Source organism: Nonomuraea sp. NPDC049758 (assembly GCF_040674635.1).
GTDB lineage: Bacteria > Actinomycetota > Actinomycetes > Streptosporangiales > Streptosporangiaceae > Nonomuraea.
Genome location: NZ_JBFAMZ010000012.1, coordinates 1 through 54,894, shown reverse-complemented (window position 1 = coordinate 54,894; position 54,894 = coordinate 1). Strand labels below are relative to the sequence as shown.

The 54,894-nt window shown below is 72.5% G+C and carries 54 protein-coding genes (1 of these 54 only partly in view); 21 read left to right on the top strand and 33 right to left on the bottom strand.

Annotation, left to right across the window (positions count from 1 at the left end; translation table 11 throughout):
* Positions 1–471, bottom strand: the 5' portion of a protein-coding gene (locus AB0J46_RS29130; RefSeq protein WP_358286538.1) for a TetR/AcrR family transcriptional regulator C-terminal domain-containing protein. Its footprint begins 90 nt before the window's first position; 471 of the gene's 561 nt are visible here — the first part of the coding sequence; its start codon is at positions 469–471; the stop codon falls past the left edge of the window.
* Between the two features lie 109 nt (positions 472–580).
* Here AB0J46_RS29130 and AB0J46_RS29125 point away from each other — a divergent pair, with 109 nt between their 5' ends.
* Positions 581–979: a hypothetical protein gene (locus AB0J46_RS29125; RefSeq protein ID WP_364337329.1), complete on the top strand. Its 399-nt coding sequence runs from the start codon at positions 581–583 to the stop codon at positions 977–979.
* A gap of 146 nt (positions 980–1,125) precedes the next feature.
* On the opposite strand, the gene AB0J46_RS29120 is transcribed toward AB0J46_RS29125, so the two are convergent.
* From AB0J46_RS29120 to AB0J46_RS29110, 3 genes are all read right to left on the bottom strand, one after another.
* Entirely contained in the window at positions 1,126–2,457 is a 1,332-nt protein-coding gene (locus AB0J46_RS29120; protein ID WP_364337327.1) for an RNA polymerase sigma factor, read from the bottom strand.
* A 170-nt stretch (positions 2,458–2,627) separates the two neighbouring features.
* Positions 2,628–2,966, bottom strand: a complete 339-nt coding sequence (locus AB0J46_RS29115) for a hypothetical protein (protein WP_364337325.1) — start codon at positions 2,964–2,966, stop codon at positions 2,628–2,630.
* Positions 2,967–3,012: 46 nt separating this feature from the next.
* The gene (locus tag AB0J46_RS29110) at positions 3,013–4,158 is read right to left on the bottom strand and encodes an AMP-binding protein (RefSeq protein ID WP_364337323.1); all 1,146 of its coding nucleotides are present in this window, start codon (positions 4,156–4,158) and stop codon (positions 3,013–3,015) included.
* A gap of 49 nt (positions 4,159–4,207) precedes the next feature.
* Here AB0J46_RS29110 and AB0J46_RS29105 point away from each other — a divergent pair, with 49 nt between their 5' ends.
* A complete protein-coding gene (locus tag AB0J46_RS29105; RefSeq protein WP_352350821.1) occupies positions 4,208–5,134 on the top strand; it encodes an o-succinylbenzoate synthase in 927 nt (308 codons plus the stop codon).
* Complete coding sequence (gene menD / locus AB0J46_RS29100) at positions 5,131–6,792, top strand: 2-succinyl-5-enolpyruvyl-6-hydroxy-3-cyclohexene-1-carboxylic-acid synthase (protein ID WP_352350819.1); 1,662 nt, start codon at positions 5,131–5,133, stop codon at positions 6,790–6,792. The genes AB0J46_RS29105 and menD overlap by 4 nt, the downstream gene beginning before the upstream one ends.
* Here the strand turns inward: menD and AB0J46_RS29095 are convergent.
* The gene (locus tag AB0J46_RS29095; protein WP_364337659.1) at positions 6,782–7,675 is read right to left on the bottom strand and encodes a 5'-3' exonuclease; all 894 of its coding nucleotides are present in this window, start codon (positions 7,673–7,675) and stop codon (positions 6,782–6,784) included. The genes menD and AB0J46_RS29095 overlap by 11 nt on opposite strands.
* A gap of 10 nt (positions 7,676–7,685) precedes the next feature.
* Complete coding sequence (locus AB0J46_RS29090; protein WP_364337320.1) at positions 7,686–8,930, bottom strand: SpoIIE family protein phosphatase; 1,245 nt, start codon at positions 8,928–8,930, stop codon at positions 7,686–7,688.
* Between the two features lie 176 nt (positions 8,931–9,106).
* Here AB0J46_RS29090 and AB0J46_RS29085 point away from each other — a divergent pair, with 176 nt between their 5' ends.
* The 5 genes from AB0J46_RS29085 (at position 9,107) to AB0J46_RS29065 (ending at position 13,428) form a co-directional block, all read left to right on the top strand.
* The gene (locus tag AB0J46_RS29085) at positions 9,107–10,222 is read left to right on the top strand and encodes a Xaa-Pro peptidase family protein (protein WP_364337318.1); all 1,116 of its coding nucleotides are present in this window, start codon (positions 9,107–9,109) and stop codon (positions 10,220–10,222) included.
* Positions 10,223–10,226: 4 nt separating this feature from the next.
* Positions 10,227–10,991 carry a protein phosphatase 2C domain-containing protein gene (locus tag AB0J46_RS29080; RefSeq protein WP_364337316.1) on the top strand — a complete coding sequence of 255 codons (765 nt, stop codon included), beginning with the start codon at positions 10,227–10,229 and terminating at the stop codon, positions 10,989–10,991.
* A gap of 219 nt (positions 10,992–11,210) precedes the next feature.
* Positions 11,211–12,077 carry a terpene synthase family protein gene (locus AB0J46_RS29075; RefSeq protein ID WP_364337314.1) on the top strand — a complete coding sequence of 289 codons (867 nt, stop codon included), beginning with the start codon at positions 11,211–11,213 and terminating at the stop codon, positions 12,075–12,077.
* 248 nt (positions 12,078–12,325) lie between these two features.
* Positions 12,326–12,919, top strand: coding sequence for an ATP/GTP-binding protein (locus AB0J46_RS29070; protein ID WP_352326803.1), 594 nt, complete (start codon positions 12,326–12,328; stop codon positions 12,917–12,919).
* Between the two features lie 23 nt (positions 12,920–12,942).
* Entirely contained in the window at positions 12,943–13,428 is a 486-nt protein-coding gene (locus AB0J46_RS29065) for an Lrp/AsnC family transcriptional regulator (protein WP_364337312.1), read from the top strand.
* A gap of 82 nt (positions 13,429–13,510) precedes the next feature.
* Here the strand turns inward: AB0J46_RS29065 and AB0J46_RS29060 are convergent, their stop codons facing one another.
* Genes AB0J46_RS29060 through AB0J46_RS29035 form a run of 6 tightly spaced genes read right to left on the bottom strand, consistent with a single transcriptional unit; the run spans position 13,511 to position 20,150 of the window.
* A complete protein-coding gene (locus AB0J46_RS29060; protein WP_364337310.1) occupies positions 13,511–14,485 on the bottom strand; it encodes a BadF/BadG/BcrA/BcrD ATPase family protein in 975 nt (324 codons plus the stop codon).
* Positions 14,485–15,744 (bottom strand): 6-phospho-beta-glucosidase, encoded by a 1,260-nt coding sequence (locus AB0J46_RS29055; RefSeq protein ID WP_364337308.1) that lies wholly within the window; start codon positions 15,742–15,744, stop codon positions 14,485–14,487. Before AB0J46_RS29055 ends, AB0J46_RS29060 begins: the two co-directional genes overlap by 1 nt.
* Positions 15,741–16,631, bottom strand: a complete 891-nt coding sequence (locus AB0J46_RS29050) for a carbohydrate ABC transporter permease (protein WP_364337306.1) — start codon at positions 16,629–16,631, stop codon at positions 15,741–15,743. Before AB0J46_RS29050 ends, AB0J46_RS29055 begins: the two co-directional genes overlap by 4 nt.
* The gene (locus AB0J46_RS29045; protein ID WP_364337304.1) at positions 16,628–17,569 is read right to left on the bottom strand and encodes a sugar ABC transporter permease; all 942 of its coding nucleotides are present in this window, start codon (positions 17,567–17,569) and stop codon (positions 16,628–16,630) included. Before AB0J46_RS29045 ends, AB0J46_RS29050 begins: the two co-directional genes overlap by 4 nt.
* Positions 17,570–17,575: 6 nt before the next feature.
* On the bottom strand, positions 17,576–18,907 hold the full coding sequence (locus AB0J46_RS29040) for an ABC transporter substrate-binding protein (protein WP_364337302.1): 1,332 nt from the start codon (positions 18,905–18,907) through the stop codon (positions 17,576–17,578).
* A 46-nt stretch (positions 18,908–18,953) separates the two neighbouring features.
* Positions 18,954–20,150, bottom strand: a complete 1,197-nt coding sequence (locus tag AB0J46_RS29035; RefSeq protein ID WP_364337300.1) for an ROK family transcriptional regulator — start codon at positions 20,148–20,150, stop codon at positions 18,954–18,956.
* Between the two features lie 314 nt (positions 20,151–20,464).
* Between AB0J46_RS29035 and AB0J46_RS29030 the strand changes: the two genes are divergently transcribed.
* From AB0J46_RS29030 to AB0J46_RS29015, 4 genes are all read left to right on the top strand, one after another.
* Positions 20,465–22,657, top strand: a complete 2,193-nt coding sequence (locus AB0J46_RS29030; RefSeq protein WP_364337299.1) for an ATP-binding domain-containing protein — start codon at positions 20,465–20,467, stop codon at positions 22,655–22,657.
* 522 nt (positions 22,658–23,179) lie between these two features.
* Positions 23,180–24,865 carry an apolipoprotein N-acyltransferase gene (lnt, locus tag AB0J46_RS29025; protein WP_364337297.1) on the top strand — a complete coding sequence of 562 codons (1,686 nt, stop codon included), beginning with the start codon at positions 23,180–23,182 and terminating at the stop codon, positions 24,863–24,865.
* Entirely contained in the window at positions 24,862–25,608 is a 747-nt protein-coding gene (locus tag AB0J46_RS29020) for a polyprenol monophosphomannose synthase (RefSeq protein ID WP_364337295.1), read from the top strand. Before lnt ends, AB0J46_RS29020 begins: the two co-directional genes overlap by 4 nt.
* Before the next feature lie 96 nt (positions 25,609–25,704).
* The gene (locus AB0J46_RS29015) at positions 25,705–26,202 is read left to right on the top strand and encodes an FxsA family protein (protein WP_364337293.1); all 498 of its coding nucleotides are present in this window, start codon (positions 25,705–25,707) and stop codon (positions 26,200–26,202) included.
* A 5-nt stretch (positions 26,203–26,207) separates the two neighbouring features.
* Here the strand turns inward: AB0J46_RS29015 and AB0J46_RS29010 are convergent, their stop codons facing one another.
* The 9 genes from AB0J46_RS29010 to AB0J46_RS28970 form a co-directional block, all read right to left on the bottom strand.
* Positions 26,208–27,221 (bottom strand): DUF2804 domain-containing protein, encoded by a 1,014-nt coding sequence (locus AB0J46_RS29010; protein WP_364337291.1) that lies wholly within the window; start codon positions 27,219–27,221, stop codon positions 26,208–26,210.
* An 11-nt stretch (positions 27,222–27,232) separates the two neighbouring features.
* Positions 27,233–28,636, bottom strand: coding sequence for an NAD-dependent succinate-semialdehyde dehydrogenase (locus AB0J46_RS29005; protein WP_364337289.1), 1,404 nt, complete (start codon positions 28,634–28,636; stop codon positions 27,233–27,235).
* Positions 28,629–29,294 carry a GntR family transcriptional regulator gene (locus tag AB0J46_RS29000; RefSeq protein ID WP_364337287.1) on the bottom strand — a complete coding sequence of 222 codons (666 nt, stop codon included), beginning with the start codon at positions 29,292–29,294 and terminating at the stop codon, positions 28,629–28,631. The genes AB0J46_RS29005 and AB0J46_RS29000 overlap by 8 nt, the downstream gene beginning before the upstream one ends.
* 14 nt (positions 29,295–29,308) lie before the next feature.
* Complete coding sequence (locus AB0J46_RS28995) at positions 29,309–30,469, bottom strand: mandelate racemase/muconate lactonizing enzyme family protein (RefSeq protein ID WP_364337285.1); 1,161 nt, start codon at positions 30,467–30,469, stop codon at positions 29,309–29,311.
* A 7-nt stretch (positions 30,470–30,476) separates the two neighbouring features.
* A complete protein-coding gene (locus AB0J46_RS28990; RefSeq protein WP_352324937.1) occupies positions 30,477–31,295 on the bottom strand; it encodes a carbohydrate ABC transporter permease in 819 nt (272 codons plus the stop codon).
* The gene (locus AB0J46_RS28985) at positions 31,289–32,173 is read right to left on the bottom strand and encodes a sugar ABC transporter permease (RefSeq protein WP_364337283.1); all 885 of its coding nucleotides are present in this window, start codon (positions 32,171–32,173) and stop codon (positions 31,289–31,291) included. The genes AB0J46_RS28990 and AB0J46_RS28985 overlap by 7 nt, the downstream gene beginning before the upstream one ends.
* Positions 32,170–33,528, bottom strand: a complete 1,359-nt coding sequence (locus AB0J46_RS28980) for a sugar ABC transporter substrate-binding protein (RefSeq protein ID WP_364337280.1) — start codon at positions 33,526–33,528, stop codon at positions 32,170–32,172. The genes AB0J46_RS28985 and AB0J46_RS28980 overlap by 4 nt, the downstream gene beginning before the upstream one ends.
* Positions 33,529–33,558: 30 nt before the next feature.
* Entirely contained in the window at positions 33,559–34,683 is a 1,125-nt protein-coding gene (locus tag AB0J46_RS28975; protein WP_364337278.1) for an alcohol dehydrogenase catalytic domain-containing protein, read from the bottom strand.
* A gap of 76 nt (positions 34,684–34,759) precedes the next feature.
* A complete protein-coding gene (locus AB0J46_RS28970; RefSeq protein ID WP_352324949.1) occupies positions 34,760–35,395 on the bottom strand; it encodes a TetR/AcrR family transcriptional regulator in 636 nt (211 codons plus the stop codon).
* Positions 35,396–35,469: 74 nt separating this feature from the next.
* On the opposite strand from AB0J46_RS28970, the gene AB0J46_RS28965 reads away from it, so the two are divergent.
* Genes AB0J46_RS28965 through AB0J46_RS28950 form a run of 4 tightly spaced genes read left to right on the top strand, consistent with a single transcriptional unit; the run spans position 35,470 to position 41,032 of the window.
* Positions 35,470–36,720 carry an MFS transporter gene (locus AB0J46_RS28965; RefSeq protein WP_364337276.1) on the top strand — a complete coding sequence of 417 codons (1,251 nt, stop codon included), beginning with the start codon at positions 35,470–35,472 and terminating at the stop codon, positions 36,718–36,720.
* Between the two features lie 19 nt (positions 36,721–36,739).
* Positions 36,740–38,359, top strand: coding sequence for an alpha-amylase family glycosyl hydrolase (locus tag AB0J46_RS28960; RefSeq protein WP_364337274.1), 1,620 nt, complete (start codon positions 36,740–36,742; stop codon positions 38,357–38,359).
* Positions 38,356–40,062, top strand: a complete 1,707-nt coding sequence (locus tag AB0J46_RS28955) for a sugar-binding domain-containing protein (protein WP_364337272.1) — start codon at positions 38,356–38,358, stop codon at positions 40,060–40,062. The genes AB0J46_RS28960 and AB0J46_RS28955 overlap by 4 nt, the downstream gene beginning before the upstream one ends.
* Positions 40,049–41,032, top strand: coding sequence for a DUF2804 domain-containing protein (locus tag AB0J46_RS28950; protein ID WP_364337270.1), 984 nt, complete (start codon positions 40,049–40,051; stop codon positions 41,030–41,032). The genes AB0J46_RS28955 and AB0J46_RS28950 overlap by 14 nt, the downstream gene beginning before the upstream one ends.
* 60 nt (positions 41,033–41,092) lie before the next feature.
* Here AB0J46_RS28950 and AB0J46_RS28945 read toward each other — a convergent pair whose 3' ends face one another.
* From AB0J46_RS28945 to AB0J46_RS28935, 3 genes are all read right to left on the bottom strand, one after another.
* Entirely contained in the window at positions 41,093–41,437 is a 345-nt protein-coding gene (locus tag AB0J46_RS28945; protein ID WP_043625492.1) for an RNA polymerase-binding protein RbpA, read from the bottom strand.
* A 153-nt stretch (positions 41,438–41,590) separates the two neighbouring features.
* Positions 41,591–42,205 carry a hypothetical protein gene (locus tag AB0J46_RS28940; RefSeq protein ID WP_364337268.1) on the bottom strand — a complete coding sequence of 205 codons (615 nt, stop codon included), beginning with the start codon at positions 42,203–42,205 and terminating at the stop codon, positions 41,591–41,593.
* Between the two features lie 112 nt (positions 42,206–42,317).
* A complete protein-coding gene (locus AB0J46_RS28935; protein WP_357975721.1) occupies positions 42,318–42,812 on the bottom strand; it encodes a nuclear transport factor 2 family protein in 495 nt (164 codons plus the stop codon).
* Between the two features lie 33 nt (positions 42,813–42,845).
* On the opposite strand from AB0J46_RS28935, the gene AB0J46_RS28930 reads away from it, so the two are divergent.
* Positions 42,846–43,325, top strand: coding sequence for a helix-turn-helix domain-containing protein (locus AB0J46_RS28930; RefSeq protein WP_352350760.1), 480 nt, complete (start codon positions 42,846–42,848; stop codon positions 43,323–43,325).
* 113 nt (positions 43,326–43,438) lie between these two features.
* The gene (locus tag AB0J46_RS28925) at positions 43,439–43,879 is read left to right on the top strand and encodes a hypothetical protein (protein WP_364337265.1); all 441 of its coding nucleotides are present in this window, start codon (positions 43,439–43,441) and stop codon (positions 43,877–43,879) included.
* A 6-nt stretch (positions 43,880–43,885) separates the two neighbouring features.
* Here the strand turns inward: AB0J46_RS28925 and AB0J46_RS28920 are convergent, their stop codons facing one another.
* From AB0J46_RS28920 to AB0J46_RS28890, 7 genes are all read right to left on the bottom strand, one after another.
* The gene (locus tag AB0J46_RS28920; RefSeq protein WP_364337264.1) at positions 43,886–45,319 is read right to left on the bottom strand and encodes an MFS transporter; all 1,434 of its coding nucleotides are present in this window, start codon (positions 45,317–45,319) and stop codon (positions 43,886–43,888) included.
* Between the two features lie 147 nt (positions 45,320–45,466).
* Entirely contained in the window at positions 45,467–46,267 is an 801-nt protein-coding gene (locus AB0J46_RS28915; protein WP_364337262.1) for a glycerophosphodiester phosphodiesterase, read from the bottom strand.
* A 34-nt stretch (positions 46,268–46,301) separates the two neighbouring features.
* Complete coding sequence (locus tag AB0J46_RS28910) at positions 46,302–46,841, bottom strand: TrmH family RNA methyltransferase (RefSeq protein ID WP_352350753.1); 540 nt, start codon at positions 46,839–46,841, stop codon at positions 46,302–46,304.
* Positions 46,838–47,428 carry a methyltransferase gene (locus AB0J46_RS28905; protein ID WP_352350751.1) on the bottom strand — a complete coding sequence of 197 codons (591 nt, stop codon included), beginning with the start codon at positions 47,426–47,428 and terminating at the stop codon, positions 46,838–46,840. Before AB0J46_RS28905 ends, AB0J46_RS28910 begins: the two co-directional genes overlap by 4 nt.
* An 11-nt stretch (positions 47,429–47,439) precedes the next feature.
* Positions 47,440–48,387 (bottom strand): VWA domain-containing protein, encoded by a 948-nt coding sequence (locus tag AB0J46_RS28900; protein ID WP_364337260.1) that lies wholly within the window; start codon positions 48,385–48,387, stop codon positions 47,440–47,442.
* Positions 48,384–49,316 carry a DUF58 domain-containing protein gene (locus tag AB0J46_RS28895; protein ID WP_364337258.1) on the bottom strand — a complete coding sequence of 311 codons (933 nt, stop codon included), beginning with the start codon at positions 49,314–49,316 and terminating at the stop codon, positions 48,384–48,386. Before AB0J46_RS28895 ends, AB0J46_RS28900 begins: the two co-directional genes overlap by 4 nt.
* The gene (locus AB0J46_RS28890; RefSeq protein ID WP_364337256.1) at positions 49,313–50,314 is read right to left on the bottom strand and encodes a MoxR family ATPase; all 1,002 of its coding nucleotides are present in this window, start codon (positions 50,312–50,314) and stop codon (positions 49,313–49,315) included. The genes AB0J46_RS28895 and AB0J46_RS28890 overlap by 4 nt, the downstream gene beginning before the upstream one ends.
* Before the next feature lie 55 nt (positions 50,315–50,369).
* On the opposite strand from AB0J46_RS28890, the gene AB0J46_RS28885 reads away from it, so the two are divergent.
* Together AB0J46_RS28885 and AB0J46_RS28880 are read left to right on the top strand one after the other, a co-directional pair.
* Positions 50,370–51,131 (top strand): hypothetical protein, encoded by a 762-nt coding sequence (locus tag AB0J46_RS28885; RefSeq protein ID WP_364337253.1) that lies wholly within the window; start codon positions 50,370–50,372, stop codon positions 51,129–51,131.
* A 43-nt stretch (positions 51,132–51,174) separates the two neighbouring features.
* Positions 51,175–52,047, top strand: a complete 873-nt coding sequence (locus AB0J46_RS28880; RefSeq protein WP_364337251.1) for a DUF2268 domain-containing putative Zn-dependent protease — start codon at positions 51,175–51,177, stop codon at positions 52,045–52,047.
* Here AB0J46_RS28880 and AB0J46_RS28875 read toward each other — a convergent pair.
* Positions 52,017–52,655, bottom strand: a complete 639-nt coding sequence (locus AB0J46_RS28875) for a response regulator transcription factor (RefSeq protein ID WP_364337249.1) — start codon at positions 52,653–52,655, stop codon at positions 52,017–52,019. The genes AB0J46_RS28880 and AB0J46_RS28875 overlap by 31 nt on opposite strands.
* Positions 52,656–52,770: 115 nt before the next feature.
* Positions 52,771–54,054: a histidine kinase gene (locus AB0J46_RS28870; protein ID WP_364337247.1), complete on the bottom strand. Its 1,284-nt coding sequence runs from the start codon at positions 54,052–54,054 to the stop codon at positions 52,771–52,773.
* Positions 54,055–54,460: 406 nt separating this feature from the next.
* On the opposite strand from AB0J46_RS28870, the gene AB0J46_RS28865 reads away from it, so the two are divergent.
* On the top strand, positions 54,461–54,894 hold a 434-nt coding region (locus AB0J46_RS28865), incomplete at its 3' end, for a transposase (protein WP_364337245.1).

Here is a 54,894-nt window from a genome sequence, read left to right as displayed (position 1 = left end):
CGGGTCAGCCCATCCGGATTGCTGGACTTCGACCGCGACGCTGCCGAACACGAACGCCCGCAGCGCGCGCACGGCCTCGGGGGCGTCGTTCAGGCCGCCGTCGGCGAGCTGCTCGGTCTGCTCCCTGATGGCGACGGCGGTGGCGCCCTTGGGCGGCTTGGTCAGGGCCAGCGCCAGCACGCCCGGATGCTCGCGCAGCAGCTCCCGGCCCGCCCGGCACCACGCCCTGGCCGTCTCCTGCCAGGTGGCCGCCTGCTCCACGTGCACGGACGTGACGTGCTCGGCCAGCGCGTCCATCAGCGCCTCCTTGCCGCGGGGCAGGTGGTGGTAGATGGCCATGGCCTCCACCTCCAGGGCGTCGCCCAGCCGGCGCATGGTGAGCCGGCGCAGCCCCTGGCTGTCGGCGATGTGGAGTGCGGCCTCGATGATGCGCTCGCGGGAGAGTGGGACGGGAGGTCTCTTTGCGGGCATGGTGATCATCTTACTGGGCGGCCCCGTCCGTCGCCCGGTGTTCGGGGGCGGTGTCGGACGGCGTACCCTTGTGGGTTGAACAGCAAAGACTGCGTGAAGGGCAGGGTCGATGGCGTTTTTCCGTCCGCGGGTGAGCCGGGAGGCCGAGGTTCGCTACCACGCGGACCAGGAGATCTCCAAGGGCTTCCCGCAGCTGCTTGACAAGGCCAGGCAGGCCGAGCAGATCGTGCGCGACCTGCGTGCGGCCGCGGCCGACGAGATCGAGCTGCTGGCGGCGGGCCGGGCGTTCGACGTCGCGCTGACCGAGGCGCTGCGGGCCGCCGAGGCCGGGCAGCGGGCCACGTTCGGCGTGCGCTCGTACGACGACCGCATCGCGCGCCGCAAGGCCAAGGCCACCCCCCGCGGGGCCATGTGGACGGCCGAGGTCGACCGGCTGCGCACGTTGCGCGAGGAGAACCGCATGTGGGGCATCCCGCGCGTGCCCCGGCCGGTGCCCGCCACCGTCTGACCGAAGGCACATGAAAGCCCCGGCGCCGTGCGCGCCGGGGCTCTTCGTGCGTTCCGGGCCCGTCACCGTCAGGTCCTGACGGCCGGGGCTCGCGTTCCTGGGCCGTCGCCGTCAGGGGCTGACGGCGACGGCCGGGGTGGTGCGGGTCAGCTGGCCCAGTCGAGCAGCGGGCGGGTGTTGCTCGGGTGGCGCAGCTTCGACAGCGACTCCTTCTCCAGCTGGCGGATGCGCTCGCGGGTCAGGCCGAGGTGCTTGCCGATCTCGTCCAGGGTGTGCGGCTTGCCGTCCACCAGGCCGAACCGCAGGGCCATGATCTTCGCCTCGCGCGGCGAGAGGTTGTCGAGCACGCCGCGCAGCTGGTCGCCCAGCAGCTGGCGGTCGACGATCTCCGACGCCTCCGGCGAGTCGACGTCCTCGATGAGGTCGCCGATCGTGGTCTCGCCGTCCTCGCCGATGGTCGCGTTGAGCGAGATCGGCTGGCGGCTGGTGCGCAGCAGCTCCTCGATCTGGTCCGGCGTCTTGTCGAGCTCGACGGCCAGTTCCTCGGGCGTGGGCTCGCGGCCCAGCCTCTGGTGCATGTCCCGCTCGACCCGCGACAGCTTGGAGAGCATCTCCAGCACGTGCACGGGCAGCCGGATCGTCCGGGCGGAGTCGGCGAAGCCGCGCTGGATGGCCTGCCGGATCCACCACATGGCGTAGGTGGAGAACTTGAAGCCCTTGGTGTAGTCGAACTTCTCCACGGCCCTGATCAGCCCCAGGTTGCCCTCCTGGACGACGTCCAGCAGGGACATGCCGCGGTCGGTGTACTTCTTGGCCACCGAGACCACCAGGCGCAGGTTGGCCTCCAGCATGTGGTCCTTGGCCTGCCGGCCGTCCTCGATGACCAGGTGCAGGTCGTCGCGCACGGACGGCGGCACGTCGGGGTGGGTCTCCAGCTTGTACTCGGCGTACAGGCCGGCCTCGATCCGGCGGGCCAGCTCGACCTCCTGGGCGGCGGTGAGCAGGGTACGGCGGCCGATCGACTTCAGGTACGTGTGCACCGAGTCGCCCATCACGGACTGGTTGTCGTCCAGGTCCATGGCCTCGGCCTCGGCGTCCTCGGCCGTCAGTTCGAGGTCGTCGGGGGCCACGTCCTCCTCGTGCTCCGGCTTGCCGTCCACCGGGCTTTTTGCCTCGGCGGCCGTGCGGCCGGTAGCCTTTGCCCCAGAAGCCTTCCTCGGCTTGGGGGCGCTCTTGTCCGCGGTCTTCTGGGTGGTCTTCCTGGCGGCGGTCTTGGCCAGCGACGGCTCGTTCTCGGCAGCCAGGCTCACACCGGCCTCCGAGAGCTCGCGCAGAATCGTGCGGCCTTCAGAGGGGCTGATGCCGGCCTCGGCGAACGCGTCGCGCAGCTCCGCCAGAGAAAGGTGACCCTGGGCTCGCCCTCGTTCAATGAGCTGGTCGAGAGTCGCGGGTGGGGTCGCCACGGCGGTTCTGGGCATGAGGACACCTCCTCCGTACGGAGTCGAAGCGATCAGGCAGGTTGTGGTGGGGCGGTGGTCACTCCGCACGGCGCACCAGTATCAATAACGCCATCCACCGCTATTTGTTCCCGGAGGGATGAAAAAGGGGCGGAACGTCCAGAGGGCGCGCCACCCCCGGGAGGCGGGAACTACTCCGCCACCTCGAAGCTTCCGGTCCCCTCGGGCATGGGCATGGGCTCGGCCTCTTCCATGCGCTTGTCGGTCCAGTAGTCGATGACCTCGCGTGGATCGGGATTGACCTCCGTGGAGACCACGACGCCCTCGGTGTCGCCGGGCGAGGGCACCGGACGGCCGGTCGGCGACGTCTGCTCGGCGCTCTGGTCGGCCCTCTGGTCGACCACGGCCCGGGTCTCCCTGGCGACCGCGTCGAGCTTGCCCGCCGAGGCGGCCGCCGCGACCGACGCGCCGCCGACGACGATCACGCCGACGACCGCCGCGGACGCCCACATCTTGCGGGTCTGGTTCATGAAGGCTCCCTTCCTTCTCTCCCCGTTATGACGCAGCCGCGCCGCGTCAGGTTCCTGCCCGCAGCCGTACGAGATCGGTCTTGCCGTTGGGCAGCAGCGGCAGGCGGGGGAGGAGACGCAGGCCGCGCGGTGCGGCGTGGGCGGGCAGCCGGTCGCGGCAGTAGGCGCGCAGCTCGGCCAGCGTGGGCGGCGCGGCCGGGTCGGCGGGCACCACGAACGCCGTGACCGCCTCGCCCCACTCCGGGTCGGGCAGGCCGGCCACGGCCACGTCGGCGACCTCGGGGTGGGTGCCGAGCACCGCGCTCACCACGGCGGCCACCACCTTCTCGCCGCCGGTGTTGACGACGTCGTCGGCCCGGCCGAGCACGCGCAGCCGGCCGCCGTCCAGCTCGCCGAGGTCGGAGGTGACGAACCAGTCGCCGTCGAAGGCGGTCCGCCCGGCGAAGCGGTAGCCGGAGAAGAGCACGGGCCCGGCGATCCTGATCAGGCCGTCCTCGCCGATTTTGAGATCTACATCGTAAAGGGGGTGGCCGTCGTAGACGCAGCCGCCGCACGTCTCGCTCATCCCGTACGTGGTGAACACCCGGGCGCCGAGCTCCACGGCCCGCTCGACCAGCCCCGCCCTGGGCGCCGCGCCGCCGAGCAGGATCGTGCGGAACACCGACAGGTCGGCGCCCGTCTCGACCAGCCGGTGGAGCTGCGTCGGCACCAGGGAGACGTGGTGGGCGCCGGAGGACAGCACGGCCCGCACGTCGAAGGAGGGGTGGATGATCGGCTCGCTGCCCGACAGCAGCGCGCGGACCAGCACCTGCAGGCCGGAGACGTGGGAGACGGGCAGGCAGCACAACCACCGGTCGCCCTCGGCGGCCCCGATCCTGCTCAGCGAGGCCGACGCCGAGGCGCGCAGGGCGGCGGCCGACAGCTGCACGCCCTTGGGCGCGCCGGTGCTGCCGCTGGTGGCGATGACGACCGCCACGTCGCCGGGGACGCCCTCGCCGCCGGGCCGCGGCTCGCCGCCGGCGTGCGTGGGCCGCAGAGCCTGGAGGACCTGGTGCTCGTGGCCCGGCTGGAGCGGCAGGACGGCCGGGCCGTCGCCGGAGAGGGCGTCGCGGATCGCGGTGAAAAGGCCGGGGCCGGGAGGCTGCACAATGGCATGCAGCGGACGGTCCGGATGCGACGGGTTCCTCCACATGCTCGTAAGGTTAATGGCGACAGGTCGGACACAGGTGCAGGGTAGGGTCGTGACGCGTTCTCCCGTGGTCTTCCGGATTCCGATGCGGACGCGGTTTCGCGGGCAGACCGTCAGGGAGGGCGTGCTGCTGCACGGCCCGGCGGGCTGGGGCGAGTTCTCCCCGTTCCCCGAGTACGGTCCGCGCGAGTGCGCCCGCTGGCTGGCGTGCGCCCGTGAGGCCGCCTTCGACGGCTGGCCCGAGCCGGTGCGCGACCGCGTCCCGGTCAACGCCACCGTCCCGGCGGTCGACGCCGAGCAGGCCCACGAGCTGGTGCGGCGCTCCGGCTGCGGCACGGCGAAGGTCAAGGTGGCCGAGCGCGGCCAGACGTTCGCCGACGACCTGGCGCGGGTGGAGGCGGTGCGTGACGCCCTCGGGCCGTCCGGGCGGCTGAGGGTCGACGTCAACGGCGCCTGGGAGGTCGACGAGGCCGTCACCCGGCTCAAGCGGCTCGACCGGTTCGGTCTTGAGTACGCCGAGCAGCCGTGCGCGACCCTGGAGGAGCTGGCGGCGGTGCGCAGGGCGGTCGACGTGCCGATCGCGGCCGACGAGTCGATCCGGCGCGCCGAGGACCCGCTGAAGGTGAGGGCGGCCGAGGCGGCCGACATCGCGGTGGTCAAGGTGCAGCCGCTGGGCGGGGTGCGCGCCGCGCTGCGGGTGGTGGAGGCGTGCGGGCTGCCCGCCGTGGTCTCCAGCGCCGTGGAGACGTCCGTGGGGCTGGCCGCGGGGGTCGCGCTGGCGGCGGCGCTGCCGTCGCTGCCGTACGCGTGCGGGCTGGGCACGATGTCGTTGCTGGCGGGCGACGTGGTGGACGACTCGCTGGTGCCCGTGGACGGATGGCTCCCGGTGCGCCGCCCCTCGGTGAATTTTCAGCATTTGTCGGAATTTGAGATTGAATCTCCCCAGTGGCTCGGCCGGATGCAGGAGGCGTCACTTTGAACCCCGCAACCGCGCTGGCCACCGTGCTCGTCGACGAGCTGGTGCGCTGTGGCCTGACCGACGTGGTGCTCGCCCCCGGCTCCCGCTCGGCCCCCCTCGCCCTGGCGCTGCACGCCGAGTCGCGGGTGCGCCTGCACGTGCGCATCGACGAGCGCTCGGCCTCCTTCCTGGCGCTCGGCCTGGCCAAGCGCTCCGAGCGGCCGGTGGCGCTGATCTGCTCCTCCGGCACGGCCGCGGCCAACTTCCATCCGGCGGTGATCGAGGCCGACGAGTCGGGCGTGCCGCTGCTCGTCCTGACCGCCGACCGTCCGCCAGAGCTGCGCGGCACCGGCGCCAACCAGACGATCGACCAGGTCAAGCTGTACGGCACCGCCGTCCGCTGGTTCGCCGAGGTCGGCGTGCCGGAGGACCGTCCCGGCATGGTCGCCTACTGGCGTTCGCTGGCCTGCCGCGCCTACCAGCGGGCCGCCGGGGCGGCCAACCCCGGCCCCGTGCACCTCAACCTGGCCTTCCGGGAGCCGCTGATCCCCGACGGCGACACGAGCTGGTCCGAGCCGCTCGACGGCGGCGCGAACGGCCCCTGGGTGCGGGCCCGCGTCGCTCCTCCGCCCATCGCCCTGCACATCCCGCCCACCAGGCGCGGCGTGCTGGTCGTCGGCGACGGCGCGGCCAACGTCCGGCGTTACGTGGCCGCCGCCGGCATGGCCGGCTGGCCGGTGCTGTCGGAGCCCAACGGCGGCGCCCGCTACGGCGACCACTCCATCTCCAGCTACCACTACCTGCTCGGCACGCCCGAGTTCGCCGACTCCCACCGCCCCGACGTGGTCGTCACGCTGGGCCGGCCCGGGCTGTCGCGGCCGCTGCTGTCCTGGCTGAAGCGGACCGACGAGCACATCGTGGTCGCCCCCGACCTCGACCGCTGGCCCGACCCGACCAGGTCGGCCACCCAGGTCGCGCAGGCCGTGGAGATCCCGGTGGCCTCCGGCGACGACAGCTGGCTGCACGCCTGGCGGCAGGCCGACGCGGCCGTGCGGTCGGCCCTCGACGCGGTCCTGGACGTCTCCGGCACCTCCGAGCCGCGCCTGGCCCGCGACCTGGCCGACGCGCTGCCCAACGGCGCGCTGCTGTTCTGCGGCTCCTCGATGCCGATCAGGGACCTCGACCAGTTCATGCGGCCGCGGCGCGGCATCAGGCTGATGGCCAGCCGGGGCGCCTCGGGCATCGACGGGCTGGTGTCCACGGCGATGGGGGCCGCGCTGGCGCACAACGGGCCCTCCTACGCGCTGCTCGGCGACCTGTCGTTCCTGCACGACCAGAACGGGCTGATTCTCGGCCCTCGCGAGCCCAGGCCGGACCTGTGCATGGTGGTCGTCAACAACGACGGCGGCGGCATCTTCTCGCTGCTGCCGCAGGCGGCGGTGCGCGACCCGTTCGAGCGGGTGTTCGGCACGCCGCACGGCGTGGACCTGGCCTACGCCGCCGCCGCGAGCGGGACGCCGTACACGCTGCTCGGGGACGTCAGCGAGCTGTCCAAGGCGATGCGCGGCGAGGGGCCGCGGGTGGTGGAGGTGCGCACCGATCGCGAGGAGAACGCCGCCGTGCACGGCCGCCTGCGCGAGGCGGCCCAGGACGCCGTGCGGGAGTTCCTCAGCTCCTGAGCGCCTCCAGCAGGCGGTTGAGCGGGCTGTCGAGGCCGTAGCGGTCGGCCAGGGCCACCAGGGCCTCCGGGTCGCGCGGCTTGTCCGGCAGCGTCAGGTCGGCGGCGGGCAGCGGCGCGTCGGAGGCCACCTCGACCACGGCGGGCGCGGCGTCGAGGTAGTCGCGGGCGGCGGCCAGGCGGTTGCGGCTGCCGGCCGGGAAGCCCTCGGTGACGCCGGAGTCGAGCGCCTCCAGCAGCGCGGCGAGCGAGCCGAACCGGGTGATCAGGGCCGCCGCCGTCTTCTCGCCGACGCCGGGCACGCCGGGCAGGCCGTCGCTGGGGTCGCCGCGCAGGGTGGCGAAGTCGGCGTAGGCGCGGCCGGGCACGCCGTACTTGGCGGTGACGAACGCCTCGTCGACGAACTGCAGGTTGCGGATGCCGCGCGCGGTGTACAGGACGCGGACCGGGCGGGAGTCGTCGACGAGTTGGAACAGGTCGCGGTCGCCGGTGACGATCTCGACGGCCCCCCGCGCCTGGTGGGTGAGGGTGCCGATCACGTCGTCGGCCTCGTAGCCGGGCGACTCGGGACGGGCGATGCCCACGGCGTCGAGGACCTGGTTGATCACGGCGATCTGCGGCACCAGCGCCTCGGGCACCTCCTCGACGTCGCCGTGGGCCACCCGGTGCGCCTTGTAGGTCGGGATCGCCGCCACCCGGAAGGCGGGCCGCCAGTCGGCGTCCATGGTGGCGGCCAGCGCCGCCGGGGAATGTTGACGGACCAGTGTGGCGATCATGTCGATGAGCCCGCGCACCGCATTGACCGGGGAGTCGTCGGGCGCCTTGACCGACTCGGGCACGCCGTAGAAGGCGCGGAAGTAGAGGGACGGTGTGTCCAGAAGCATGAGCACCCGTCTATGGTCGCACTCCCGCCGCCCTCCCGTCCGGCTCCGGGACGGCGACGGCCAGCAGGCACGCGTCGTCCTCGGGGTTGGGGCCGCCGATGCCGGCCAGCAGGCGGTCGAGCCCGGCGTCGAGGTCGTGGGCGGACAGGCCCCCGGCGGCGGCGAGGACCAGCTCCAGGCCGACGTCGATGTCCCTGGTGCGCCGCTCGACCAGCCCGTCGGTGAACATCAGCAGCAGGTCGCCGGGGCGCAGCCGGGTGTGGGCCAGTTCGTAGGGCCGCCCGGAGTCGGCGCCGAGCAGCACGCCGCGTGGCCTGCCCAGCAGGGCCGCCCGGCCCCCGCGCACCAGGATCGGGTCGAGGTTGCCCGCCTGCCCCCAGGTGAACAGCAGCGTCTCGGGGTCGAGGTGGCCGATGACGGCCGTGGCGGTGGTGTCCTTCAGCTGGTGGAGGACGAGGTCGTTGAGCCACGACAGCAGGCGGTCGGCGGGCCGGCCGGTCATGGTGAGGCCGACGAGGGCGTGGCGCAGGTGGGCCATGTGGGCGATGGCGGGCAGCCCGTGGCCCGACACGTCGCCGATGGCCAGCAGCAGGCGGCCGTCGGGCGTGGTCGCGGCCTCGAACCAGTCGCCGCCCAGGCTCGCGGTCTTCTCGGCCGGCACGTAGCGGACGGCGATCCTGGCCCCCGGCAGGTCGAGGCAGCCGGTGGGCGCGGGCAGGATGGCCTCGCGCAGCGCCAGCATCACGTTGCGCTCCTCGGCCGCCTGCTCGCGGGCCTCCAGGAGCTGGCGGCGCGACTCCGACATCATGCGCTCGGCCCTGCGGCGGCCGGTGATGTCCTGGATGACGCCGTGCATGCCGACCGGGCCGCCGGGCGACATCAGCGGTTCGAGCACGACGCGCAGGTCGCGCAGCTCGCCCGTGCCGCGCCTGACGCGGAACTCGGCGTGCACGGGCTCGACCCCCTCCACCACGTGCCACAGCAGCCGGTCGAGCGCGTCGAGGTCGGCCGGCTCGACCATGGCGGCCAGGTCGGGCAGGGACAGCGGCCCCTCCTCACGGTCTCTTCCGAAGATCGCGTAGACCTGGTCGGACCAGATGGCGGCCCCGGTGCGCAGGTTCCATTCGGCCCAGCCCATGTTGCCCAGCCGCTCGGCGTGGGCCAGCCGGACGGCCAGCAGCTCCGCCCCCGCCCCGCGCGCCCGCCCGTGCGGGGCCTCCCTGACCAGCTCTGCCGCGCCTGCGAAGTCGACCATGGCCTCACTCTCAAAGTGCAGTGGAACTGGACAATTGGTCCCACACTACGTGATCAATGTGGAACGGAGTGTAGTCATGGGCTCTCTTGTTGTGAGAAGTTTTCGCGGATTTTAGCCCTCGGCGGACAAGCGGCCTGCTGGAGTGGGGGCGCCGGGCGTCCGAGTAGATTTGGCTCGTGACGTCCTCAGACCTGTATCCCGTGTCCCGCCTTGCCGCCGCGCAGGAGGCCACCGCCAAGGCCGGCCTCGACGCCCTGCTGCTCACCCCCGGGCCCGACCTTCGCTATGTCAGCGGCTACGACGCCAAGCCGCTGGAGCGGCTGACCTGCCTCGTGGTGCCCGCCTCGGGGGAGGCGTACATGATGGTGCCCCGCCTCGAGCTGCCGGCCGCGCAGGCCTCGCCCGCCGCCCGGCTCGGGCTGGAGTTCGTGGCCTGGGACGAGACCGACGACCCCTACAGCATCGCCGCCTCCCGGCTGGGCCGGGTGGCCAAGGTGGGGTTGGCCGACCGCATGTGGGCCATGTCGTCGCTGCGCTTCCGCGACGTGCTGCCGGAGGCCGAGCAGGTGCTGGCCGGCACGGTGCTGCGCGACCTGCGCATGCGCAAGTCGCCGGCCGAGGTGGCGGCCCTGCGCGAGGCCGGCGAGGCCATCGACGCGGTCCACCGGCAGGTGCCCGAGCTGCTGCGCGCCGGTCGCACCGAGCGCGAGGTGGGCCGCGACATCGCCGAGGCGATCCTGGCCGCCGGCCACGCCACGGTCGACTTCGTCATCGTCGCCTCCGGGCCCAACGGCGCCAGCCCCCACCACGACGTGTCCGACCGGGTGATCCAGGCCGGCGAGCCGGTCGTGGTCGACATCGGCGGCCAGCTCCACAACGGCTACTGCTCCGACTCCACCCGCACCTACAGCGTGGGCGAGCCGCCCGCCGAGTTCGCCGCCTACTACGAGGTGCTGCGCCGCGCCCAGGAAGCCGCCTGCGCCGCGGTGCGGCCGGGCGTGTCGTGCGAGTCGATCGACGCGGCGGCCCGCGAGGTCATCGCCGAGGCCGGCTACGGCGACTACTTCATCCACCGCACCGGCCACGGCATCGGCATCGAGACGCACGAGGAGCCCTACGTCGTCTCGGGCAACGACGAGCCGATGGAGGCCGGCTTCGCCTTCTCCGTCGAGCCCGGCATCTACCTGCCCGGCCGCCACGGCGCCCGCATCGAGGACATCGTCGTCTGCACCGAGACCGGCGGCGAGCGGCTGAACAACACGCCGCGCGAGCTGGTGACCGTCCAGCCGTAACGGCATGTTCACCGAGGTCAGGTACGCCACCCGGCCCGGGTCGGCGCGGCCCAACGAGGACCTGGCGGTGGCCGGGCCCTCGTGGGCGGTCGTGCTCGACGGGGCCACGGCGGCGGCCGGGGCCGGCGGCGGGTGCGCCCACGGGGTCGCCTGGCTGGTCGGGCGGCTCGGCGGGGCGCTGGCCGCCGGGCTGGCCGCCGGCGGGCGCTCGCCGCTGGCCGACATCCTGGCCGAGGCCATCTCCGTCACCATGGGCGCCCATGCGGGCACGTGCGACCTGGGCGACCCCGACTCGCCGTCCACGACCGTGGCCATGATGCGCCTGGGCGGGGGAGTGGTGGAGTACCTCGTCCTGGGGGACTCCCCGGTGGTGCTCGCGCGGGCCGACGGCGGGGCCGAGGTCGTCGGCGACGACCGGGTGGAGCGGCTGCCGGGCGGGCGGCCGTACTCGCCGGAGCTGGTGCGGCGCATGCGCAACGCCGAGGGCGGGTTCTGGGTGGCCTCCACCCGGCCCGAGGCCGCCGGTCAGGCGGTCAGCGGGGTCGTGGAGGCGTCCGGGCTGCTGGGGGCCGGGCTGTTCACCGACGGGGTGACCCGGCTGGTGGAGTGGTACGGGTGGAGCTGGGAGTCCGTGCTGGCCGAGCTGGCCGGCGGGGGGCCGGGGGCGGTGATCTCGGCCGTACGGGGGCTGGAGGTCGAACGCGGAGCGGTGCGCGGCAAACCCCACGACGACGCCACCGCCCTCTGGGCCGCCTTCCCTTCCTCCTGACTTCGCCCCGCTCCCGCCTGACGCCGCCTTCCGCCTGACGGTGCCCTTCGCGTGACGCCGCCCTTCCGTCTGGCTTGCGCCGCCGCCCTTTCGCCGGTTCGCGGAGGTGGGAATGGCTTGATGGGTGTAGGTGATCATGAAAGAATTCTTCGGCAGGTGCATTCGTCCGGCCGTTGGGGGGCGTCGCCATGAGCTGTGTACCGTGCGGGTGGCCCTAGGGTGCTCGGCGAGGAGCTGGAGGAGGCGTACCGGCTCGGCCGCACCTGCGCCCTGGCCGCCGAGTGCGGCAGGGACCTGCGGCGTTGTGCCCAGCTGTACGACGGCCTGTTCCCCGGCGCCGCCTTCGACACCGAGTTCTACCAGGCCCTGACGCTCGGCACCGCCTTCAGCGCCCCCTGGGCGGGCGCGGGCGGGCTGAAGGCGGTCAACCGCAGCGCCCTGTGGGTGCTGGCCGTGGGCCGTCTGGTCGACCACACCGCCACCACCCGCGAGCAGGTCGACCGGCTGACGCGCGCATGCATGGAGGTCGCCGGCGGCGCGGTGCCGCGGTCGCCGGTCACCCGCTTCCTGGCCGACCTGCGTGACGAGCTGGCCACCGTCGAGGGGTTCGGGCCGGCGCGGCGGCTCTGGCACGACCAGCTCGCCCGGACGCTGGCCGGGATGGCCAGGGCCTGGGTGTGGCGGGACACCAGCGCCGTGCCCACGCTGGAGCGCTACCTCGACAACGCCGACAGCCGCGGCTCCTGCTTCGTGGACCTGTCCCACTGGATCTACACCGGCGACGGCTGGACCAGGGGCCACCTGGACGAGCTGCGGACGGTCAGCCGCCAGGTGCAGCGGTACCTGCACCTGCTCGGCGACGTCGCCTCCTACCGCAGGGACCTGAGCTGGGGCGACCTGAACGTCCTGGGGCTCGGGGTCACCGGCGGCGAGGTCACCACGGCGATGGCCGGCCTGGCCCGCGAGGCGACCGGCCTGATCGAGGCGTTGCGCGGCTGCAGCCCGCGGACGGCCGCCTACCTGGGCCGACGGATCGGCTTCAACGCTGGCTTCACCGGCATTTCGGACCTGGGCCCCGCGACCTAACGATCTCGTCGAATAAGCTGACAAGGCTCTTGACCGCCCGTCGCCCGCCAGGCGATTTATAGGACTACCGACGATAAATCGTGACATTTGGTTCGTTGTAAAAGTTTATGTCTTGAGTGGAAAATGTGGCGTTGCTAGGGTGACTCGATGCCAGGCACGTCGAACGGCCTTCACCACGCGCCTTGACAGATTTCACTGACCATGCGCGAAGGTCACGACGTGCGCGGGACCTGTACGGGCGGTGCTGGATGGAATTCGGTCGCGTCGACCGTTGGCGGCTGCCGACCGCGATCAAGATTTTGATCGCCGGCGGATTCGGCGCGGGCAAGACCACCATGGTCGGCGCCGTCTCCGAGACCCGCCCGCTGCGCACGGAAGAGGCGCTCACCCACGTCGGCACGCACGTCGACGACCTGTCGGGCGTCGAGCGCAAGCTCACCACCACCGTCGCGATGGACTTCGGCCGTATCACCATCCGCGACGACTACATGCTCTACCTGTTCGGCACCCCGGGTCAGGAACGTTTCTGGTTCGTGTGGGACGAGCTGGCCATGGGCGCGCTGGGAGCCGTGGTGCTGGCCGACACCCGCCGCCTGGCCGACTGCTTCCCGGCCGTGGACTACTTCGAGAAGCGGGAGCAGCCGTTCATCATCGCGCTCAACTGCTTCGAGGGCACCCGCCCGTTCACCGTCGGCGAGGTGCGCTCGGCCATCGGGCTGGAACCCGACGTGCCCATCGTGCTGTGCGACGCCCGCCGGCGCGACTCCGGCCGCCAGGTGCTCATCACCCTGGTCGAGCACGCGATGAACCGAGGGGTCGCTCCCGTCGGGACCATGTCGTGACCATCACCGGCTACCTTTGACCGATGGAGGAGATCGACCGCCGGATCGTCACGCTGCTCGCCCACGACGGCCGCATGAGTTTCACCGACCTGGCCAGGGAGACCGGGCTCTCCGTCTCCGCGGTCCACCAGCGCGTACGCCGCCTGGAGAAGCGCGGCGTCGTCCGCGGCTACGCCGCCATCATCGACCACGACGCGATCGGGCTGCCGCTGACCGCGTTCGTGTCGATCAAGCCGATCGACCCCGCCGCGCCCGACGACGCCCCCGTGCGGCTGGCCCATCTGAGCGCCATCGAGGCCTGCCACAGCGTCGCCGGGGACGAGAGCTACATCCTCAAGGTGCGCGTGGCCTCGCCGGTGGCACTGGAGGACCTGCTGCAGCAGATCCGCGCCTCGGCCAACGTCTCCACCCGCACCACCGTGGTGCTGAGCACGCCCTACGAGCACCGCGCCCCCGTCGTCGCCCCCGACGTCACCCCCACCGAGCCCGACCAGAACGCCTCCGCCTGAAAGCCCTGACGGGCGCCGTCCCCGCGGGACCGGCGCCCGGGGCACGTACCCGATGAGCGGGACACGCACGTCGGCCGCCGGGTCAGCGGGTGACCGGGAGCGCGAAGTGGGAGCGCAGCCGGGCCAGCGCGGTCTCCGGAGCGCCCAGGTGCTCCAGCCCCAGCAGCGCCGCCCCCGCCACCGGCGGCAGGTCGGCCACCACGAGCTCGGCTTGCGGCGCCCTGGCCGCGAACGCCGCCTCCAGCAGCCGCGTCAGCAGCGTGTCCCGGGCCGTCAGCATGCCGCCGCCGAGCACCACCTCGACCGGCGTCCCCAGCAGGCCGAGCCGCCGCAGGCACACCTCGGCCATCACGGTCACCTCCTCGGCCTGCCGCTGGACCAGCGACCGGGCGACCTCGTCCCCTGCCGCCGCGGCGGCCAGCACGCCGGGGGCCAGCTCGTGCAGCCGCCCTTCGTCCACGCGCCCGAAGTGCAGGTCGAGCACCAGCTCCTCGACGGTGGCCGTGCCGAAATGGGCCGTGACCAGCTCCGCCAGGGCCGTGGGGGCGCCGCGGCCGTCCTCGGCGCGCACGGCGTGCCACAGCGCCTCCTCGGCCACGCCCTGGCCCCCGCCCCAGTCGCCGCTGATCCGGCCGAGCGAGGGGAAGCGGGCGACCTGCCCGCCGGGGGAGACGCCGACCGCGTTGATGCCCGCGCCGCACACCACCGCGACCCCCCACGGGGCCGACGTGCCGGCCCGCAGCAGCGCGAAGGTGTCGTTGCGCACGACCACGTCGCCGAACCCGCGGGCGGCGAACTCGGCGGCCAGCGCCTCCTCCTCCACCGGGAAGTCGGCCCCGGCCAGGCAGGCCGACACGTGGCGGAACGCCTGGGCCGGCAGGCCGGTGCGGGCCGCCGCCTCGGCCACCACGTCCACGGCCGCGGCCACGCCCGCGCTCTGCGGCTCGAAGGGGCCCGCCCGGCCGGTCGCGACCACCTCGCCGTCGTCCGCGACCACCGCGACGTCGGTCTTGCTGTTGCCGCCGTCGACGGCCAGGAGCAGCCGGGGGCCCGCCACTAGCCCACCGTCCAGGGCAGGTGCTCGCGGTTGGCCGCCAGCAGCAGGCCGGTCAGCTCCTCGGCGACGTCGTCCTGGCCGATCAGCGGGTGCGCCAGCAGGGCGTCGCGCACCCGGTCCGCGCCGCCCCGGCGGGCGGCGTCCAGGGCCAGGGTCTCGTACGCCGACACGTGCGCGATCAGCCCCGCGTACAGCGGCTCGACGGGCGGCACCGGCAACGGCGCGGCGCCGGCGGCGGTGATGGCCGCGGGCACCTCGATGACGGCGTCGTCGTCCAGGAAGGGCAGGGTGCCCTGGTTGCGCACGTTGACGACCTGGGCGTCGCCCCGGTCGCCGAGCAGCGAGGCGATCAGCGCCACCGCCGACTCGGAGTAGAACGCGCCGCCCCGCCGGTCCAGCAGCTCCGGCTTGGTCACCACCGACGGGTCGCCGTACATCTCCAGCAGCCGCGTCTCCATCTCGGCCACCTCGGCGGCCCGGGACGGCTTGGCGCGCTGCTCGCGCACCACCGCGTCGTGGGCGTAGAAGTAACGCAGGTAGTACGACGGGATGACGCCGAGCCGCCGGATCAGCTCCACCCGCAGCCCGAGGGATTCGGCGATCTCCTCGCCGGCCCGGTCGATGATGTCGGGCAGCACGTCCCGGCCGTCGAGATGGACCGAACGCTCCCAGCTCAGGTGATTCAGCCCGACGTGCCCCAGCGAGATGCGGCCGGGGTCGACGCCCAGCCCCGCGGCGAAGCGGCGCTGGAAGCCGATCGCGACGTTGCACAGCCCGATGGCCCGGTGGCCGGCGTCGAGCAGTGCCCTGGTGACGATGCCGACCGGGTTGGTGAAGTCGACGATCCAGGCGTCCGGAGCCTGCCGGCGTACGGTCTCGGCCAGCTCCAGCACGACCGGGACCGTGCGCAGCGCCTTGGCCAGGCCGCCCGCGCCGGTCGTCTCCTGGCCCACGCAGCCGCACTCCAGCGGCAGCGTCTCGTCGACATTCCTGGCCGCCTGCCCGCCCACCCGGAGCTGGAACAGCACGACCTCGGCCCCCGCGACCCCCTCGGCCACCGAGGAGGTGGCCAGCACGCGCGCCGGATGCCCGGCGTGCGCCAGCATGCGCCGCGACATCCCCGACACCAGCTCAAGACGGGACGGATCCGGATCGATGAGGGCGATCTCCGTCACGGGCAGCTCGTCACGCAGCCGCGCGAACCCGTCGACCAGCTCCGGCGTGTACGTCGAGCCGCCCCCGACCACGGCGAGTTTCAACCCTTCACTCCTGTCAAGGTCACGCCCTCGATGAAGACTTTCTGGGCGAGGAAGAACACGATGATCACCGGGGCGGTCACCAGCAGGGTGGCGGCCATGGTGAGGTTCCACTGGACGCTGTGGAACGCCTTGAACGTGGCCAGGCCGAGCGAGAGCGTCCAGCCCTCCTGCTCGACGCCGGCGTACAGCAGCGGGCCGTAGTAGTCGTTCCAGCAGTAGAAGAATTGGAACAGGGCGACGGCGGCGACCGCCGGGCGGGCCATCGGCAGGATCACCCGCACCAGCGTCCTGAAGTCCGAGCAGCCGTCCACCTTCGCCGCGTCGATGTACTCGCGCGGGATGGTGATCAGGAACTGGCGGAGCAGGAAGATGGAGAAGGCGTCGCCGAACAACATCGGCAGGATCAGCGGCCACAGGCTGTCGGTCAGCCCCAGCCGGGCCCACACCAGGTAGATCGGCACCGCGATGACCTGCGGCGGCAGCATCATGGCGGTGATCACCAGCAGGAACGCCGCCCGCCGCCCCCGGAAGCGGAAGCGGGCCAGCGCGTAGGCCACCGGGATCGAGGAGGCCAGCGTGAAGACCGTGCCGAGGCCCGCGTACAGCAGCGTGTTGATCCCCCAGCGCAGCAGCTTCGACTTCTCGAACACCACCACGAAGTTGTCGAAGTTCCACGTGCGCGGCCACAGGTCGCCGGTCAGCGCCTGCTCGTCGGTCATCAGCGCGGTCAGCGTCAGGAACACCACCGGCGCCAGGAACATCAGGGCCAGCACGATCGCCGTCGCGTGCGTGGCGATCCACATCAGCGTGCGCCGCCGCCGCGCCCTGGCCCCCTGCCGCCGCGCGGGGGCCGCGGGCGGGGCGGGGGCGGTCATGGTCGCGCTCATATCGCCTCCTCGGCCCGGCGGAACTGCCGCAGCAGGATCAACGTGAAGATCATCGACGTGGCGAACAGCAGCAGCGCCAGCACGCACGCGTAGCCCATCGTCCAGTCGCGGAAGCCCGACTGGAAGAGCCACTGAGGCAGCGTCAGCAGCGACTCGTCCGGGTAGCCGGGGGTGAAGGTGGAGCCGGGGGAGTCGGTCGAGCCCGAGGCCACCCGGGAGGCGATCATCGCCTGGGTGAAGTACTGCAGGGCGTAGATGACGTTGGTGACCAGGGCGAACATCAGCACCGGCGCGATCGTCGGCAGCGTCACGCTGCGGAACTGCCGCCAGGCTCCGGCGCCGTCGATGGCGGCGGCCTCGTACAGGTGCCGGGGGACGTCCAGCAGCGCCGCCATGAAGATCACGGCGAGCTGGCCGCAGCTCCACAGCGACAGCAGCGTCAGGCTCGGCTTGGACCAGGCCGGGTCGCCGAACCAGTCGGGCCCGTGGATGCCGAACAGGGCCAGGAACTTGTTCCACGGCCCGGTGGCCGGGTTCATCAGGAAGACGAAGGTGATCGTCCCGGCCGCCAGCGGGACCAGCGACGGCAGGTAGAAGATCGTCCGCAGCACGCCGACGCCGGCCTTGAGCCGGACCACGAGCTGCGCCAGGGCCAGGGAGAACAGCACCGTGGCCGGCACCATGATCGCCACCAGCCACAGCGTGTTCTTGGCCGACATCGCGACCCGCGGGTCGTGCAGCAGGTAGGCGTAGTTGTCCAGCCCGATGAACTCCGGCGTGCTGGTCATGTCGTAGCGGTAGAAGGAGAAGTACACCGTGGACAGCAGCGGATAGACGAAGAAGACCGACACTCCGGCGATCCACGGCGACAACCACAGCAGGGCGCGCAGGCCCTCGCCGCGCCGCCTCGGCGGCGCGGCGTGGGGGGAGGAGGCCATCGCCGATCAGCCCCCGGACAGCTTCAGCTTGTCGTCGATCTGCTTGTCCACGCCCTTGAGCCCGGCGTCGAGGTCGGTGACCGCGCCCTTCTCCCACTTGACGACGAAGGTCGCCAGCGCCTCCTGGTTGAACACGCTGTTGACGCTCGGCGGCAGCGTCGAGGTCTTGGGGTGGGAGAAGACGTCGAGGAAGGTGGCGAAGTTCGCGTCCTTGGACAGGTCGGGCGATTCCATCGCGGCCTTGGTCGTGGGCACGTTGCGCAGGGCGTTGGAGAGCGTCACCAGCGAGCTGGTGTCGGTGGTCAGGTACTTGACCAGCTCCCAGGCCTGCTGCGGGTTCTTGGCGCCCTTGGGGACGCCGATGACGGTGCCGGCGGTGAAGCCGCTGCCGTACAGGTCGGGCTTGTCGTCGGCGACTGGCAGGGGAGCGGTGGCGTAGTCGAGCTTCTTGGCGTCGTTGGCGATCATGGCGTTGCGCCATTCGCCGTCCAGGACCATCGCGATCTTGCCCTTGTAGAACGGGTGGTCGGCGCTCCACTCGTCGCCCAGGCTCTTGCGGAACTTCTCCAGCTTGTCGTAGCCGTACCAGTCGATGAGGTCCTTCTGCCAGCGCAGCAGGGCCTTCCATGCCGGGTCGGTGCCGATGGCCGAGGTGCCGTCGGCGTTGTACCAGGTGGCGCCGACCATGGGGGCCAGGTGGCTGGGGCTGTTCTCGTAGTACTGCGTGCTCGGCACGAACCCGGCCACCTTGATGTCGCCGTTCGCGTCCCGCACGGTCAGCTTCTTGGCCAGCTCGGCCAGCTCGGTCAGCGTCTTGGGCGGCTGGTTGCCCTTCATCAGGGCCTTGTTGTAGTAGAGGCCGTACGCGTCGGCCAGCAGCGGCAGCGTGCACTGCCGGCCGCCGAAGCCGGTGTAGGAACGTGCCACCTCGGGCAGCACCGACAGGTCGATGCCGTCCTGCTTGATGACCGGGGTGAGGTCCTGGAACGATCCCGACCTGCACCACTGGGCGACGTTGTCCGTCGTGAACGACGCCGCCACGTCCGGCGCGTTGCCGCCCCGGATGGCCTGCGTGATCTGGTCGTCCTGGACGCCCTTGGTGGCCTTGACGGTGATCTGCGGGAACTTGGCGTGGAACCCGGCGATGGCCTCCTCGAACGCCTTGACCTCGGCGTCGGTGGAGAATCCGTGCCAGAGCTGGATCGTGGCCGCCGGGAGGGCCGCGGAGGCCGAGCCCGAGGGTCTGGGCTGGGAGCCGAGCGAGGGCCCGGCCTCCCTGCCGGCGGTGCAGGCGGCGAGCGCGAGGATCGCGACGGCCGCCAGGGGGACGAAGCGCACGGGGGGTGCCTCCTACCGCTGGGGGATCATGAAAGGGAAAAATGGCTCACGAAGGGACGGTCGAGCTGAAGACCTCGTCGCGCACGGTGTCCAGGGCCAGGTCGAGGGCGCCCGCCAGCACCGGGTTGCCCTCCACGTGCGACAGCCGCACGACGGGGCGGGGGATGGTGAGCGCGTGCAGCTCGTGCTCGACCAGCTCGCGCAGCGGCTCGCCGCCCGACAGCACGACGCCGCCGGTCAGCACGATCAGGCCGGGGTCGATGACGGAGGTGATGGCCGCCAGGCCCACCGCCAGGCGGGCGGCGATGTCGCGCAGCCCCGCCCTGGCGTCGTCGGCCTTCTGCCCCGAGCCCTCCGACACGCGTACCGCCTTGGCGATGGCCTGGCGGAAGTCGGTGCCGTGCACGCCGTAGGAGCGCAGCAGCCGCAGCACGGCCGGGCCGCCGGTCAGCGCCTGGTAGCCGTGGTTGGCGTAGCGGCCGGCCTCGCGGGCCGTCGGCGCGCCCGGGGTCGGCATGTAGCCCACCTCGCCCGCGCCGCCGGTCGCGCCCCTGTGCATGCGCCCGCCGAGCACGATGGCCGAGCCGATGCCGTCGTCGGCCCACAGCAGCACGAAGTCGGAGTGACCGCGCGCCGCGCCGTGCGCCTGCTCGGCCAGGGCGACGAGGTTGACGTTGTTCTCCACGTCCACGGCCGTGCCGAGACCCGCGCTGAGGGTGGGCACGAGGTCGTCGATCTGCCAGCCGGGCACGTCCTTGGCGGCGGCGTAGCCGAGCCGGCCGGTGGCCGGGTCGATCGCCGCCTGCACGCCGATCACGACCCGGCGCAGCTTGTCCGGCGGGTTCGCGCCGGCCAGCGCCGCGCCCAGCCGGTCGACCAGCTCGCCGCCCGGCCGCCGGGGCGTGGGCAGCGTGTACGAGCCCACGACCGTGCCGGTGATGTCGGCGACGCGGGCCTCGATGCGGTCGGGGGTGACGTCGAGGGCGCCCACGTAGGCCGCCGCCGGGTTGATCCGGTAGACCTCGGCGGTACGGCCCGGCAGGCCCTCCCTGATGCCGTCCAGGACCACCAGCCCGGCGTCCTGAAGGCGCGACAGCAGCTGGGAGGCGGTGGGCTTGGACAGGCCCGTCAGGGCGCCCAGCTCCGGGCGGGTCAGCGACCCGCGCTCGAGGAGCGCCCGCAGGGCCGCGCGGTCGTTGATCGCGCGCAGCAGGCTGGGCGTTCCCGGAACCGGACCGCTCATCAGGAGGACTCCTTCGACGAAGTTAGGAAACTTTCCTAACTCGAGAACATAGGGAGTTCTCCCATGCTGGTCAAGAGGGCGAAACCAAGCCGTGACCCGGAAGGGGGAAGGGAAGATAGGAGTGCCTCGACAGGCGTGCTAATGTCATCGTTTGTCGCAACAACAAGCAGAATGGCCCGGAGTGTCCCATTAACCACAATAATGGTCAGGCGGCAACTCGTCAAACGGAGCTCGCCAAGGAGCAGTCCTACGTCACCGGTCTGTACGACCGCCTCGACGAGCTGCGCGAGCGCACCCAGCGCCGGCTCAAGGAGGTGCTGGCCACGGGCGCCGTCGGCACGATGCAGAACAGATCCGAGCGCGACTCCTTCGCCGACATGTACGCCGGGCGGCTGGCCCGGCTCTGGGCGGTGGAGCGCGGCCTGGTTTTCGGCCGGCTCGACCACGTCGAGGAGGGCCGGCTCTACATCGGCAAGCTCGGCCTCACCGACGACGAGCAACGCCGCCTGCTCATCGACTGGCGCGCGCCCGTCGCGCAGCCGTTCTACCGCGCCACCCCCGCCGCACCCATGGGCGTGACCAGGCGCCGCCACCTGCAGACCAGGGAACGCAGCGTCGTCGGCGTCGACGACGACCTGCTCGACCTCGACGCGCTCACCGACGACGACCGCGCCACCCTCAACGGCGAGGCCGCGCTGCTGGCCGCCCTGGACGAGCGCCGCACCGGCCGGATGCGCGACATCGTCGCCACCATCCAGGCCGAGCAGGACCGCGTCATCCGCAGCGACCTCAACGGCGTCCTGGTCGTGCAGGGCGGCCCCGGCACGGGCAAGACCGTCGTGGCCCTGCACCGGGCCGCCTACCTGCTCTACACCCACCGGGAGCGCCTGGAGCGCCGGGGCGTGCTCATCCTCGGCCCCAACCTCACCTTCCTGCGCTACATCGAGCAGGTCCTGCCCTCGCTCGGCGAGACCGACGTGCTGCTGTCCACCGTGGGCGAGCTGTACCCGGGCGTGACCGCCACCCGGCGCGACCGTCCGGAGGTGGCCGCGGTCAAGGGCGACGCGCGGATGGCCCAGGTGATCGAGCGCGCGGTGCGCGAGCGGCAGAAGGTGCCGCGCAAGCCCATCGAGCTGACGATGGGCCGGCTGACGCTCACCGTCGACCGCGCCATGCTCGACGCGGCCAGGAACAAGGCCGTGCGCTCGCGCCGCCCGCACAACCAGGCGCGCGCGGTGTTCGTCAGGTCGCTGCTGAACGCGCTGGCCCGGCAGCAGGCCCGCAAGATCGGCAAGGGGCTCATCGACGACGACGAACTGGCCGACCTGCGCGAGGAACTGCGGACCGAGCCAGTGGTCAAGGCGGCGCTCAACCGGCTGTGGCCGTACCTGACGCCCCAGCGGCTGCTGCTCGGCCTGTACGGGTCGCCCGAGCGGCTCGACGCGGCGGGGGGCGTCCTCAGCCCCGCGGAGAGGGCGCTGCTGCGCCGCGACTCGGCCGAGTGGACCGACGCCGACGTGCCGCTGCTGGACGAGGCCGCCGAGTTGCTGGGCGACATCGACGAGCACGTGCTGCGCGCCTCGGCGATGCAGGCCGAGGAGGAGCTGGCCGCGGCCCGCCAGGCCGAGGAGCACCAGCGCGAGGCAGAGCTGGCCTACGCGCGCGAGGTGCTGGAGCTGACCGGCCTGTCCGACGTCATGGAGGCCGAGCGGCTGGCCGAGCGCCAGCGCGGCGACGGCCCCTACCTCACCACCGCCGAACGCGCCGCCGCCGACCGCACCTGGGCCTACGGGCACGTGATCGTGGACGAGGCGCAGGAGCTGTCGCCGATGGCCTGGCGGGCGGTCATGCGGCGCTGCCCGACGCGGTCGATGACGATCGTCGGCGACATCGCCCAGACCGGCTCGGCGGCGGGGGCGCGCTCGTGGGCGCAGGTGCTGGACCCGTACGTGGCCGGGCGCTGGCGCCAGGAGCGGCTGACGGTCAACTACCGCACGCCCGTGGAGCTCATGGAGGTGGCCGCGCGGGTGCTGGCCACCATCGACCCGGCCTTGGAGGCGCCGACGTCCGTGCGCGAGCTCGGCGCGCGGCCCTGGTCGGCGCCGCTGCCCGCGCTGCCCGAGCTGGCCAGGGCCGAGGTCGGGGAGGGCGGCAAGGTCGCCGTGGTGGTGCCCGACGCGCTGCTGGAGACGCTCGGCGCGCGGCTGGTCGCGGCGGTGGAGGGCGCCGCGGTGGTCACGTCCGGCGCCGGACGTGCCGCCGGGGCCGCCGCCCTGGACGCGCCCCTGGCGGTGATGGGCGTGGCCGACGCCAAGGGCCTGGAGTTCGACTCGGTGATCGTGGCCGAGCCGGACCTCATCGCCGCCCAGTCGCCACGCGGGCCGAGCGACCTGTATGTTGCTCTGACGCGTGCCACGCAACGGCTGGGCGTCGTCCACGAAGGGCCGTTGTCGCAGGCGCTGTCGGGCCTGCCGGGCAGGTCCCCGACGTCGGCAAATGGGCTTTGACCCGCTTTACGACGGCAGGCCGAACATGTCCCACCTGCGGAAACTTGATGTTCCCGCTGATCGGGACACGGTTGACATCTGAGGTGGAGTCGGTAGTTTGCTGCGCAGTCCAGCACGGGACTTGGCCGGTTGGCCGTCTCTGACATCGCCGGATCCTGCGTCCGTGACGGAGCGTGACTTCGTCCACACAGCCAGGTGCAGGGCCGTCGGTCCGTCGAGTCGGGGCACCCCAACCGGTTGGGGGGTTGGACCCGGGACGGGTCCGGGAGCCCAGTAGACAACGGAATTCCGCGCTCGCCGCCGACGAGACGGGTCCGGTCCGAAGGGTTTCCGGGCCCTCTTCCCGCTCTCGTGCGCTGGATCGCGGATCGCGCCGGGTGATCCCGTCCCGAACGGGATCACCCAGCCGGCCGCCTGTGAGCGGCCGGTTTCGATCTTCCGCGTGCGTCGCTGGCTTGAGCGCGGCCCCGGGGCGGTAGCGTTTTCGCAAGCAGGCGTGCGATTTTTGCGAGGAGACCCGGCGTGGTTCAGGACAAGACGAGCGTTCCGCCCGTCCCCGGGCGCGAACCGGCTCCCGAGGCGGACGCCCCCGACACCGCCGCCGACACCGACACCGCCGCTTCTTCGGGTGCGGGCGACGGCGTTCGCGCCAAGGGCGAGGGCCGGTGGGTCCTGGTCGCGCGGGTCGCGGCCGTGGTCGCCGGCGGGCTGCTGCTCTACACCGCCTTCCCGCCGCTCGACTGGTGGCTGTGCGCGCCGGTCGGCATCGGGCTGATCGTCGCCGGCCTCTACCGCGCCCGTCCCCGGCGCGCCGCGTGGCTGGGTTATCTGGGCGCCGCCGTGTTCCTGTTCCCGGCCCTGGCCTGGGTGCGCACGATCGGCGACGACGTCTGGGTCATGCTGGTGGCCACCGAGAGCGTGTTCTACGCCGTCATGGCCGCACTGGCGGCCCTGGTGTTCCGGCTGCGGCTGTGGCCGGTGTGGTTCGGCGCGCTGTGGGTGATGATGGAGTGGGCCCGCGGCCTGGTGCCCGTCGGCGGCTTCCCGTGGGCGCGGGTGGCCTTCAGCCAGGGCGAGTCGCTGTTCACCTCCTACGCCGCGCTGGGCGGCGCGCCGCTGGTGTCCTTCGCCGTCACGCTGTGCGGCGCCCTGCTGGCCCACGCCGTCCTGGTGCGGCCCGCCGCCACCGCGGACAAAGCAGCGGGCAAGGCCGTGAGCAAAGCGGTGCGCAGGGCCGTCCCGGTGGCCGTGGCGCTGGCCGTGCCGCTGCTCACGCCGGCCATCCCGAGGCCGGGCGACGAGGGCCGCTCGATCAACGTCGGCATCGTGCAGGGCAACGTCCCGGGGCGCGGCATGCACCCGCTCGGCGACGAGCCGGCCGTCGTCCTGCGCAACCACGCCGAGGAGACCAAACGCCTGGCCGACGCCGTGCGCGCCGGGGCCCTGCCCAAGCCCGACATCGTCGTCCTGCCCGAGAACTCCACCGACATCGACCCCTACACCAGCGCCTTCGCCCGCCAGGTCATCGACGAGTCGGTCAAGTACGTCGGCGTCCCCACCCTGGTCGGCGCCGTCGTGGCCATCGGCGACGAGTACCGCGCCACGCGCAGCCTGGTGTGGGACCCGGTGAGCGGTCCCGGCGCCTACTACGACAAGCAGCACCTGGTGCCGTTCGGGGAGTACACGCCGTTCAAGGAGATCGTGCTGGCCCTGTGGGAGCGGGCCAACCTGGTCGGCCGCCAGTCGGTCCCGGGCACCAAGCCGGGCGACCTGAAGCTCGGCCCGGTCACCATCGGCGCGGTCAACTGCTACGAGGTGGCCTATGACGACACCGTGCGCGGCACCGTGCGCGCCGGTGGCACCCCGCTGGTGGTGCAGACCAACAACGCCAGCTACGCGCTGTCCAACCTGCCCCCGCAGCAGCTCGCGATGTCCAAGCTGCGGGCCGTCGAGCACAACAGGGCCGTCGTCACGGCCGCCACGACCGGGATCTCCGCATATGTCACGCCTGACGGTAAGGTCTCCTGGCAGACCCGTGAACTTGTCCCTGACATGAACGTGGTCAAGGTGCCCGTACGCACCCAGGAAACGATCGCCACAAAGGTGGGCGAGCTTCCTGAATGGGCATTGATGTTGATGGGAGCGGTGGCTGTCGGAGTCGCCGCACGGCGCGGCAGGCGAGGCGACCGAATGGGGAACGGCTCATGATGGAGACTGTCGGCCGGGTGCTCGTCGTCGTCCCGACCTACAACGAGCGCGACAACCTGCCCGCGATCGTCGCGCGGGTGCGCGCCGCCGTGCCGGACGCCCACGTGCTGGTGGCCGACGACAACAGCCCCGACGGCACCGGCGAGGTCGCCGACGCCCTGGCCGAGGCCGACGAGCACGTCCACGTGCTGCACCGGCCGGGCAAGCAGGGGCTCGGCGCGGCCTACATCGCCGGGTTCCGCTGGGGCCTGGGCGAGGGCTACGACGTGCTGGTCGAGATGGACGCCGACGGCTCCCACCAGCCCGAGGAGCTGCCCAAGCTGCTGCAGGCGCTGGCCGACGGCGCCGACCTGGCGATCGGCTCCCGCTACGTGCCCGGCGGCAAGGTGGTCAACTGGCCCCACCGGCGCGAGCTGCTGTCCAAGGGCGCCAACATCTACACCCGGGTGATGCTCGGCCTGCCGGTGCGCGACGCCACCGCCGGTTTCCGCGCCTACCGGGCCGCCACGCTGGAGAAGGTGGGCCTGGCCGGGGTCGAGTCGCAGGGTTACTGCTTCCAGGTCGACCTCACGCTCCGCACGTCCAGGCACGGGCTGCGGGTGGTGGAGGTGCCGATCACGTTCGTCGAGCGCACGGTCGGCAAGAGCAAGATGAACGGCAAGGTCATGTCCGAGGCGTTGTGGCGCATCGGCATGTGGGGCGTCACCGGCCTGCCCCGCCGCCTGCGCCGCACCCGCGGCTGACCGGCGGCTGACGGGCGCTGAGCATCCGCGTCCAGGAACGCGCGCGGCCCGCCGGACGTTGTTCCTGATGTACGTGTGCGCGGAATCGAGGAAACGATGCGGCTGCTGCTGTTGCTGGCCCTGCTGGGCGTCCCGGTGCTGGAGGTCTGGCTGCTGATCCAGGTCGGATCGATGATCGGCGGATGGCCGACCGTCGGCCTGCTCGTCGCGGGCAGCCTGCTGGGCGCCTGGCTGGTGCGCCGCGAGGGCCGCCGGGTGTGGCGGCGTCTGCAGGCGGCGCTGTCGGAGGGCCGGGTGCCCGACCGGGAGCTGGCCGACGGTGGCCTGGTGCTGGCCGGCGGCGCCCTGCTGATGATCCCGGGCTTCTTCACCGACGTCGTCGGCTTCGTCTTCGTGCTGCCCTTCACCCGGCCGCTGATGCGGCGGCTGGCGTCGTCGTTCTTCGACCGGCGGGTCAAGCGGGTGGCGGCGGCCTCGCCGTACGCGAACATGTTCCCGTCGGCGCCCGGCGTGGACCGGGCCCCGCAGGGCGGCAAGGTCGTGCACGGCGAGGTCATCCGCGGCGAGGTCATCCACGACGACCGCGACGCCTGACGGCGCTACCAGCGCCGGTAGACCTCCTCGGCCCAGCCGTACAGGCCGTCGACCGTGACGCGCTCGCCGTCGTCGGCGACGACCGTGCCGCGGTAGTGACCGAACGCTTGGGCCTCCTGGCTGCGCATGTAGAACGCGCGCCGCACGTCGGCCTCGCGCACGTGCTCGGGGACGAACTCCAGGTCCACGCGCTCGCCCTCGATGCGCCAGGGCGCCCGCCAGTCGGTGGTGTCGTACCGCCAGACCAGCTCCTCGCTGATCTTGTGCAGGCGGCCGTCGAGGATCAGGCCGTTCTCCACGCTGCCGGTGCCGTCGGTCCACTTGCCGCCGATCTGCAGGGCGACGTCGCGGCCGCCGGGCCGTCCGGCGGCGGCGCCCCAGTTCCAGCGGATGTCGCCGGGCCAGCGCCCGCGCCCGAGGTCGAGCGTGGCCAGGGCGTCGGCGGGGTCGAACTCGTAGGTCAGGCCGCCCACGCGCACGGTGCCCTCGGCGGGCCGGCCGACGTCCTTGACCGTGTACTGGAAGCGGCGCGGGCCCCAGGGCACCACGACCGACAGGCTCTCGCGGCCCGGCACCCGGCGCACCAGCACGTCGGCGGCGATCTCGGCGGACTTGAGCCGCAGCCGGGTGCCGTCGGCGGTCTCGTCGACGCTGATGCGCACCGGGCCGGCGCCGATGCGCACGCTGCCCTCGCCGCCGCGCTCGGAGAAGGCCACGCCCCTGGCCGGGACGAGCAGGCCCCGGCTGGAGACCTGCTCGCCGGTGCGCCGGTCGAGGAAGAACGCCGACTCGCCGGCCAGGTAGTCGAGGCTGCTGGCGCTGAAGGCGAACACGTGGCCGGGGCTGGTGACGCACCAGTAGTCCCAGCGCATGGTGCGGCCCCAGCCGCGGATGTTGGCGCGGTGCAGCGGGGTGCGGCTCCAGCCGACCGCGGCCGGGTTGAGCCGCCCGTCGGGCAGGCACAGGTCGACCCGGCGGGTGATCTCGCGCTCGGCGACCGCGCGCGGGCTCGTCTTCATCGTGCTCTCCGTCATCGTCCCAGCCCCACGCTGAGGTACTTGTACTCCAGGTAGTCGGCCACCCCGTGGTGGCCGCCCTCGCGCCCGTAGCCGCTGCTCTTGATCCCGCCGAACGGCGCCTGCGGCGGCGCCAGCGGGCCGCCGTTCACGGTGACCATGCCGAACTGCAGCTCCTCGGCCACGCGCAGGGTCCTGGTCAGGTCGTTGGTCCACACGTAGGCGGTCAGCCCGTACGGGGTGGCGTTGGCGCGTTCGACGACCTTGTCGCAGTCGTCGAACTCCAGCACCGGCGCGACCGGCCCGAACGTCTCCTCGCGGCAGACCAGCATGTCCTCGCTCACCCCGCCCAGCACGGTCGCCGGGTAGTACGTGCCCGCCCCCTCCGGACGCCGCCCGCCGGTCAGGACGGCCGCGCCCTTCGCGACGGCGTCCTCGACGTGCCGGCTCACCTTGGCCACGGCCGCCTCGTCGATGAGCGGGCCCAGCTCGGCCGCCCGCGCCTGGCGCACCAGCTCGTCGGTGAAGGCGGCGGCCAGCGAGGAGTGGACGAAGATCCGGTTGGGCGAGGTGCAGGCCTGCCCGGCGTTGAGGAACTTGCTGCGGGCCGCCGCGCGGGCGGCGGCGACCGGGTCTGCGTCGGGGAAGACCAGCACGGGCGCGTGCCCGCCCAGCTCGACGCTGAGCCGCTTGACGTCGTGGGCGCTCTGCCTGATCAGCTCGCGGCCGACCTCGGTGGAGCCGGTGAAGGACACCTTGCGCACCCGCGGGTCGGTCATCACCGCCTGGCCGAACCCGGCCGGCCGGGACGTGGTGACCAGGTTGAACACGCCCGGCGGCAGCCCGGCCGCGACGAACGCCTCGGCCACCGCGATCGCCGACAGCGGGGTCTGCTCGGCCGGTTTGAGCACGACCGTGCAGCCGGCGGCCAGCGCCGGGCCGAGCTTGCGGGTGATCATCGAGACCGGGAAGTTCCACGGCGTGATGCCCGCTACCACGCCGACCGGCTCGGGCAGCAGCCAGATGCGGTTGCCCTCGTGCGCGCCGGGCACGGTCTCGCCGTACAGGCGGCGGGTCTCCTCGGCGGCCCACAACAGGTGGTCGGCGCCCGAGAGCACCTCGCCGGTCGCCTCGGCGAGCGGCTTGCCCTGCTCGGCCGTCATGATCGCGGCGATCCGGTCCGCCCGCGCGGTCAGCTCGCCGGCGGCGGCCCGCATGAGGCCGGCGCGCTCGTGGGCGGGCATGGCCCGCCAGCCGGGCAGCGCCGCCGCGGCCGCGTCGACCGCCTGCGTGGCCAGTTCGGGGCCGCAGTCGGCGACCTGCGCCAGCGGCTCGCCGGTGGCGGGGGAGCGGACGGTGAAGGTCTGGTCGGCCTCCTGCCATGCGGCTCCGATGAGAGCCTTGCGGGTGTCAGCCATGTGTCTCCTGGATTCCTTCGATGAGGGCCTTCATGGCGGCCATCTCGTGCGCGTGCTGCAGCCTGCCCGCCAGCGGGATGTCGCCCTCGACCAGGGCGTTCCTGATGGCGATGTGCTCGGCGTGCGACTTGGGCAGCCGCCAGGGCACCAGGCGGAAGCCGCGCTGGGCGGTCTCCGTGCGGGCCCACAGGCTCTGCAGCATGCGGTGGGTGAGCTTGCTGTGCTCGGTGTCGCACAGCAGGGAGTGGAAGCGCCGGTTGAGGCGGGCGAAGGCGGCGACGTCCTCGCGGGCGACGGCGGTCTCGCACTCGGCGAGCACCGCGTCGACCTCGGCCAGCCGCGCGCCCTCCAGCGGCATGCCGCCCAGCTCCAGCGCCAGCGCGGTGAGCGCGGCCCGGACGCTGTAGAGCTCGCGCACGTTGGCCACCGTGAGCTCGGCGACCACGGCGCCGACGTGCGGGCGCTCGACCAGCCAGTCCTCGGAGCAGAGCTGTTTGATCGCCTCGCGCACGGGCGTCTCGCTGATGCCCACGGCCTCGGCCACCACCCTGGTGGTGATCTTCGTGCCGGGAGGCGCCTCGCCGCTCATGATCAGATGTTTGATGTGCTCCGCCGCAAGATCCGCCTTGGTGCGGAAGGGGGAACGCGATTCGGCCATGGTTGAGGAGCCCTTCAGACCCGCTGGACGGTGAGCGGCTCGATCGCCGCGTGGTCCAGCTCTACACCGATTCCGGGCCCCGTCGGAACGGCGACGAGACCGCGGGAGTCGGGCAGCAGCGGTTCGGTCAGCATGGCGTGGAACACCTCCGGGACGATCACCGGCGGATCGTAGGGGTACTCCAGCCAGTCGCAGTTCGGCAGCGAGGCGCAAAGTTGCAGGTTGCCCGCCACGCCGAGCCCGGTGGCCCAGGCGTGCGGGATGACCTTGCGCTGCCGGGCGGCGGCCATGGCGCCGAAGTCGCGCAGCGCGCCGATCTCCTCGCTCTCGTTCGCGTCGGGCTGAAAGATGTCGAAGCAACCATCCTCCAGCATGCGCACGAGCTGGCCGATGCCCCGGTTGTGCTCGCAGCCCGCGATCGGGATCGGCGAGGCCGCGGTCAGCTCGCACAGGGCGCGGTAGTCGTGCCGGGGCAGCGGCTCCTCCAGCCACGCCACACCGAGCCCGGCCAGCTCCTTGGCGGTGGTGAGGGCGCGCTCGAAGTCCCAGATCAGGCGGGTGCCGTCGGGGGCGTAGCGCCAGCGGGCGGCCGCCTGGTTGGCGTCCACCATGATCGCCACGTCGGGGCCGACCGCCTCGCGCACGGCGGCGACCTGCCGCACGTCCTCGGCGATCGTGGCCGCGTGCACGCGCAGCTTGATCCCCTGGAAGCCCCGTTCGACGGCGGCCAGGGCGTCCTCGGCCCGCTGGGCCGGGTCGCGGAGTTCGCCGAAGCTCGCGTACGCGCGGACAGCTCCCGAGTGCCCGCCCCAGAGCTTGTACAGCGGCTGCCCGCAGGCCTTGCCGACGGCGTCCCACACGGCGACGCCGACGACCCACGGCCGGGGGAAGACGTACTCGGCCACGTACCGCAGCCGGTTGGCGACGTGCGTGGTGTCGAAGGCGTCCAGGCCGACCAGCTGCGGGCGGATCCAGCCGCGGATCGCCTCCAGCAGCATCGGCCCGGTGCCGTGGCCCATGTCGCCGCCGGACACCCCGACGATGCCCTCGTCGGTCTCGACCTCGACGATGACCGCCGACATCGCCCGGTGCGCGCCCTCCGGGGCCCACGACGGCGCGAACGGCCGGGGATAGGGCAGCTCGATGACCCGCGCGCGGACGTCTGTGATCCTCATCGGCTCCTCACCCCTTGGTCGCGCCGTCCGCGAGACCCTTGATCAGGTACTTCTGCACCAGCAGCGCGAAGACCACGACGGGCAGCACGGTCAGCACGCCGACCGCGGCCAGCGGCCCCCACATCCCGCCCTTCTCGGTGTCGGCCGCGATCCCGGCGATGGCGACGGGGATGGTGACCGCCCGGTCGTTGGTGAGGATCAGCGCGAACAGCAGCTCCTCCCAGGCCAGGATGATGCAGAAGATCAACGTCGAGACCAGGCCGGTCAGGCTCGTCGGCACGATGATCCGGAAGAACGCCCCGAACCGCGAGCAGCCGTCGATCATCGCCGCCTCCTCCAGCTCCTTGGGCAGCCCGCGGAAGAAGGCCCGCATCAGCCACACCACGTACGGCACCAGGAAGGTCACGTACGCCAGGATCACGGTGATGTACTGGTCGGTCAGCCCGAGCTTCCTGGCCACCAGGAACAGCGGCACCACCAGCGCGATCGGCGGCACCGCGCGCGAGGCCAGGATCAGCCCGCCCACCACGCCCGCGCCGCGCATCCGCAGCCGCGACAGCGCGTACCCGGCCATCGAGCCGGCGACCATGGAGATGGCCGAGGCGCCGGCCGCCACGATGACCGTGTTGACCATGCGGGGCAGGATGCGCGCCTGCTGGAAGTAGCTGACGTAGTTGTCGAGGGTGAACTCGCTCAGCCAGCGCGGCGGCACCGTGAAGATGTCCCTGGGCAGCTTGAACGAGATCGAGACCATGTAGAGCACGGGGAACAGGAAGGCCAGCGTCACCAGGACGGCCCCGGTGACGGCCGCATACCGTCTCACCATCGGTTCTCCAGACGCCGGGTCACGCGGAACAGGACAAAGGTGATCAGCATCGTCAGGATCAGGACGATCGTCGCCATCGAGGAGGCCGAGCCGAACTCCAGGCTCCGGAACCCCTTCTCGTAGATGTAGAGGTTGATGACGTTGGTCGAGTTGCCCGGCCCGCCCCTGGTGGCGGCCAGCGCGATGTCGAACATCTTGACCGCGCCCAGCCAGCGCACCACGAACGCGGCGGCCATCACCGGCACCAGCAGCGGCAGCGTGATGCGCCGCAGGATCGCCCAGCGGCCGGCGCCGTCGGAGCGGGCGGCCTCGTACACGTCGCCGGGCAGGGCCATGATCCCGGCCGAGGCGATGAGCACCACGAACGGCGTCCAGCGCCAGGTGTCGATGACGATCAGGCTGACCATGGCCAGCGTCGGGTCGCCGATCCACTCGACGGGCCCGACGCCGACCAGGCCGAGGGCGTAGTTGACGACGCCCCACAGCGGGTCGAGCAACATCCGCCACACGCCGCCGGCGACCACCGGGGCCACCACCATCGGGATGAGGAACAGGGCGCGCAGCACGCCCCGGCCCCGCCAGGCGACGTTGAGCAGGAACGCGATGGCGAACCCGAGCACCATCTGCAGCGGCAGCGCGATCACCAGGTAGACGCCGGTGACCCGGAGCGAGTCCAGGAAGCCCGGATCGCGCAGCACGGCCTCGTAGTGCCGCCAGCCGACCCATCCGGACGGCTGGAAGGAGGCCAGGTCGAAGTCGGACACGCTCACCCAGGCCGTGTAGAGGATCGGGTAGAGCAGCATGCCCGCCAGCAGCAGCAGGGCGGGGGCCAGGAAGAGCCAGGCCGTGCCCGGCTCTCCCAGTCGGGCACGCCTCACTGGTTGTAGCCCTTGGACGTCAGCAGGTCGCCGATCTCCTTGGCGGCCTGGTCGATCGCCTGCTGCGCGGTGGCCTGCCCGGACATGGCCCGGCTGGTCTGCAGCGCCAGGATCTGCTGCACGGCGTCGGACTCGGGCAGCCTGGGCCGCCACATCTCACCCTTGGAGACGACCTCGTAGCCGTCCTTGAGCGCCTTGTAGACCGGGCCGGCCCACTCGGCCGGCGGCGTGCCGTCGAGGCTGGAGTTGCGGGCGGGGAAGGTGCCGAACGCCTTGCCGGTGAACTGCTCGCCCTCCTTGGAGGTCACCCACTGCAGCCAGGTCCAGGCGGCGGCCGGGTGCGTGGACTTCTTGGAGATGCCCGCCGTCCAGATGCCGCGGTGGGCGCCCGGCGCGGTCGATCCGGCGGGCAGGGTGGTGAGGCCCACCTGCTCGGGGGTCAGGGTGGTGGTCTCCTTGTCCACGGCGGTGCCCTTGTAGACGCTGCCCCACATGAACATGGTGGCCGTCTTGCCCTGCCGGAAGGCCTCCAGCGGCTCGTTGAACTGGTACGTGCTGGCTCCGGGCGGCGCGTACTTGAGCAGGTCCACCTGCGTCTGCAGGGCCTTGACGCCCGCCGGGCCGCCGAAGGCGACCTTCGTGCCGTCCAGGATCTTGCCGCCGTCGGAGTTGAGCACGGTCTGCCACACGGTGGGGGTCAGCGGATCCTTGGTGAAGTACGTGCCCACGGCCCAGGAGTCGGTCTTGCCGTCGCCGTCGGTGTCCTGGACGAGCTTGGGGGCGTCCTTGAAGTACTGCTCCCAGGTCGTCTGGGCGGTCGGCTCGGCCACGCCGGCCTTCTTGTACAGCGACTTGTTGTAGAACATCAGCAGCAGGTTGGAGCGCACGGGCACGGCGTACTGCTTGCCCTCCCACTCCCCGGCGGCCAGCGGCGAGGGGTTGAAGTCGGCCCAGTCGTAGCCGGGGTCGTTCCACTTGGCCAGCTCGGGGCCCTTGAGGTCGTACAGGGCGCCGGTCTTGGCGAGCTGCGGCAGCCAGGGGTCGTCGGCGAGCACCACGTCGTAGGTGGCGGTGGTGCCGGTCAGCTCCAGCATCGTCTTGGGCAGCTGGTCGTTGTAGGGGATGCCGTCGACGGTGACCTTGATGTTCGGGTACTTCTTGGCGAACTCCGGCACGAGCTTGTCCTGCCACTGCTTGGCGAAGGCGTCGTTGGCGATCACGCGGATCGACACCGGGGCCTGTGCCGTGCCGAGGCCGCCGCCGTCGGCCGCGACCTCCTGCGACGACGAGCCGCAGGCGGCGACGCTGAGCGCGAGCACGGCCGCGGCCGTGACCAGCCGGGTGTTGTTCAACACGGGTGTCCTCCCGGAGGGGAATGGGGGATTTCAGGCGGAGGGGTCGACGGCGAGCTTGACGACGTCCCGGCCGTCCAGCGGGTGGCCCGAGCCCAGGGCCTCGAGCGCCTCGCGGACCCGGCCGAGCGGCACGCGGTGGCTGACCACGCGCTCGAAGGGGCTGCCGCCGCGTTCCAGGATCGTCAGCGCCTGGTGGTAGCGGCGCTGCATGTCGGGGCCGGCGCCGTAGACGCCGGCGATCGTGAGGTCCCGCTTCAGCAGGTCGCTGTAGGGGTTGAAGGGGACGGCGCCGCGGTCGGTGAAGTTGCCCAGCTCGGCCAGCACGCCGCCGTCGGCGACCAGGCCGAGCGCCTCGGTGAACGCCTCGGGGGAGCCCGCGGTGCCGATGACGGCGTCGGCGCCGGCGCGTCCCAGCGCGTCGAACACCGCCCGGCGGCGCCCGGCGGGTCCCTCACCGAGATCGACGACGGTGTCCGCGCCGAGCAGCGCGGCCAGTTCCAGCCGGGCGCCCGGCGCGCCGACGGCGACCACCCTGGCCGCCCCGGCGGCGCGGGCGGCGACCACGGCCATCAGGCCGATCGCGCCGACGCCCTGGACCACGACGGTGGAGCCGATCCGGATCGCGGAACGTTCCACACCGTGCAGGGCCACCGACAGCGGCTCCTGCAGCACGGCGACCTCGGCGGGCAGATCGGTCCGGTAGAACACCGTTCCCGCGTTCGAGGCGTACAGGTGGGTGGCGAAGCCGCCGGTCAGGTGCGGCGGCCGGTCGGCGGGGGAGGCGAACCCGTAGGACGGCCGCCGGTCCGGGCAGCTGCCCGGCCTGCGGCGCACCTGGCACTCGAAGCACCGGCCGCAGCTCAGCGACGGGAAGACGCCCACCCGGTCGCCGACGGCCACCGGCCGTCCCGCATGGTCGGTCGCGACGCCGTCGCCGAGCGCGGCCAGCCGGCCGACGATCTCGTGCCCGAGCAGCGCGGGGAAACGCACGCTGGCCAGCCGGCCCCGGTAGATGTGGGCGTCCGTGCCGCACATGCCGCACAGCTCGACCTCCAGGACGAACTCTCCCGGACCGGGCTGCGGCAGGCCGTACTCGCGCACCTCCACCGCTCCCGCGACGTCGGTGACGATCGCCGCGCGTGCCGTCGCGTCCATGCACCGCCTCCTGCATTCTGCTTTCTATAGAATGTGGAAGACGGTAGTTCGTCCGGTTTTGAACGGTCAATCCTTGTTACCGGAATGTTTCTGAGGCCACGTCCACGAAGTAGGCCCGCAGCAGCCTGCGTCCTTGCTCGATCATGGCCGGATCGCCCTGCGGCGTCGCGGAGAACGTCAGGTACAACACCGCCGCCGTGGACTGGATCGCCAGCCGCATCACCCGGTACGGATCCGGCAGCGCCGGCAGCCCCGCCTCCTCCAGCGCGAAGTGGTAGAGCCGCTCGGCCAGCACGTCCCCGCTCTCCCGCACCCGCCCGGCGGGCAGGAACGACGGGCCGCCCGGCCGGGTGTCGGCGAAGTCGACCACGGTGAAGCCCGGCACGCTCCTGCGCATCTCCACCGTCTCGGCCAGCACCAGCTCCGCCGCCCGCGGCCAGGTCAGCGGCGGCTCCTCGGCGACCCTGGCCCGCAGCCGGGCCAGCAGCACCTCCAGGTTGCGCAGCGCGAGCTCGCGCAGCATGCCCGGCTTGCCGTCGAAGAACTGGTAGATCGTGCCGGAGGGCACGCCGGCGCTCCTGGCGACGTCGGAGATCGTCAGGGCGTCCAGGCCGACCTCGTCCAGCAGGCGGGCGCAGGCGTCGAGGATGCGTTCGACCCTGTCGATGCTGCGCCTCTGGACCGGTCGCCGTCGGATGCCGGGGTTCTCCACGAACAAGTCTTAACATAACGACCTGTCATGTTCTAACGTGACATCCTCTCACGTTCCCCCCAGGGAGGACCTGCATGGCCGAAACGCGCCTCGCGCCTGACAGACGGGTGTCCGCGGGCTGGATGTCCCTGCTGGCGCTGGCCCAGATGGGGGTCATCATGGCGATGACCGTCGGAAACCAGATCCTGCTCCCCTCCCACGTGGCGCGCATCGATCCGCAGCACAAGGAGGCGTCGCTGGCGGTGGTCTTCGCCGTCGCCGCCGTCTGCACGATCGTGGCCAACCCGCTGTTCGGAGCCCTGTCCGACCGCACCCGCGCCCGGATGGGCCGGCGCCGCCCCTGGATCGCGGGCGGCGCGCTGGTCTGCGCCGCGTCCCTGGTCTTCCTGTCCCGCCAGGACTCCCTGGCCGGGCTGGTCGTCGGCTGGGCGGTCGCCCAGCTCGCCTTCACCGCCGCCCTCGCCACCGCCATCGCCACCGTGCCCGACCAGGTGCCGATCAGCCAGCGCGGCAAGGCCTCGGCGCTGGCGGGCGTGGGCCAGCTCGCCGGGCCGCTGCTGGGCGGCGTCGTGGTCACCGTCGTGGCGACCGGCTCGCAGGCCGGGTTCGTCGCGATGGCCGTCCTGGTGCTGCTGCTGGTGCTGCCGTTCAGCCTGTTCACCAAGGAGCCCGCGAGCGCGCCGGCCGACCTGCCGCCGTTCGGGCCGCGCTCGCTGCTGCGCAGCTTCAAGGTGAGCCCGCGCAAGCACCCCGACTTCGCCTGGGCCTGGCTGAGCCGCTTCCTGATCACCCTCACCCTCGCCATGGCCATCGGCTACCTGCAGTACTACCTGCGCGACGGCGTCGGCTACGAGGCGCTCTTCCCCGGCTCCACCGTCGAGCAGGGCGTCGTGGTGCTGGTCGCCGTCTTCACGCTGAGCAGCGTCGCGCCCACCCTGGTCGCGGGCTGGTTGTCGGACCGGTTCGGCAACCGCCGCGCGGCCGTCTTCGTCGGCGGGCTCACGATGGCCGCCTCCGGGCTCGTGCTGACCTGCCTGACCAGCTGGCCCGCCGCGATCGCCGCCAGCGTCCTGCTCGGCGCGGGCTACGGCATGTTCGCCGCCGTGGACCAGGCCATGGTCACCCAGCTCCTGCCCGCCGACGCCGACCGCGGCAAGGACCTGGGGATCGTCAGCCTGGCCAACTCCGCCTCCAGCACGTTCGGGCCGGTCATCGCCGCGCCCCTGGTCACCTCCGCGGGCGGCTACCCGCTCATGTACGCCGTCGCGGCGGCCTTCGCCGCGCTCGGCGCCTGCCTCATCTGGAGAATCCGCAGTGTCCGATAACGCAGTGTCCGATAACGCAGTGTCCGACGGATCCGCAGCCTTCGACGGCGACGCCTGGTGGCGCGAGGCCGTCGTCTACCAGATCTACCCCCGCAGCTTCGCCGACGCCGACGGCGACGGCCAGGGCGACCTGCCCGGCGCGCTGGCCCGCCTGGACCACCTGGCCGACCTGGGCGTGGACGCCGTCTGGCTGAGCCCGTTCTACCCCTCGCCGCTGGCCGACGGCGGCTACGACGTCGCCGACTACACCGACGTGGACCCCCGCTACGGCACGCTGGCCGACTTCGACGCCTACGTGGCCGCGGCCACCGCCCGGGACATCAAGGTCATCGTCGACATCGTGCCCAACCACTGCTCCGCCGCCCACCCCCGCTTCCAGCAGGCGCTGGCGGCCGGCCCCGGCAGCCCCGAGCGCGACTGGTTCGTCTTCCGCGACGAGCCCAACAACTGGCAGTCCATGTTCGGCGGCCCCGCCTGGACCCAGACCCCTGACGGCCAGTGGTACCTGCACCTGTTCGACTCCGCCCAGCCCGACTGGAACTGGCGGCACCCCGGCGTCACCGCCATGTTCGAGGACGTGCTGCGGTTCTGGCTGGACCGCGGCGTGTCCGGGTTCCGCATCGACGTCGCCGCCATGCTGTTCAAGCAGGACGGCCTGCCCGACGTCGTCCCCGGCAGCCAGGGCGCGCCGCTGGCGCCCGGACAGTCCGCGGTGCCGTACGAGCACCAGCCCGAGCTGCTGGAGCTGTACCGGTCCTGGCGCAAGATCCTGGCCGGCTACCCCGGGCCGCGCGGCACGGTGGCCGAGATCTGGTTCGCCGACCCCGCCCAGGCCCGGCCCTACCTCACCGGCGACGGCCTGGCCCAGCTGTTCAACTTCCGCCTGATGCCCCTGCCGTGGTCGGCCGGGGAGTTCCGCGCGGTGATCGAGGAGTCGCACCGGCTGGCCCGCGAGACGGGCGGCTCGATCCCCTGGGTGCTGGGCAACCACGACGTGCCGCGGATGGCGACCAGGTTCGGCATCGACCAGGACCTCGTCCGCGCGCCCACCGCCGACGTGCTGCTCGGCAAGGTCGCCGTCGACCGCGTGCTCGGCGTCAGGCGGGCCCGCGCCGCGACGCTGCTGCTGCTCGCCCTGCCCGGCGCCGCCTACCTCTACCAGGGCGACGAGCTCGGCCTGCCCGAATACCTCGACATGCCGGCGCAGGCGCGGCAGGACCCGATGTTCGAGCGCACCGGCCGCGCCTTCATCGGCAGGGACGGCTGCCGCGTGCCGCTGCCCTGGTCGGGCACGTCCGCGCCGTACGGGTTCGGGCCGGGCGGCACCTGGCTGCCCCAGCCGGCCGACTGGGCGCACCTCACCGTCGCCGCCCAGCGGGACGACCCCGGCTCCACCCTCAACCTCCACCGCGCCGCCATCGCCCTGCGCCGCGAGCATCCCGCGCTCGGCGACGGCGACCTGACCTGGCTCGACGCGCCGCCCGGCGTGCTGGCCCTCACCCGCGAGCCCGGCTTCACCCTCATGGTCAACTTCGGCCCGGACGCGGTGCCGCTGCCCCCGCAGCACGACGTCCTGCTGGCCAGCGGCCCCCTGGACGGCGCCGCCCTGCCCGCCGACACGGCGGTGTGGCTCTCGTGACCGGCGACCCGATCCCGCTGCCGGAGTACCCCCGGCCCCAGCTCGTCCGCGACAGCTACGTCAACCTGAACGGCCGCTGGCAGTACGCGATCAACGACGGCTCGCGGCCCGGGTCGTACGACGGCGACATCCTCGTGCCGTACTCGCCGGAGGCGCCGCTGTCGGGCGTCGGCCGGCAGCTGCTGCCGGGGGAGACCCTGTGGTACCGCCGCACGTTCGAGCCGCCCGCCGGGCCCGCGGGCGGGCGGGTGCTCCTGCACTTCGGCGCCGTCGACCAGACCTGCCGGGTGTGGGTCAACGACGTCGAGGTGGGCGGCCACAGCGGCGGCTACCTGCCGTTCTCCTTCGACGTCACCGACGCGCTGACCGACGGCGCCGGCACCCTCGACGTGGCCGTCCAGGACGACAGCGACACCGGCCGGCAGTCGCGCGGCAAGCAGCGGCTGCGCCGCGGCGGCATCTGGTACACCGCCCAGTCGGGCATCTGGCAGACCGTCTGGGCCGAGCGCGTGCCGGATCGGCACGTGGAACGGCTCACGCTGACGCCCGTGCTCGCCGAGGAGTGCGTCGAGGTGACCGTGCACGCCGCGGGCGGCGAGGCCGAGGTCGAGATCCTCGCCGGCGACCAGGTGGCGGGCCGCGCCACCGTCCCCGCCGGGCGGCCGGTGCGCGTCCCGCTGCCCGGCGCGCGCCCGTGGACCCCCGAGGACCCCTTCCTGTACGACGTGCGTGTCTCACTCGGCGAGGACCGCGTCCGCGGATACGTCGGCATGCGCTCCTTCTCCGTCGGCCCCGACGCCGACGGCGTGCCCCGGCTGCTGCTGAACGGCCGGCCGTACTTCCACGCCGGCATCCTCGACCAGGGCTACTGGCCCGACGGCCTCTACACGCCGCCCTCGGACGAGGCCATGGTGGACGACATCGTCATGATGAAACAGCTCGGCTTCACCATGCTGCGCAAGCACATCAAGATCGAGCCGCTGCGCTGGTACCACCACTGCGACCGGCTCGGCATGCTCGTCTGGCAGGACCTGGTCAACGGCGGCGAGACCTACCGGCCGCTGGTCGTCACCACCCCCGCGCTGCTGCCGCTGCGCCTGGACGACCGCCGCCACCACCGCTTCGGACGGGCCGACGCCGCCGGGCGGGCCGCGTTCGAGGCCGAGCTGCGCGAGACCGTCGAGCACCTGCGCAACGTGGTCGGCCTGGCGGTCTGGGTGCCGTTCAACGAGGGCTGGGGCCAGTTCGACGCCGCGCGGATCGCCGGCGAGCTGGCCCGGCTCGACCCCACCCGCACGATCGACCACGCCAGCGGCTGGCACGACCAGCGCGCGGGCGACCTGCTCAGCCTGCACGTCTACTTCCGCCGCTTCCGCCCGCCCCGCCCGGACGGCCGCGTCCTGGCCCTGACCGAGTACGGTGGCTACAGCCTGGCCGTCGAGGGCCACACCTGGGGCGAGAAGGAGTTCGGCTACCGGCGTTACCGCACCGCCGACGAGCTGGGCGCGGCGTTCGTCCGGCTGCACGAGGAGCAGATCGTCCCGGCCATCCGCCAGGGCCTGAGCGCCACCGTCTACACCCAGCTCTCCGACGTCGAGGACGAGCTGAACGGCCTGCTCACCTACGACCGGGCCGAGCTGAAGCTGCCCGCCGACCTCATCCGCTCCGTCACGAGGAGGCTCGCCTTCCATGACCACCCATGAACGGGAGCTCACCGCCCCCGCCGACCTGTGCCTGCCCGGCGGGCGGCTGAACCCGGCCGCGGTCGGCTGGACCCGCAGGCCGCTGCACCGGGCCAACCTGCGCGGCTGGGGACGGCGCAAGCGCTGGGAGTACTGGGGCGTCGTCACCCCCTCCCACATCATCGGCCTGGTGGCCTCCTCGCTGGACTACGCCGGGGTGCACGGCGTCTACGTGCTCGACCGGGCCACCGGCGCGGAGTTCGCCAAGGACGTCGTCGTGCCGCTGGCCCGCGGCGCCGTCCTGCCCGACCGCAGCGGCGCCGGCACGGTGTCCGTGCGCGGCGGCGGGCTGGCGATCGACATCCGGCAGGACCCGGCCGCCACCGTCATCCGCGCCACCGCCCCCGGCGTGCGGATCGACCTGGAGGTGCCGCTGCCGGAGGGCCACGAGTCGCTCGGCGTCGTGGTCCCCTGGGGCCCGAACCGGTTCCAGTACACGGTCAAGGACGTCGGCCGCCCGGCACGCGGACGGCTGCGCCTCGGCCCGGACGAGTTCGCGATCGACCCCGCGGACTCCTTCGCGGTGCTCGACCACGGCCGGGGCAAGTGGCCGTACGCGGTGACCTGGAACTGGGCGGCCGGCAGCGGGCCAGGCCGGTCCGTCCAGCTCGGCGGCAAGTGGACCGACGGCACCGGCGTCACCGAGAACGCCCTGTTCACCGGCGGCCGGCTGCACAAGATCGGCGACGAGCTGGAGTGGGCCTACGACCGCGGCGACTGGCTGCGCCCCTGGCGGATCACCGGCCCGCGGGTCGAGGTGGAGTTCCGGCCGTTCCACGAGAAGGTGGCCCGCACCCAGCTGGGAGTGGTGGCCAGCGAGACCCACCAGTGCTTCGGTCACTTCTCCGGCCGCGTCCAGGACGACGACGGCGCGTGGGTGGACCTCGACGGCCTCACCGGCTGGGCCGAGGAGGCGCGTCAGCGCTGGTAGCGGCGGCGGGCACAGCAAAACCCCCGGGCGTCGCCCGGGGGTTTTCACCGTGAGAAATGGTCAGGCGCTCTTGCGGCGCTGGGCGCGCAAGACCGCGAGCCTCTCGTTGAGCACCTCTTCCAAATCCTCGATGGACCGCCGCTCCAGCAGCATGTCCCAATGAGTCCGTGGGGGCTTGGTCTTCTTCGACTCCGGCTGCTCACCGTCGACCCGCACCGCGGTCGCGCCGCACATGCGGCACTCCCAGGTCGCGGGGATCTCGGCCTCGGCGGCAAGCGGAACCTCGAAGCGATGGCCCTTGGGACAGGTGTAGGACACCTCCTGGCGTGGGGCCAGATCCGTGTTACGGTCGTTCTCGTAGCTGGTTGCCCCGAGCCGGGTGCCACGAAGCGCGCGCTCGCCCATGTCTAAATGCCTCCTACAGGGCCCCCATACGTGGGGGGTCTGTCTCCCACGGTGTCTAACGCTTGGTACCGTGATGGGATTCCCACCCGCGGGGTGATCCAATCGCGCTTGGGGCCTCGGGTATTCGAGCCCGCTCCCAGCGGCCCCCCGTCCTCAGGCCGCGGCGGTCGTCCGCGGGGCTCTGAGCAGGCTCGCCGCCAGCCACAACCCGCCGATCATGATGAGCGCCCCGTGCGCGATCCGCACCGGGTACGGGCCGAAGAACTGCGGGATGAACAGCGCCAGACCCAGCGCGAGCGCCGTCCCGGCCCCCTTGGGCAGGATCCCCGAACGCCACACGGCCACGGCCGCCATCACCGCGCCGGCGCCCAGCAGCGCCAGCCCGGCGGCGAACATGGTGACCGCCGTCGGGGCGAACCGGAACTGCTCGGCCAGTTCCATCAGCGCGGGCGCGCCGTCGCGCAGCGAACGTCGCGCGATGACGTGCAGGCCGAAGTCCTCGGCCCCGTAGTAGGGGAGTGTCAGTCCGGCGCCGGCCCAGGTCACCGCGGCCGCGCGCAGCGACAGGCGGTCGCCGAGCACCTGGTGCAGCCCGAGCGTGCCCAGCCCGAGCAGCACGAAGCCGAGCATCGCGGCCAGATGGCCGGTGACCCACGCGGTCGAGGCCATGGCGGCGGCGTCGTCGCCGGACGGCCGCACCACCGGGTAGACGAACAGCAGCACGCCGCCGAGGGCGAAGGCGGCGGAGGTGAGGCGGGGGGAGGTCATGGATAACTCCTGGCTGAGGGCGTCGCTCTGTTGTGAGAGCAATGCTCTCGTGACAGTTGTTCCTGTGTCAAGAGCACTGCTCTCTCTTTAGAGCGATGGCCGCAATCGCAGGTCAGGCCAGCAGCGGCACCAGGGTCCGGTCGCCGAACCTCGTCATCGCGGCCAGCGGTGCGGAGGCCGCCCCCACCAGCAGCGGAAGGCCCGGCTTGCCCTTGTCCCTGGCGATACGCGGGCCCAGGGCGGCCATCAGCGCGGTCAGTCCCGGCAGTGGCCTGATCCACATGGTGATCTCCCGGACCAGGCCGTCGTCGTCCAGCTCGAGCTGGGCCACCTCGTTCAGCGGCTGGCGGCCCACCCGGGCGGTCGCCGTGAGCATGCGGGTACGGCCGTCGCCGATGTCGCTCTGGTAGCGCAGGTCCGACAGCACGTCGAAGACGGCTTCGAACAGCGCCCCCACCTGTGTCAGGCCTTCGAACCTGGCCCGGTAGCTCAGCGGTGAGTGGAACACCACGCCGTCGGCGAGGGTGGCCTTGAGCGCCTGGGCGTCGTGCGCCTCGCCGGCCCGGCGGTACGCGCCGGCGGGTGAGTCCTGAATGTGAACTGTCATGGGTTCACATTATCAACCCACTATCATGGGTGCATGAACAGGTTCGGTGAGATGCACTGCTCCATCGCCCAGGCCGTCGGCGTCATCGGCGAGCCGTGGACTCCGCTGATCCTGCGCGACCTGTTCCTCGGCCTGCGCAGGTTCGACGACCTCGCCGAGGACCTGGGCATCTCGCGCAACCTGCTGGCCCGCCGGCTCGACCATCTCGTCGCCACCGGCGTCGTGGAGAAACGGCCCTACCAGGAACGGCCGGTGCGCCACGAATACCTGCTGACCGAGGCCGGGCGTGACGTCGTGCCCGCCCTGCTGACGCTCATGGCCTGGGGCGACCGGTGGTCCACCCCGCCCGGCGGGCCGCCCGCGCTGCTCGTCCACTCCTGCGGGCGGGAGTTCACGCCCGTCGTCACCTGCCCCCACTGCGGCGGCGAGGCCACGGCCGAGACCGTGCTGCCGATGCCCGGTCCCGGAGCCGCCCGCGGGCCGGGCACCATGGTGCTCGCCGCCGATCTGTGACGCTGCGTGTTTGGCGCGAGCCCCTTCGTGAGAGGACTCTCATGGCCCGCTCACGGCCGCCCCACGGCGGCCCCGCAGGCTGAGGGGACCGCGACGTCGATCAGGAGGCGTAGATGGATCTCATGCCACGCTGGCCCGCGGCGGCCGCCGCGCTCACGTTCGTCCTCGTCGGGGGAGGGATGCTGCTTCCGGCCCAGGCGGCGGCCGGGCCACCCCCGGCGCTCGTCCAGGCCGCCCATGACGGTGACGACGACGGTGACGACGACGACCGCGCGGCCCCCCGGCCCGGGCGGCACGCACCGGCCAGGAAACAGGCCCACGCCCCGCGCCGGGACGACGACGTCGAGGCCATCCCCGGCCTGGAGGCCCGCGACTCCCGGCCCCCCGAGCCCGTCACCCGCCCGGCCGAGGCCCCCGCTCGGGCCGAGATCCGGCTCGAGAGCGGCACCGTGACCAGCGGCGGGCACGTCGGCCCGCTGATGCTGCTGGCCATCCTGGGCACCGGCGCCCTGGTGGGCGCCTCGTACTGGCTCTCGCGCCGGTACGGCCCCTGACGGGCGTCAGATCCGCGACGGGACCTCGTTGCCGGCCGCCCTGATGGCCTTGGGCAGGTTCGTCAGGGCGAGCAGCACGAAGCCCACCACGAAGAATATGATCATGGACACGATGGCGATCCGGTAGCTGTTGGTGACCTGCAGCGCGATCGTCACGGTCAGCGACCCGATGAACGCCGACCCCTTGTCGCTGATCTGCAGCAGGCTGAAGTACTCCGCCTCCCGCCCCTTGGGGATCACCTGCGAGAACAACGACCGCGACAACGCCTGCGTGCCGCCCAGCACGATCGCGATGGCGAAGGCCATCAGGTAGAACTGCAGCGCCTGCCCCTCGCCGACGAACATCGCCACCACCACGATCCCGGTCCACAACACCAGGCTGGCCAGCACCGTGCGCTTGGTGCCGAAGCTGCGCGCCAGCCACCCCAGCGCCAGCGCCCCGAAGAACGCCACGAACTGCACCATCAGGATCGCCGTGATCTGGACGGTCTTGTCCAGCTTGAGCGCCTCGGAGGCGAAGGCCGCGCTGTTGCCGATGACCGTCTGCACGCCGTCGTTGTAGACCAGGTAGGCCACCAGGAACAGCAGCGTCAGCGGGTACCGCCGCAGCTCGGCCAGCGTACGGCCGAGCTGGCGGAAGCTCCCGCGCACCGAGCGCAGCGCCGTGGTCTCGTGCGCCGCCACCGGACGGTTGCGCAGCCGCAACAGCGGGATGACCGTGAACGTCGCCCACCACAGGCCGGCCGACATCATGCTGATGCGCACCGCCATGCCCTCGCTCAGCCCCAGGCTGTGATGCTGCAGGAACAGCGCCAGGTTGAGCAGGAGCAGCAGCCCGCCGCCGAGGTAGCCGATCGCCCAGCCGCGCGAGGAGACCCCGTCGCGCTCCTCGGGGGTGGAGATCTGCGGCAGGAAGGAGTCGTAGACCACCACGGAGGAGCCGTAGGCCAGGTTGGCCACCACGAACAGCACGCCGCCCAGCAGGTAGCGGTCGCCCTCGACGAAGTACAGGCCCATGGTGGCCAGCGCGCCGACGTAGGCGAACCCGCCGAGCAGCTCCCGCTTGCGGCCGGTGTGGTCGGCCAGCGCGCCCACGATGGGCAGGAACACGATCTGCAGGAACACCGCCACCGTCAGCGTCAGCCCGAAGAAGGCCGCGGGCCTGATGTCGGCGCCGAGCACGTCGACGTACCCCAGGCCGGGGTGGCGTAGGACCAGCGCGTCGAACTGGGACGCGCACGTCTCGGGCGCGAGGTCGGGGAAGTCCTTGGCGCAGGCCGCGGTCCTGGCGACCGGGATCAGGTACGGGCCCAGGAAGACCGAGATGATCGTGGTGTAGAACGCCGAGTTGGCCCAGTCGTAGAAGTACCAGCCGCGTTGCTCGCGGCGGCGCGCCGCGGGGGAGTCGTCGAGGGCCGCGGGGGGTGCGGTGGAGGCCATGGTGTCGTGTCGCTCCTCTGCGGCCACGGGGTGGGGTCATGCCTGACGAAGTGCCCATCTTCGCAGGTCGTGGGTCACGTCCACGTGTCGTGCCCATGACCTTACAGTGATCACCTCGGGAGAGGAAGGTGGCCGCCGCCGGGCGGGTCAGGCCGCCATGCCGCGCGGGTGCCACAGGCCCCGCCGTTCGAGGACGTCGCGCAGGCCGGTGACGTTGTCGGTCATGATCCCGTCGACGCCGAGGTCGAGCAGGTGCTCCATGCGGACGGTGTCGTTGATCGTCCACACGTGCACCTGCATGCCGATGGCGTGGGCCGTGCGGACCAGGCGGCGGGTGGTGACGCGCAGGCCGCGGAAGCCCACCGGCACCTGCGCGCACGGGATCCCGGCCCGCGACAGGCGGGCCAGCAGCCGGCCGTAGCCAGAGGTGGTGGCGGCGGCCCGCAGCGCGGCCACACCGCGCGGGCCGAGCGCCGAGCACACCTCGCGGCCCATGGCGGCCCTGGCCATCACCAGGCGCTCGTCGGAGAAGGAGGTCAGGCAGACGCGGTCGTAGGCGTTGGTGCGGCGGACCACCTCGGCCAGCGGCGCGATGGCCGCCGCCTCCTTGACGTCGATGTTGAAGCGCACCTGCGGCCACGTGCCGAGCAGGTCCTCCAGTAGCGGGATCTCGTGCACGCCGGCGATGCGGGCCTGCCGGACCTCCCGGTAGGGCAGCTCGGAGATGCGGCCCCGCCGGTCGGTCACCCGGTCGAGGGTGTGGTCGTGGAAGGCCAGCAGCACGCCGTCGGCGGTGGCGTGCGCGTCGGTCTCCAGGTAGTCGTAGCCGAGCGCGACCGCGCGTTCGAAGGCCGCCAGGGAGTTCTCGGCGCCCTCCAGAGCGCCGCCGCGGTGGGCGAAGGCCAGCGGCCCCGGATGGTCGAGAAAGGCGAAACGACGGCTGAGCACGACCCGGTGTCCCTTCCGATGGTGGACGGTTCGGTCACGGTTCGGGGAGATTCTCCCACTCCTGGCGGCGCGCCTCGGCCAGCGCGATGGCCGCGGCCACCGACACGTTGAATGAGCCGACCCGCCCGACCTGCGGGATGTAGCAGACGCCGTCGACGGCCTCCAGCAGGGCGGGGGAGCAGCCGTGGTCCTCGCTGCCGACCACCAGGCACACGTCGCGGCCGAGGTCGGCGCGGTGCAGCGGCACGGCCTCGCCGGTCAGCTCGATGGCCAGCACGGCGTAGCCGTCGTCCTTGGCGGCCTTGACCGCCTCGGTGGCCGGGACCGGCTCGTGCCAGGTGACCAGGCGCTCGGTGCCGAGCGCCGTCTTGCCCGCCTTGGGGTTGGTGGGCGGCGTGGCGTTGCCCGCCAGCCAGATCTGGTCGACGCCGAACGCCGCGGCGCTGCGGAAGATCGAGCCGACGTTGAACGGGCCCGTCACCGACTCCAGGATCAGCGCGAGCCGGTTGTCGGTGTTCCTGCGCCAGGTGCGGTTGAGCCGTTTGACGTCGGTGGGGCGCAGCTGCCTTCTCATCGGGCCACCTTCAATATGCGGTAGGCGGCTCGGGAGGCCTCGCGGGAGGCCTGCCAGCCCTGCTCGCCGAGCCAGCGCTGCAGGGAGTCCGAGCCGAGGTGTTTCTGGACGACCAGGTAGGCGACGCCGTCGGGCGTCAGCCGGGTGAGCCACCTGGTGAGCATCTCGTGCAGAGCCGGCTTGCCAATCCGGATGGCGGGATTGGACCAGATGGCCCGAAATTTCACGTCATCCGGCACTTCATCAACATGAACAGGTCTTACTTTGTAAAGGCCGGCGGCCTGGGCGTTCCGCCCGGTCAGCTCCAGGCTGCGCCGGTTCACGTCGACGGCCCACACCGTCGCCCCGGGCGCCCGCGAGGCCATCGTCAGCGCGATGGGCCCGTAGCCGCAGCCCAGGTCGAGCAGGTCGCCCTCCTGCGGCGGCGGCGGGACCGACTCCAGCAGCGCGCGCGTGCCGACGTCGACCCGGTCGGGTGAGAACACGCCCCGGTCGGTCTCCAGCCGCAGGTGCAGGTCGGGCAGGACCAGGTCGACCGAGCCCGGCCTGCTCGCGGTCTCGGGACGTTCGGAGAAGTAGTGGGCCACGTGGGAAAACGTTACGGGATCCGGGTGCCGAACAAGACCGCGGCGCCGGCCACCAGCAGCCCGATCACGATCGCGGCCACGATGAACCACTGGGTGATCTCCTGGCTGACCAGCTTGAACCCCAGCGAGGTGCCGATCTGCTCGTAGACGTCGCGCAGCTCGCTGCCGGACTCGGCGGCGTAGGCCCGGCCGCTGGTGCCGTCGGAGAGCGACTGCAGGGTCTGCTTGTTGACCGGGACGTTCACGGGCCTGCCGTCGATGTCGACGGTGCCCTCCTGGGTGCCGTACGCGATGGTGGAGACCGGGACGTGGGCCTGCTGGGCGGCCTCGATGGCCTCGTTCACCGACCGGCCGGAGGTGTTGTCGCCGTCGGACAGCAGCACGATCGCGGCGGGCGGCGGGTCGGTGGCGGCCTGCTGGTCGAAGGAGCGCACCGAGTCGAGCGAGTTGAAGACGGCCTCGCCGATCGCGGTGCCGGGCCGGGTGGTCAGGTTGCCGATGGCGGTGACGACGGCCTGGTGGTCGGTGGTGGGGGAGATGACGACGTTGGCCGAGCGGGCGAAGGAGACCACGCCGACGTTGAAGCGGTCGGGCAGCTCCCTGGCGAACGCCTGGGCGGCGGCCTTGGCGGCGCTGATCCGGTTGGGCTGGACGTCGCCGGCGTCCATGGACAGGGAGACGTCGAGGGCGATCATGATGGTGGCGCGGTCGCGGGGGACGCGTACCTGGTCGGCGGGTTTGGCGGCGCCGACCACCAGGAACGACATCATGACCAGGAACAGCGCCGGGGGCACGTGCCGGCGCCAGCCCGGCCCGGCGGGGGCGACGAGGTTGAGCAGCGCCAGGTTGGTGAAGCGCACGGTGTAGCGGCGGCGGGCGAACTGCGCCACGACGTATCCGGCCACCAGCAGCGCCACCAGCACGAACAGCCACAACCAGCCGGGCGCGAGAAACGTCATACGGGTCTCCGGTGGGCGAGGTGGCTCATGCGGCGCTGGCGCAGGACGAACTGCGCCACGTCGAACACCCAGTCCCGGTCGGTCCGCAGCACCAGGTGGGCGATCCCGGCGCGGCGCAGGGCGAGCCGGGTGCCCTCACGCTGGAGGGCGGCGGCCTCCGCATATGCTTGCCGGACTTTGGGAGAAAGGTGCACTTCACGTACGTTCCCGGTCTCGGGATCGGTGAACGCCACCCGGCCGACGTCCGGCAGCTCCAGCTCGCGCGGGTCGATGACCTCCACGGCCAGCACCTGGTGGCGGGCGGCCAGCCGCCTGATCGGGCGTTCCCAGGGGCGTTCGGCGTCGGGGTCGAGCTCGGGGCGGTCGTCGAGGAAGTCGGAGACGACCAGGCGCAGGCCCCTGCGGCGACGGGTGGCGGCCAGCACGTCGATGCCCTCGGCCAGGTCGGGGGCGTCGGGCACGGCCCGGCCGCGCGGGGCGTCCATGAGGGAGTTGAGCAGCCCGTACAGGGCCGGGCGGCCGGTACGGGCAGGCATGCGGTGGATGTACTCCTCGTGCAGCACCAGCGCGCCGAACCGGTCGCCCATGCGGCTGGACAGGAAGCCGATCGCGCCGACGGCGGCCACGACCAGGTCGCGCTTGTCGGTGTCGGCGGTGCCGAAGTCCATGCTGGCCGACAGGTCGGCCAGCGCCCAGGTCTCCAGCTCGCGGTCGGCGATCAGGTCGCGGACGTGGGGGACGGTCGTGCGGGCGGTGACGGCCCAGTCCATGCGGCGCACGTCGTCCTCGCCGGGCACGTACAGGCGGCTGTCGCCGGTCTCGCTGCCGGTGCCGGGCAGCAGCCCCTGGTGGGCGCCGTGCAGCAGGCCGTCGAGCCGCCGCGTGACGGTCAGCTCCAGCCGTCGCAGCGCCTGCTCGGCGGTGTTCAACGGTTCTGGTTCCAGACGACCAGGGGCGGCGGCACGGCGTGCAGGATCTGCTTGACGACCTGCTCGGGATCGACGCCGTCGGCCAGGGCGTCGAAGGTCAGCATGAGCCGGTGGGACATGACGTCGACGGCCACGTCGCGCACGTCGTCGGGCAGCAGGTAGTCGCGGCCGCGCAGCAGGGCCAGCGCGCGCCCGGCCGAGACCAGGCCGAGCGTGGCGCGGGGGCTGACGCCGATCTCGATCGTCTCGGCCAGGTCGCCCAGCCCGTAGTCGGCGGGCGCGCGGGTGGACATGACCAGGCGCACCACGTAGTCGGCCACGAGCTGGTGCACCGAGACCTGCTCGGCGGCCTGCTGCAGGGCCAGCAGCCGGGCCGGGTCGAGCACGCGGTCGGGCACGGGCGGCGTGACGCTCATGCGGTGGAGGATCTCCAGCTCCTCGTGCGCGCTGGGGTGCGGCACCCGCACGCGGAACAGGAACCGGTCGCGCTGCACCTCGGGCAGCGGGTAGACGCCCTCGGACTCGATCGGGTTCTGGGTGGCCAGCACGATGAACGGCCTGGGCAGCGGATGGGTGACGCCGGCCAGCGTGACCTGGCGCTCGGCCATCACCTCCAGCAGCGCGGACTGCACCTTGGCGGGGGCGCGGTTGATCTCGTCGGCCAGCAGGAAGTTGACGAACACCGGACCCAGCTCGACGTCGAACTTCTCGTTGGAGGGGTGGAAGACGCGGGTGCCGACGATGTCGCTCGGCACGAGGTCGGGGGTGAACTGGATCCGGGCGAACGTGCCGCCCACGACGGTGGCCAGGGTGGAGGCGGCGAGGGTCTTGGCGACTCCCGGCACACCTTCGAGCAGGCAGTGACCGCGGGCCAGCAGGGCCACGACCAGCCGCTCGACCATGTGCTCCTGTCCCACGATGACACGCCGGACCTCGTCGAGACTTCGACGCAGCACTGCCGCGTCGTTTCCGCCTGGCAACTCTTCGGCGACGCTCATGACGCCATTCCACCAAACGCGCCGCGAACGTGCACGACGCCACGTCTGTGCTTTCATGGCAAACGTGGCAAGTCCCCTGCAGTACGGTGATCCGCCCCAGCTGGGGCGCTACGTCGTGCAGGCCCGCCTGCACACGGCTCCGGCCGGGTTCGTCTACCTGGGACAGGGACCCGACGGGCGCGCGGTGTCGCTGGCCGTGCTCACCCGGGGCGCCGCCCTCGACGCGGCGGCGCGCGACCGGTTCCTGACCGCGATCAAGGAGGCGCCGGGGCGGTCCGGCGGGCGCGGGTGGCTGGGGCTCGGCCGGGCGCGCGCCTCGGTGCTCGACGGGACGCCCGAGGTGCTCGACGTGCACGACGGGCCGGCGCCGTGGGTGGCGGTGCCGTACGCGCCGGGGCAGCCGGGGGCCGAACGGTTCCTGGACCCGGTCATGGTGGGCGGGACGTTCATCGGGCAGGCGCACGGGCCGGACTTCGTGCCGTACTGGCTGACCGACCGCGCGCCCGCGCTGCCGGGGCCGCTGGCGCGGCGGCTGCCGCTGACCGAGACGCGGCGGCGGGTGCTGCTGGCCGCGCTGGCGCTGGCGCTGCTGCTGGTGCTGGTCACGACCATCCTGCTGTTGCTGCTGTTCGGCAGGGGCGACAGCGAGCCGATGCCCCGGCAGCTCCCGCCGACGGTGTTCGTGCCCACGCCGCCGCCCACGCCCGCCACGCCGGTGCCGGAGCCCTCGCCGTCGCAGTCGCCGTCGCCGACGCGCACCGGTCCCGGCACGCCGGGGCAGTCGCCGGGCGACGAGCTCGGCGAGTCGCCGCTTTAATGCGTTTGAGCCTCACGTTACGTGAGGCTCTAGCGTCCGCGGCATGGAGTTCATCGTTCACGACACGCTCACGGCCATGGCGGACCTGCTCGCCCGGCCGCTCGCCGACCGGCCCGAGGCGCTGCGGGAGATGCTGGCGCCGATTCGGCCGGCGATCCCGGTGCCCGGCGAGATCGTCGGCATCCACCACCAGGGCGGCGGCTTCCGCGTCGACGCCGAGGACGCCCGTTACCTGCCCGCCGTCCGGGCCATGATCGAGGCCGACGTGCTCGGCCAGGTGCGCAGGGAGCTGGAGCGCGCCTCCCACGCGCTGAAGGAGGCCAGGCAGGCCCCCTCGCTGCAGGTGATGTTCGTGCTCGGCGACCCGGACAACGAGCACCTGATGAAGGTCAGCGGCGGCTACTACGGGATGGGCGGCTCGCCCGGCTGGCTGTACCTGCTGGGCTGGCCGTCGGAGGAGGTCATCGGCCGGATCGCGCACTGCGCGGTGCACGAGTTCCACCACAACGTGCGCTACACCAACGTCGAGTGGGACCCGCGCAAGGTCACCGTGGGCGAGCACGTGGTGGCCGAGGGGCTGGCCGAGGCGTTCGTCCGGGAGCTGTCCGGCCCGGAGGCCATGGGGCCCTGGTCGCGGATGGTGACGGGGGAGGAGCTGGAGCGCGCCCACGAGCTGATCATGGACGCGTTCGACCTGGAGGGCATGGGGAACACCCCGGCGTACGTGCTGGGCGACAGCGCCATGCGGCGCTTCGGCCAGGAGCCGCGCGGCATTCCCGACATGGCGGGGTACGCGGTGGGGCTGCGGCTGGTGGACCGGGCCCTGGCCGCGAAGGGGCTGAGCGCCGCCGAGGCCACCCTGCTGCCGGCCGCGCAGCTGCTCGATCAGCTGGGTGAGACGAACCCGGACTCGTAGGCGGCGATCACGGCCTGCGTGCGGTCGCGCGCGCCCAGCTTGGCCAGGACGTTGCCGACGTGCGTCTTGACGGTCTCCTGGCTGACGACCAGCTCGGCGGCGATCTCGGTGTTGGACATGCCCCTGGTCATCAGCCGCAGCACGTCGCCCTCGCGGCCGGTGAGCCGGTCGATGCCCGGCACGTGGGCGCGCGGGCGGCGGCCGGCCAGGGTGCGGATCGCGGCCGGGAACAGCAGCGACTCGCCGGCCGCCACCAGCCTGATCGCCTGGAGCAGGTCGTCCGGTCTGGTGCGTTTGAGCAGGAAGCCGCTGGCCCCGGCGCGCAGGGCGTCGTAGACGTGGTCGTCGTTCTCGAACGTGGTCACGACCAGGACCTTGGGCGGGTCGTCGAGCGCCACGAGGCGGCGGGTGGCCTGGATGCCGTCCATGGCGGGCATGCGGACGTCCATCAGCACGACGTCGGGGCGCTCGCGGCGGACGACCGGCAGGACCGCGGCGCCGTCCCCGGCCTCGCCGACCACGCGCAGGCCGGGCTCGGCGTCGATGATGACGCGCAGCCCGGCGCGGATGAGGTCCTCGTCGTCGGCGATCACGACCTTGAGTGTCATGCCCCTGACCGTAGCGGCACCTGGGTGGGGAGGGTTCGGGGGTGTCCTGGGCTGACGGGGGCGGGGGCCTGTTCCGGGAGCGAGCTGTCCGGAGGGGGCGGTGGGGTGTGGGGGGTCATGGGGTCGGGCGCAGGGGGAGGCGGACCGAGACCGTCCAGCCGTCCTCGTCGGGGCCGGCGCGCAGGTCGCCGCGGAGCAGGCGTACGCGTTCGCGCATGCCGTCGACGCCCCGGCCGCCGCCCCGCCTGCGCCTCCCACCATCCCTCCCGCCGGGGTTGCTGACCTCCAGTCGCAGGTCGTCGCCCTGGACGGCGGCAGCCAGCCGGACCGCGCCGCCGCCGTGCCGGATCGCGTTGGTCAGCGCCTCCTGCAGGATGCGGTACGCCTCCCTGGAGACGACGGCGGGCACGCCGGACAGGTCGCCCACGTCCTGCCGGACCTCGGCGCCGGAGCCGGCCACCAGCGCCGCGAGGTCGGCCAACGTCGCCTGCGGCGCCCGCCGCCCGTCCTCGCCGTCCTCCCCGTCGCCCTTGCGGCGCCGCTCCCGCCTGCCCTCGCCTGCATCCGCGCGTCCGTCCGCGCGTGCGTCCGCGCGCCCGTCCTCGCGCAGGACGCCGAGCACGTGGTCGAGGTCCTCCAGTGCGGCGCGGGCCGACTGCTCGATGGCCGCCAGTGCGGTCCTGGCGGTGGCCGGGTCGCGGTCGAGGACGCGTCCGGCCGCGGCGGCCTGCAGGGTGACGACGCTGAGGGCGTGCCCGACCGAGTCGTGCAGCTCGCGGGCCAGCCGGTTGCGTTCGGCCAGCGTACGGGCGTGATCTTCGGCGGCGGCCAGCCGCTCGGCGGGGGTGGGGCCGAGCAGCGGCGGAGCCAGGGCGGCCAGCAGCGCGCCCGCGCCCGCCGCGCCCGCCACCAGCAGCGCCAGCGCCCCCACACCCGCCGCCGCCCACAGCACGGACGGCCACCCCGGCTCGGCCGTGAGGCCCAGCACCGGCATCGGCTCCCCGATGAACGGCAGCGCCATCGTGAACACCGTGAACGGCGCCACCGCCAGCGTGAACCCGCTCACCACGCCGCCCACCGCCAGATGCAGCGTGAACCACGCGGCGGTGCGCCGCCGCTCCTGCCACGACCGGCGGGCCTGCCGCGGCGGGGTCTCCACGCGGGCCCCGAGCAGCCCCTGGGCGGCGTTGACCTCCAGCGCGCGCACCGGCAGGAACAGCCCGGTCACCGCCACCACCGGCAGCACCGCGACGAACACCCCGACCTGGATCGGCATCAGCAGGTCGGACGACACGCCGCGCCACAACCCGGCGACCAGCACCCCGGCCATCATGTACGGCATCAGCAGCGCCCCGCCCAGGATGAGGCATGCCCAACGGCGGGGGAGGTTCCTTCTCACATCAGGGATTGTATGTCGATACTTTTTCGCGCTGGGAGTAATGCGCCTTGAGTGAAATGCGCCCCCAGCGAAAATAGGCCGGAATTCACCGCCGCCGGGTCTAGCGTTTTTCGCGGAATTAGTTTCGGCAGAAAGGCGACGTCAATGACGGAGACCCAGCGCGCGGCCTGGCCTGACAGTGATGATGTAGATGAGTGCTTCCCGCCAGGGTTTGACCCATGGCCTGACTGACCTCTGGGTCCTCAACGGGATCTGTCGGCCCTGGCCGGGAAGCACTCATGTGCACTCACCGGACGCGGCACCTGTGACTTCATAGGAGCCTGGCCAGAGGCCCCATCACTGTCTTGTCCGCCTTGCCCGGCTGGTGCGTGCCGCCCTGCCCCTCGGTCAAGACGACAGGACGACGATGACCTCCATTACACCCGACACCGCCCCGATCAGCGAAGTCACCGGCGGTGTGGACACCCACCAGGACACTCACACCGCAGCCGTGATCGACCCGGTCGGCAGAGTGCTGGGAACCGAACAGTTCCCCGCCACCCCGGCCGGATACACCGCCCTGCTGACCTGGATGCGCACCTTCGGGCACCTGACACGGGTCGGGGTCGAAGGCACCGGCGCCTACGGAGCCGGGCTCACCCGCCTGCTACAGGCCGAGCACATCGACGTGATCGAGATCGATCGACCCGACCGCAAAACCCGACGGTTCCAAGGCAAGTCCGACCCGATCGACGCGATCCAGGCTGCCAAGGCCGCACTCGCCGGCAACCGCACCGGCACCCCCAAGCAGCGCGATGGCCGCATCGAGGCGCTGCGGAACCTGCGCATTGCCCGGCGCAG

What these genes read in the sequence shown, in the direction of transcription:
- AB0J46_RS29125 (WP_364337329.1), top strand. Translation starts at nt 581, where the DNA reads ATGGCGTTTTTCCGTCCGCGGGTGAGCCGGGAGGCCGAGGTTCGCTAC.
- AB0J46_RS29120 (WP_364337327.1), bottom strand. Translation starts at nt 2,457, where the DNA reads ATGCCCAGAACCGCCGTGGCGACCCCACCCGCGACTCTCGACCAGCTC.
- AB0J46_RS29115 (WP_364337325.1), bottom strand. Translation starts at nt 2,966, where the DNA reads ATGAACCAGACCCGCAAGATGTGGGCGTCCGCGGCGGTCGTCGGCGTG.
- AB0J46_RS29110 (WP_364337323.1), bottom strand. Translation starts at nt 4,158, where the DNA reads ATGTGGAGGAACCCGTCGCATCCGGACCGTCCGCTGCATGCCATTGTG.
- AB0J46_RS29095 (WP_364337659.1), bottom strand. Translation starts at nt 7,675, where the DNA reads ATGCTTCTGGACACACCGTCCCTCTACTTCCGCGCCTTCTACGGCGTG.
- AB0J46_RS29090 (WP_364337320.1), bottom strand. Translation starts at nt 8,930, where the DNA reads ATGGTCGACTTCGCAGGCGCGGCAGAGCTGGTCAGGGAGGCCCCGCAC.
- AB0J46_RS29080 (WP_364337316.1), top strand. Translation starts at nt 10,227, where the DNA reads ATGTTCACCGAGGTCAGGTACGCCACCCGGCCCGGGTCGGCGCGGCCC.
- AB0J46_RS29070 (WP_352326803.1), top strand. Translation starts at nt 12,326, where the DNA reads ATGGAATTCGGTCGCGTCGACCGTTGGCGGCTGCCGACCGCGATCAAG.
- AB0J46_RS29065 (WP_364337312.1), top strand. Translation starts at nt 12,943, where the DNA reads ATGGAGGAGATCGACCGCCGGATCGTCACGCTGCTCGCCCACGACGGC.
- AB0J46_RS29050 (WP_364337306.1), bottom strand. Translation starts at nt 16,631, where the DNA reads ATGAGCGCGACCATGACCGCCCCCGCCCCGCCCGCGGCCCCCGCGCGG.
- AB0J46_RS29045 (WP_364337304.1), bottom strand. Translation starts at nt 17,569, where the DNA reads ATGGCCTCCTCCCCCCACGCCGCGCCGCCGAGGCGGCGCGGCGAGGGC.
- AB0J46_RS29035 (WP_364337300.1), bottom strand. Translation starts at nt 20,150, where the DNA reads ATGAGCGGTCCGGTTCCGGGAACGCCCAGCCTGCTGCGCGCGATCAAC.
- AB0J46_RS29020 (WP_364337295.1), top strand. Translation starts at nt 24,862, where the DNA reads ATGATGGAGACTGTCGGCCGGGTGCTCGTCGTCGTCCCGACCTACAAC.
- AB0J46_RS29015 (WP_364337293.1), top strand. Translation starts at nt 25,705, where the DNA reads ATGCGGCTGCTGCTGTTGCTGGCCCTGCTGGGCGTCCCGGTGCTGGAG.
- AB0J46_RS29010 (WP_364337291.1), bottom strand. Translation starts at nt 27,221, where the DNA reads ATGAAGACGAGCCCGCGCGCGGTCGCCGAGCGCGAGATCACCCGCCGG.
- AB0J46_RS29005 (WP_364337289.1), bottom strand. Translation starts at nt 28,636, where the DNA reads ATGGCTGACACCCGCAAGGCTCTCATCGGAGCCGCATGGCAGGAGGCC.
- AB0J46_RS29000 (WP_364337287.1), bottom strand. Translation starts at nt 29,294, where the DNA reads ATGGCCGAATCGCGTTCCCCCTTCCGCACCAAGGCGGATCTTGCGGCG.
- AB0J46_RS28995 (WP_364337285.1), bottom strand. Translation starts at nt 30,469, where the DNA reads ATGAGGATCACAGACGTCCGCGCGCGGGTCATCGAGCTGCCCTATCCC.
- AB0J46_RS28990 (WP_352324937.1), bottom strand. Translation starts at nt 31,295, where the DNA reads ATGGTGAGACGGTATGCGGCCGTCACCGGGGCCGTCCTGGTGACGCTG.
- AB0J46_RS28975 (WP_364337278.1), bottom strand. Translation starts at nt 34,683, where the DNA reads ATGGACGCGACGGCACGCGCGGCGATCGTCACCGACGTCGCGGGAGCG.
- AB0J46_RS28965 (WP_364337276.1), top strand. Translation starts at nt 35,470, where the DNA reads ATGGCCGAAACGCGCCTCGCGCCTGACAGACGGGTGTCCGCGGGCTGG.
- AB0J46_RS28950 (WP_364337270.1), top strand. Translation starts at nt 40,049, where the DNA reads ATGACCACCCATGAACGGGAGCTCACCGCCCCCGCCGACCTGTGCCTG.
- AB0J46_RS28945 (WP_043625492.1), bottom strand. Translation starts at nt 41,437, where the DNA reads ATGGGCGAGCGCGCGCTTCGTGGCACCCGGCTCGGGGCAACCAGCTAC.
- AB0J46_RS28940 (WP_364337268.1), bottom strand. Translation starts at nt 42,205, where the DNA reads ATGACCTCCCCCCGCCTCACCTCCGCCGCCTTCGCCCTCGGCGGCGTG.
- AB0J46_RS28935 (WP_357975721.1), bottom strand. Translation starts at nt 42,812, where the DNA reads ATGACAGTTCACATTCAGGACTCACCCGCCGGCGCGTACCGCCGGGCC.
- AB0J46_RS28930 (WP_352350760.1), top strand. Translation starts at nt 42,846, where the DNA reads ATGAACAGGTTCGGTGAGATGCACTGCTCCATCGCCCAGGCCGTCGGC.
- AB0J46_RS28925 (WP_364337265.1), top strand. Translation starts at nt 43,439, where the DNA reads ATGGATCTCATGCCACGCTGGCCCGCGGCGGCCGCCGCGCTCACGTTC.
- AB0J46_RS28920 (WP_364337264.1), bottom strand. Translation starts at nt 45,319, where the DNA reads ATGGCCTCCACCGCACCCCCCGCGGCCCTCGACGACTCCCCCGCGGCG.
- AB0J46_RS28910 (WP_352350753.1), bottom strand. Translation starts at nt 46,841, where the DNA reads ATGAGAAGGCAGCTGCGCCCCACCGACGTCAAACGGCTCAACCGCACC.
- AB0J46_RS28900 (WP_364337260.1), bottom strand. Translation starts at nt 48,387, where the DNA reads ATGACGTTTCTCGCGCCCGGCTGGTTGTGGCTGTTCGTGCTGGTGGCG.
- AB0J46_RS28890 (WP_364337256.1), bottom strand. Translation starts at nt 50,314, where the DNA reads ATGAGCGTCGCCGAAGAGTTGCCAGGCGGAAACGACGCGGCAGTGCTG.
- AB0J46_RS28885 (WP_364337253.1), top strand. Translation starts at nt 50,370, where the DNA reads ATGGCAAACGTGGCAAGTCCCCTGCAGTACGGTGATCCGCCCCAGCTG.
- AB0J46_RS28880 (WP_364337251.1), top strand. Translation starts at nt 51,175, where the DNA reads ATGGAGTTCATCGTTCACGACACGCTCACGGCCATGGCGGACCTGCTC.
- AB0J46_RS28875 (WP_364337249.1), bottom strand. Translation starts at nt 52,655, where the DNA reads ATGACACTCAAGGTCGTGATCGCCGACGACGAGGACCTCATCCGCGCC.